At 71.1% G+C, this 57,671-nt stretch carries 44 protein-coding genes (2 of these 44 cut by a window edge); 37 read left to right on the top strand and 7 right to left on the bottom strand.

Going from position 1 to position 57,671, the window contains the following annotated elements; all coding sequences use genetic code 11:
• The 3 genes from JK361_RS10555 to JK361_RS10545 all read left to right on the top strand — a co-directional run.
• On the top strand, positions 1–463 hold the 3' portion of the coding sequence (locus JK361_RS10555) for an ATP-dependent Clp protease proteolytic subunit (protein WP_201815467.1). The gene continues 203 nt to the left of window position 1, outside the view; only the last 463 of its 666 coding nucleotides appear in the window; its start codon lies off the left edge, out of view; its stop codon occupies positions 461–463.
• 170 nt (positions 464–633) lie between these two features.
• Positions 634–1,920, top strand: coding sequence for an ATP-dependent Clp protease ATP-binding subunit ClpX (gene clpX / locus JK361_RS10550; RefSeq protein WP_030648610.1), 1,287 nt, complete (start codon positions 634–636; stop codon positions 1,918–1,920).
• 191 nt (positions 1,921–2,111) lie between these two features.
• The gene (locus JK361_RS10545; RefSeq protein WP_201815466.1) at positions 2,112–2,396 is read left to right on the top strand and encodes a hypothetical protein; all 285 of its coding nucleotides are present in this window, start codon (positions 2,112–2,114) and stop codon (positions 2,394–2,396) included.
• 88 nt (positions 2,397–2,484) lie between these two features.
• Here the strand turns inward: JK361_RS10545 and JK361_RS10540 are convergent, their stop codons facing one another.
• Positions 2,485–3,450: a hypothetical protein gene (locus JK361_RS10540; RefSeq protein ID WP_201815465.1), complete on the bottom strand. Its 966-nt coding sequence runs from the start codon at positions 3,448–3,450 to the stop codon at positions 2,485–2,487.
• A 138-nt stretch (positions 3,451–3,588) separates the two neighbouring features.
• Here JK361_RS10540 and JK361_RS10535 point away from each other — a divergent pair, with 138 nt between their 5' ends.
• From JK361_RS10535 to JK361_RS10475, 13 genes are all read left to right on the top strand, one after another.
• Positions 3,589–6,240 (top strand): valine--tRNA ligase, encoded by a 2,652-nt coding sequence (locus tag JK361_RS10535; protein ID WP_201815464.1) that lies wholly within the window; start codon positions 3,589–3,591, stop codon positions 6,238–6,240.
• 167 nt (positions 6,241–6,407) lie between these two features.
• Positions 6,408–7,919 carry a bifunctional tetrahydrofolate synthase/dihydrofolate synthase gene (folC, locus tag JK361_RS10530; RefSeq protein ID WP_201815463.1) on the top strand — a complete coding sequence of 504 codons (1,512 nt, stop codon included), beginning with the start codon at positions 6,408–6,410 and terminating at the stop codon, positions 7,917–7,919.
• An 8-nt stretch (positions 7,920–7,927) separates the two neighbouring features.
• Entirely contained in the window at positions 7,928–8,290 is a 363-nt protein-coding gene (locus tag JK361_RS10525) for a DUF4233 domain-containing protein (protein WP_201815462.1), read from the top strand.
• Between the two features lie 65 nt (positions 8,291–8,355).
• Complete coding sequence (ndk, locus tag JK361_RS10520) at positions 8,356–8,769, top strand: nucleoside-diphosphate kinase (protein WP_067039543.1); 414 nt, start codon at positions 8,356–8,358, stop codon at positions 8,767–8,769.
• A gap of 312 nt (positions 8,770–9,081) precedes the next feature.
• Positions 9,082–10,101, top strand: a complete 1,020-nt coding sequence (locus JK361_RS10515) for a rod shape-determining protein (RefSeq protein WP_031158632.1) — start codon at positions 9,082–9,084, stop codon at positions 10,099–10,101.
• A gap of 165 nt (positions 10,102–10,266) precedes the next feature.
• The gene (mreC, locus tag JK361_RS10510; protein WP_201815461.1) at positions 10,267–11,205 is read left to right on the top strand and encodes a rod shape-determining protein MreC; all 939 of its coding nucleotides are present in this window, start codon (positions 10,267–10,269) and stop codon (positions 11,203–11,205) included.
• A gap of 12 nt (positions 11,206–11,217) precedes the next feature.
• Positions 11,218–11,895, top strand: coding sequence for a rod shape-determining protein MreD (mreD, locus tag JK361_RS10505; RefSeq protein ID WP_201815460.1), 678 nt, complete (start codon positions 11,218–11,220; stop codon positions 11,893–11,895).
• 146 nt (positions 11,896–12,041) lie between these two features.
• Positions 12,042–14,300 carry a penicillin-binding protein 2 gene (gene mrdA, locus JK361_RS10500; RefSeq protein ID WP_201815459.1) on the top strand — a complete coding sequence of 753 codons (2,259 nt, stop codon included), beginning with the start codon at positions 12,042–12,044 and terminating at the stop codon, positions 14,298–14,300.
• Positions 14,297–15,493: a rod shape-determining protein RodA gene (rodA, locus tag JK361_RS10495; protein ID WP_201815458.1), complete on the top strand. Its 1,197-nt coding sequence runs from the start codon at positions 14,297–14,299 to the stop codon at positions 15,491–15,493. The genes mrdA and rodA overlap by 4 nt, the downstream gene beginning before the upstream one ends.
• A 109-nt stretch (positions 15,494–15,602) precedes the next feature.
• Complete coding sequence (locus JK361_RS10490) at positions 15,603–17,117, top strand: CYTH and CHAD domain-containing protein (protein ID WP_201815457.1); 1,515 nt, start codon at positions 15,603–15,605, stop codon at positions 17,115–17,117.
• A gap of 280 nt (positions 17,118–17,397) precedes the next feature.
• Positions 17,398–19,368: a TIGR03960 family B12-binding radical SAM protein gene (locus JK361_RS10485; protein WP_201815456.1), complete on the top strand. Its 1,971-nt coding sequence runs from the start codon at positions 17,398–17,400 to the stop codon at positions 19,366–19,368.
• A gap of 259 nt (positions 19,369–19,627) precedes the next feature.
• Positions 19,628–21,316 carry a SpoIIE family protein phosphatase gene (locus JK361_RS10480; protein ID WP_201815455.1) on the top strand — a complete coding sequence of 563 codons (1,689 nt, stop codon included), beginning with the start codon at positions 19,628–19,630 and terminating at the stop codon, positions 21,314–21,316.
• A gap of 192 nt (positions 21,317–21,508) precedes the next feature.
• Complete coding sequence (locus JK361_RS10475) at positions 21,509–23,605, top strand: phosphorylase family protein (protein ID WP_201815454.1); 2,097 nt, start codon at positions 21,509–21,511, stop codon at positions 23,603–23,605.
• Between the two features lie 32 nt (positions 23,606–23,637).
• Here JK361_RS10475 and JK361_RS10470 read toward each other — a convergent pair whose 3' ends face one another.
• Positions 23,638–24,108, bottom strand: coding sequence for a VOC family protein (locus tag JK361_RS10470; protein WP_201815453.1), 471 nt, complete (start codon positions 24,106–24,108; stop codon positions 23,638–23,640).
• A 197-nt stretch (positions 24,109–24,305) separates the two neighbouring features.
• Here JK361_RS10470 and JK361_RS10465 point away from each other — a divergent pair, with 197 nt between their 5' ends.
• The 3 genes from JK361_RS10465 to JK361_RS10455 all read left to right on the top strand — a co-directional run bounded on the left by JK361_RS10465 (position 24,306) and on the right by JK361_RS10455 (position 28,186).
• Positions 24,306–25,784 carry a vanadium-dependent haloperoxidase gene (locus JK361_RS10465; RefSeq protein ID WP_201815452.1) on the top strand — a complete coding sequence of 493 codons (1,479 nt, stop codon included), beginning with the start codon at positions 24,306–24,308 and terminating at the stop codon, positions 25,782–25,784.
• 148 nt (positions 25,785–25,932) lie between these two features.
• Positions 25,933–27,558, top strand: a complete 1,626-nt coding sequence (locus JK361_RS10460) for a serine hydrolase (protein WP_201815451.1) — start codon at positions 25,933–25,935, stop codon at positions 27,556–27,558.
• Between the two features lie 367 nt (positions 27,559–27,925).
• Entirely contained in the window at positions 27,926–28,186 is a 261-nt protein-coding gene (locus tag JK361_RS10455) for a hypothetical protein (protein WP_201815450.1), read from the top strand.
• A 92-nt stretch (positions 28,187–28,278) separates the two neighbouring features.
• Here the strand turns inward: JK361_RS10455 and JK361_RS10450 are convergent, their stop codons facing one another.
• On the bottom strand, positions 28,279–29,118 hold the full coding sequence (locus JK361_RS10450) for an SDR family oxidoreductase (protein WP_307787236.1): 840 nt from the start codon (positions 29,116–29,118) through the stop codon (positions 28,279–28,281).
• 419 nt (positions 29,119–29,537) lie between these two features.
• Between JK361_RS10450 and JK361_RS10445 the strand changes: the two genes are divergently transcribed.
• From JK361_RS10445 to JK361_RS10435, 3 genes are read left to right on the top strand one after another with little or no spacing between them, the layout of a single operon-like run.
• A complete protein-coding gene (locus JK361_RS10445; protein WP_201815449.1) occupies positions 29,538–29,765 on the top strand; it encodes a ferredoxin in 228 nt (75 codons plus the stop codon).
• Positions 29,762–31,156 (top strand): NAD(P)/FAD-dependent oxidoreductase, encoded by a 1,395-nt coding sequence (locus JK361_RS10440; RefSeq protein WP_201815448.1) that lies wholly within the window; start codon positions 29,762–29,764, stop codon positions 31,154–31,156. Before JK361_RS10445 ends, JK361_RS10440 begins: the two co-directional genes overlap by 4 nt.
• A gap of 12 nt (positions 31,157–31,168) precedes the next feature.
• Positions 31,169–32,392 carry a cytochrome P450 gene (locus JK361_RS10435; RefSeq protein ID WP_201815447.1) on the top strand — a complete coding sequence of 408 codons (1,224 nt, stop codon included), beginning with the start codon at positions 31,169–31,171 and terminating at the stop codon, positions 32,390–32,392.
• Positions 32,393–32,520: 128 nt separating this feature from the next.
• On the opposite strand, the gene JK361_RS10430 is transcribed toward JK361_RS10435, so the two are convergent.
• On the bottom strand, positions 32,521–33,198 hold the full coding sequence (locus JK361_RS10430; RefSeq protein WP_201815446.1) for a GAP family protein: 678 nt from the start codon (positions 33,196–33,198) through the stop codon (positions 32,521–32,523).
• A 390-nt stretch (positions 33,199–33,588) separates the two neighbouring features.
• Between JK361_RS10430 and JK361_RS10425 the strand changes: the two genes are divergently transcribed.
• Entirely contained in the window at positions 33,589–34,947 is a 1,359-nt protein-coding gene (locus JK361_RS10425) for an APC family permease (RefSeq protein ID WP_201815445.1), read from the top strand.
• On the top strand, positions 34,902–35,057 hold the full coding sequence (locus JK361_RS10420) for a hypothetical protein (protein ID WP_201815444.1): 156 nt from the start codon (positions 34,902–34,904) through the stop codon (positions 35,055–35,057). Before JK361_RS10425 ends, JK361_RS10420 begins: the two co-directional genes overlap by 46 nt.
• 25 nt (positions 35,058–35,082) lie before the next feature.
• Here JK361_RS10420 and JK361_RS10415 read toward each other — a convergent pair whose 3' ends face one another.
• Both JK361_RS10415 and JK361_RS10410 read right to left on the bottom strand, forming a co-directional pair.
• Positions 35,083–35,256: a hypothetical protein gene (locus JK361_RS10415; RefSeq protein ID WP_201815443.1), complete on the bottom strand. Its 174-nt coding sequence runs from the start codon at positions 35,254–35,256 to the stop codon at positions 35,083–35,085.
• Positions 35,257–35,398: 142 nt separating this feature from the next.
• Positions 35,399–36,496: a PP2C family protein-serine/threonine phosphatase gene (locus JK361_RS10410; RefSeq protein ID WP_307787235.1), complete on the bottom strand. Its 1,098-nt coding sequence runs from the start codon at positions 36,494–36,496 to the stop codon at positions 35,399–35,401.
• Positions 36,497–36,677: 181 nt separating this feature from the next.
• On the opposite strand from JK361_RS10410, the gene JK361_RS41185 reads away from it, so the two are divergent.
• Positions 36,678–39,314, top strand: a complete 2,637-nt coding sequence (locus tag JK361_RS41185; RefSeq protein ID WP_372448700.1) for an amino acid permease — start codon at positions 36,678–36,680, stop codon at positions 39,312–39,314.
• A 20-nt stretch (positions 39,315–39,334) separates the two neighbouring features.
• Here JK361_RS41185 and JK361_RS10395 read toward each other — a convergent pair whose 3' ends face one another.
• Positions 39,335–40,432 (bottom strand): glycosyltransferase, encoded by a 1,098-nt coding sequence (locus tag JK361_RS10395; RefSeq protein ID WP_201815441.1) that lies wholly within the window; start codon positions 40,430–40,432, stop codon positions 39,335–39,337.
• A 408-nt stretch (positions 40,433–40,840) separates the two neighbouring features.
• Between JK361_RS10395 and JK361_RS10390 the strand changes: the two genes are divergently transcribed.
• The 12 genes from JK361_RS10390 to JK361_RS10340 all read left to right on the top strand — a co-directional run.
• Entirely contained in the window at positions 40,841–41,440 is a 600-nt protein-coding gene (locus tag JK361_RS10390; protein WP_201815440.1) for a DUF3159 domain-containing protein, read from the top strand.
• Between the two features lie 37 nt (positions 41,441–41,477).
• Positions 41,478–42,590, top strand: coding sequence for a hypothetical protein (locus JK361_RS10385; protein ID WP_201815439.1), 1,113 nt, complete (start codon positions 41,478–41,480; stop codon positions 42,588–42,590).
• Positions 42,591–42,636: 46 nt separating this feature from the next.
• Positions 42,637–43,413 (top strand): TIGR03936 family radical SAM-associated protein, encoded by a 777-nt coding sequence (locus JK361_RS10380; protein WP_201815438.1) that lies wholly within the window; start codon positions 42,637–42,639, stop codon positions 43,411–43,413.
• A gap of 262 nt (positions 43,414–43,675) precedes the next feature.
• Positions 43,676–48,271: an Rne/Rng family ribonuclease gene (locus JK361_RS10375; RefSeq protein ID WP_201815437.1), complete on the top strand. Its 4,596-nt coding sequence runs from the start codon at positions 43,676–43,678 to the stop codon at positions 48,269–48,271.
• A 407-nt stretch (positions 48,272–48,678) separates the two neighbouring features.
• The gene (rplU, locus tag JK361_RS10370; RefSeq protein WP_030749991.1) at positions 48,679–48,999 is read left to right on the top strand and encodes a 50S ribosomal protein L21; all 321 of its coding nucleotides are present in this window, start codon (positions 48,679–48,681) and stop codon (positions 48,997–48,999) included.
• A gap of 14 nt (positions 49,000–49,013) precedes the next feature.
• Positions 49,014–49,268: a 50S ribosomal protein L27 gene (gene rpmA / locus JK361_RS10365; RefSeq protein WP_023550764.1), complete on the top strand. Its 255-nt coding sequence runs from the start codon at positions 49,014–49,016 to the stop codon at positions 49,266–49,268.
• A 119-nt stretch (positions 49,269–49,387) separates the two neighbouring features.
• A complete protein-coding gene (gene obgE, locus JK361_RS10360; protein ID WP_201815436.1) occupies positions 49,388–50,836 on the top strand; it encodes a GTPase ObgE in 1,449 nt (482 codons plus the stop codon).
• Positions 50,837–51,109: 273 nt separating this feature from the next.
• A complete protein-coding gene (locus JK361_RS42940; RefSeq protein WP_504739903.1) occupies positions 51,110–51,460 on the top strand; it encodes a hypothetical protein in 351 nt (116 codons plus the stop codon).
• A gap of 598 nt (positions 51,461–52,058) precedes the next feature.
• A complete protein-coding gene (locus tag JK361_RS10355) occupies positions 52,059–53,555 on the top strand; it encodes a bifunctional cytidylyltransferase/SDR family oxidoreductase (RefSeq protein WP_201815435.1) in 1,497 nt (498 codons plus the stop codon).
• Between the two features lie 167 nt (positions 53,556–53,722).
• Positions 53,723–55,864 carry a hypothetical protein gene (locus JK361_RS10350; RefSeq protein ID WP_307787234.1) on the top strand — a complete coding sequence of 714 codons (2,142 nt, stop codon included), beginning with the start codon at positions 53,723–53,725 and terminating at the stop codon, positions 55,862–55,864.
• Positions 55,865–56,115: 251 nt separating this feature from the next.
• Positions 56,116–57,276, top strand: a complete 1,161-nt coding sequence (gene proB, locus JK361_RS10345) for a glutamate 5-kinase (protein WP_201815434.1) — start codon at positions 56,116–56,118, stop codon at positions 57,274–57,276.
• 187 nt (positions 57,277–57,463) lie between these two features.
• On the top strand, positions 57,464–57,671 hold the 5' portion of the coding sequence (locus JK361_RS10340; RefSeq protein ID WP_201815433.1) for a DUF8830 family protein. The gene runs 218 nt beyond the window's last position; the window shows 208 of its 426 coding nt (coding positions 1–208); its start codon is at positions 57,464–57,466; its stop codon lies beyond the right edge, outside the window.

The raw sequence follows: 57,671 nt of genomic DNA, 5'->3' as shown, positions 1-57,671 counted from the left end.
GTGCCTGGAGTCGATGGACCCGGACCGCGACATCTCGATCTACATCAACAGCCCCGGTGGCGACATGACCGCCTTGACGGCGATCTACGACACGATGCAGTTCGTGAAGCCCGACATCCAGACGGTCTGCATGGGCCAGGCGGCCTCCGCCGCGGCCATCCTGCTGGCCGCCGGTACGCCGGGCAAGCGCATGGCGCTGCCGAACTCGCGCGTCCTGATCCACCAGCCGGCGGGCTCCACCGGCCGCGGTCAGCTCTCCGACCTGGAGATCATCGCCAAGGAGTTCACCCGGATGCGTGAGCAGCTGGAGGACATGCTGGCCAAGCACTCGAACCAGCCGATCGAGAAGATCCGCGAGGACATCGAGCGCGACAAGATCCTCACGGCCGAGGAGGCGCTGGAGTACGGCCTCGTCGACCAGATCATCTCCACCCGCAAGCTGAACAACAGCTCGGTCCGCTGACGCGGAACCAAGCACTTCCGGCCCCCCTTGGCACGGTGCACGTCAAAGTGAACCCTGCCAAGGGGGGCCCGAACACCCGGCCCGGCAAGGTACCGTCGGACATAAGGCAGCACCAGGAGTCGCTGGACTCGTAACGTCCAGGCGTCTCCCAGGCGAAGGGGAAGCACACCGTGGCACGCATCGGTGACGGCGGCGATCTGCTCAAGTGCTCGTTCTGTGGCAAGAGCCAGAAGCAGGTCAAGAAGCTCATCGCAGGGCCCGGTGTGTACATCTGCGACGAGTGCATCGATCTCTGCAACGAGATCATCGAGGAGGAACTCGCGGAGACCAGCGAGGTGCGCTGGGAGGAGCTGCCCAAGCCCCGCGAGATCTACGAGTTCCTCGAGGGCTACGTGGTCGGCCAGGAGGCCGCCAAGAAGGCCCTCTCCGTCGCGGTGTACAACCACTACAAGCGGGTCCAGGCGGGTGAGAACGGCGGCGCGAGCGGCCGGGACGACGCGATCGAGCTGGCGAAGTCCAACATCCTGCTGCTCGGCCCCACGGGCTCGGGCAAGACGCTCCTCGCGCAGACCCTGGCGCGCATGCTGAACGTCCCGTTCGCGATCGCCGACGCGACGGCGCTGACCGAGGCGGGATACGTCGGCGAGGACGTCGAGAACATCCTGCTGAAGCTGATCCAGGCGGCGGACTACGACGTCAAGAAGGCCGAGACCGGGATCATCTACATCGACGAGATCGACAAGGTCGCCCGCAAGAGCGAGAACCCGTCGATCACGCGTGACGTCTCCGGCGAGGGCGTGCAGCAGGCCCTGCTGAAGATCCTGGAGGGCACCACGGCCTCGGTCCCGCCCCAGGGCGGCCGCAAGCACCCCCACCAGGAGTTCATCCAGATCGACACGACGAACGTCCTGTTCATCGTGGGCGGCGCCTTCGCGGGCCTGGAAAAGATCATCGAGGCCCGGGCCGGCGCCAAGGGCATCGGCTTCGGCGCGACGATCCTGTCCAAGCGCGAGCTGGAGTCCAAGGACGTCTTCGAGGACGTCATGCCGGAGGACCTGGTCAAGTTCGGCATGATCCCCGAGTTCATCGGCCGTCTGCCGGTCATCACCTCGGTCCACAACCTGGACCGCGAAGCCCTGCTCAAGATCCTGGTGGAGCCCCGCAACGCGCTGGTCAAGCAGTACCAGCGTCTGTTCGAACTCGACGGCGTGGAGCTGGACTTCGAGCGCGAGGCGCTGGAGGCCATCGCCGACCAGGCCATCCTCCGCCAGACCGGCGCGCGCGGCCTGCGCGCCATCATGGAGGAGGTCCTCCAGGGCGTGATGTACGAGGTCCCGTCCCGCAAGGACGTCGCCCGCGTCGTCATCACCGCCGACGTGGTCCTCTCCAACGTCAACCCCACCCTCATCCCGCGGGACGCACGGGGCCGGGGCTCGGGGGAGCAGAAGACGGCCTGAACATCCCGGCACACCGACGGGCAGACACCCAGTGTGGGGTGCCTGCCCGTCGGCGTGTCGGCCCAGAGGCAGTCGGATCGCGTCATCGTTCCGGCGATACCTGGAGTCCTCCCCGGTTCCATGATCAAATCGATTCGACCGAGTCGGGCATGCGTTCGAACGCCCGGCTGTGTGAAACGGGAGGAAGCCGAATGACTTTCCAGAGGGCGAAGCGCATGGCGGCCGCAGCCGGTGTGGTGGTGGCGGCAGGTGCACTGCCGATCCTGGTCGCATCACCGGCGAGCGCCACACAGGGCGCCTGCACCAACTACGTGGCCAGCCATGGTTACTTCGCCGGCCCTAAGGTGAAGGAGGCCTGTAGCCACGGGGCAATCAAGACGCCCTTCGGTTCCTGGCCGAACCCTGCTTGCACGCTGGGCCTGGCGCAGCTCAACATCAAAAACGCAGTCTCAGATCCTGCCTGCAGCCGTGCCTGACGGGCACTGCTGACATGCAATGGGGGTGCCCGCCATGCGCTGTCGGGCACCCCCTCGCAGGGAAAGCGACGGAGATCTCGTAAGCCGGCTAGATCTTCTTTCGTACCTCATTGCGCAGCTTGGCCGCGATCTCTGCGGCATCGTCCACCGAGCCACCTTCGCCCGAGGCGATCGAGGCGACGCTGTACGAAGAGACGATGGCGACGGTGCTGTGGTCGCCCCAGATGCAGATCGGCAGCTTCAGGGTCTTGGGTACCCCTGCCTCCGAAGACGCCGAGGCGCTGCTGTCGATCTGGGCCACCTGGCACTTCATGATGCCGTTGAAGTCCGCGGGGTGGACGATCTCGGGGCTGCCGACCAGCTTGCCCTTGGTGTCGGAATCGCCCTGGTCCTTCTCGGACTCCGTCTTGGCCTTGGCGAACATGGCGTCGACCACCGCCTCAGGGTCGTCGATCGTCCCGTACACGCCACTGAAGCCGAGGCCCTTCATGGTGAGGCCCTTACCGCTCTCGTACTTGGCGCCAACCTCTGTAGGGTTCTTCACCCCCCACTTCTCGAAGTCCGAACGGTCGGAGTCGCTGATGTCGTCCGACGAATCCGAGTCGCTGGACTTCTGGTACTCCGTGAGCACCGTCTCCGGAGTCGTGAGCTTGTGCGGGCCGTCGTCCGCTACGTCGGTGCCGCTGCCGCCGAGCACGAAGTAGGCGCCCACCGCCAGCGCGGCGACCACGGCGACCGCGCCGATGATCAGGCCGGTCTTCTTCTTCCCCCCGGCCGGCTGCGGCGGCTGCGGAACGGCGAACCCCTGCTGGCCGTACGGGCTCGGCTGCTGGCCGTACGGGCCCTGCTGCGGCGCGCCCTGCTGCGGATAGCCGTAGCCCGGCTGCGGCGGGGCGGCGGGAGCCTGCTGAGGGTAGCCATAGCCGGGCTGCGGCGCCTGCGGCTGCTGGCCGTAGGGGCCCGGCTGGCCGTACGGACCCGGCTGCCCCGGCTGGCCGTAAGGACCCGGCTGCTGGGGCTGCTGGCCGTACGGGCCCGGCTGGTTGTGACTCATTCCTGGGTTCCCCTCCAGATGCCTTATGTGTTCCTGACATCCTGGCCCAGGCCCGGGATACGCACGGCACCGGGGGCCGCACCGTTACAGAACAAACGCGTTTCGGGACCACCCCGTGACACCTCTAAACTGACCCCCGTGACCGAGAACGCTCAGCAGCAGCCACCCGCGCCCGACTCCGAACTGCCGACCCAGTACGCGCCGGCCGATGTAGAGGGGCCGCTGTACGAGCGCTGGGTGGAGCGGGGTTACTTCGAGGCGGACGCGAAGAGCGACAAGCCGCCGTACACGATCGTCATCCCGCCCCCGAACGTCACCGGCAGCCTGCACCTCGGGCACGCCTTCGAGCACACCCTCATCGACGCCCTGACCCGCCGCAAGCGCATGCAGGGCTTCGAGACGCTGTGGCAGCCCGGCATGGACCACGCCGGCATCGCCACGCAGAACGTCGTCGAGCGCGAGCTGGGCAAGGAGGGCAAGTCCCGCCACGACCTGGGCCGCGAGGCGTTCGTCGAGCGCGTCTGGCAGTGGAAGGGCGAGTCCGGCGGCCAGATCAGCGGCCAGATGCGCCGCCTCGGTGACGGCGTCGCCTGGTCCCGTGAGCGCTTCACCATGGACGAGGGCCTGTCCCAGGCCGTCCAGACCATCTTCAAGAAGCTCTACGACGACGAGCTGATCTACCGCGCCGAGCGCATCATCAACTGGTGCCCGCGCTGTCTGACGGCGATCTCGGACATCGAGGTCGAGTACCAGGACGACGACGGCGAACTGGTCTCCATGAAGTACGGCGAGGGGGACGAGACCATCGTCGTCGCCACCACCCGCGCCGAGACGATGCTCGGCGACACCGCCGTCGCCGTCCACCCCGAGGACGAGCGCTACAAGCACCTCGTCGGCAAGCTCATCCGGCTCCCGCTGACCGACCGCTCCATCCCGGTCGTGGCCGACGAGCACGTCGACCCCGAGTTCGGCACCGGCGCCGTCAAGGTCACCCCGGCCCACGACCCGAACGACTTCGAGATCGGCCAGCGCCACGACCTGCCGTCCATCACCGTGATGGACGAGCACGCCGTCATCACCGTCCACGGCCCCTTCCAGGGCATGGACCGCCTGGAGGCCCGTTCCGCCATCGTCGCCGCGCTGCGCGCCGAGGGCCGGATCGTCGCCGAGAAGCGGCCGTACGTCCACTCCGTCGGCCACTGCTCGCGCTGCAAGACCACCATCGAGCCGCGCCTGTCCATGCAGTGGTGGGTCAAGGTCGGCCCGCTGGCGAAGGCCGCCGGCGACGCGGTCCGCGACGGCAAGGTCAAGATCCATCCGCAGGAGATGGAGAAGCGGTACTTCGACTGGGTCGACAACCTGCACGACTGGTGCATCTCGCGCCAGCTGTGGTGGGGCCACCGCATCCCCGTCTGGTACGGCCCGAACGGCGAGGTCGTCTGTGTCGGCCCGGACGAGCAGCCGCCCGCCGGCGAGGGCTGGCACCAGGACACCGACGTCCTGGACACCTGGTTCTCCTCCGGCCTGTGGCCGTTCTCCACGCTCGGCTGGCCCGAACGGACCGAGTCGCTCGCGAAGTTCTACCCGAACTCCGTCCTGGTCACCGGCTACGACATCCTCTTCTTCTGGGTCGCCCGGATGATGATGTTCGGCCTGTACGCGATGGACGGCACCCCGCCGTTCCACACCATCGCCCTGCACGGCATGGTCCGCGACCAGTTCGGCAAGAAGATGTCGAAGTCCTTCGGCAACGCGGTCAACCCGCTGGACTGGATGGACAAGTACGGCTCCGACGCCCTGCGCTTCACCCTGGCCCGCGGCGCCAACCCGGGCGTCGACGTGCCGATCGGCGAGGACTGGGTCCAGGGCTCCCGCAACTTCGCCAACAAGATCTGGAACGCGACCCGCTTCGCGCTGATGAACGGCGCGACGGTGGACGGGCCGCTGCCCGACCCGTCGGCCATGTCGGCCACGGACCGCTGGATCCTCTCCCGCCTGAACTCCGTCATCGCCGAAGTCGACGCCCACTACGACGACTTCCAGTTCGCCAAGCTCTCCGACGCCCTCTTCCACTTCGCGTGGGACGAGGTCTTCGACTGGTACGTCGAGCTGTCCAAGACGACGTTCCAGGCGGGCGGCGAGCCGGCCGAGGTCTCCAAGCGGGTCCTGGGCGAGGTCCTCGACGTCACCCTCAAGCTGCTCCACCCGGTCGTCCCGTTCGTCACGGAGACCCTGTGGACCACGCTGACCGGCGGCGAGTCGGTCGTGATCGCCGAGTGGCCGAAGGCTGTGTCCGTTCCTGGAGCTGACGCACCGGGCGGCTTCCGTGACGCGGCCGCCGAGCGGGAGATCGAGTCGCTGCAGTCCGTCATCACCGAGGTCCGCCGCTTCCGCGCCGACCAGGGTCTCCAGCCCGGCCAGCGGGTCCCGGCCCGCCTGACCCTGGACGGCACCGCCCTCGCCCCGCACGAGGCCGCCATCCGCCAGCTGCTGCGCCTCCAGCCGGAGGGCGAGTCCTTCACGGCCACGGCCACCCTGCCGGTCGCCGGTGCCGAGGTCGCCCTCGACCTCTCCGGCACGATCGACGTCGCCGCCGAGCGCAAGCGTCTGGCGAAGGACCTGGCGGCGGCCGAGAAGGAGAAGGCCCAGGCCACGGCCAAGCTCGGCAACGAGGCGTTCCTGGCGAAGGCCCCGGAGAACGTGGTGGACAAGATCCGCACCCGCCTGGCCAAGGCGGACGAGGACATCGCCCGCATCACCGCCCAGCTCGAGAAGCTGCCGCAGGCGTAGCCACGCGCCCGCCCGCCGAGGCCCCCGGAGCCCCCCCAGGCCCCGGGGGCCTCGGCGTACCCACCCCGAAGAGAGGAACCGGGCGATCGCGGTGCTCCCAACCCGGCGATCGCGAGCAGGCACCCCCAAACCGGCCCGTTGTCACCTCCGCTCCGTAGACTGGGCCCGTGAGCGACCCGAACGGCACCGACCAGCCCGACCCCCTCGACAGCTTCGACGAGATCATCGAGGCCGAGACCGACCGCGACCCCGACCTCGCGGTGATCGAGGCCGGCAGCCGCACCCTGCGCACCCAGGGCGGCCCGCCGCAGGCCGACGTACCCGCGCGTCCGGAGGACCCGGAGGTCGACAAGGCCCTGCGCGAGGTCGAGGCCGAGCTGGCCACCCGCTGGGGCGAGACCAAGCTGGAGCCCTCGGTCGCCCGTATCGCCGCGCTGATGGACGTCCTGGGCGAGCCCCAGCGCTCGTACCCCTCGATCCACATCACGGGCACGAACGGCAAGACCTCCACCGCCCGCATGATCGAGGCCCTGCTCGGCGCCTTCGAGCTGCGCACCGGCCGCTACACCAGCCCGCACGTGCAGTCGATCACCGAGCGGATCAGCCTGGACGGCGCGCCCATCTCCGCCGAGCGGTTCGTCGAGACGTACCACGACATCAAGCCGTACGTCGAGATGGTCGACTCCGCGCAGGAGTACCGCCTGTCCTTCTTCGAGGTCCTCACCGGCATGGCGTACGCCGCCTTCGCGGACGCGCCCGTCGACGTCGCCGTCGTCGAGGTCGGCATGGGCGGCTCCTGGGACGCCACCAACGTGATCGACGGCGACGTCGCCGTCGTGACCCCCATCGATCTCGACCACACCGACCGGCTCGGCGGGACGACGGCGGAGATCGCCGGCGAGAAGAGCGGCATCATCAAGCAGGACGCCACCGTCATCCTGGCCCAGCAGCCGGTGGACGCGGCGCAGGTGCTGCTGAAGAAGGCCGTCGAGGTGGACGCCACGGTCGCCCGCGAGGGGCTGGAGTTCGGCGTCGTCGCCCGGCAGGTCGCCGTCGGCGGGCAGCTGCTCACGCTGCGCGGCCTCGGCGGCGAGTACCAGGAGGTGTACCTCCCGCTGCACGGCGCCCACCAGGCGCACAACGCGGCCGTCGCGCTCGCCGCGGTGGAGGCGTTCTTCGGCGTCGGCGCGCAGCGCGCGGAACCGCTGGACATCGACACCGTGCGCAAGGCGTTCGCGGCCGTCTCCTCGCCGGGCCGCCTGGAGGTCGTACGGCGCTCCCCGACGATCGTGCTGGACGCCGCCCACAACCCGGCGGGCGCCGTGGCCACCGCGGAGGCGGTGCGCGAGGCGTTCGACTTCACCCGGCTGATCGGGGTCGTCGGCGCGAGCGGCGACAAGAACGTGCGCGGACTGCTGGAGGCCTTCGAGCCGATCTTCGCCGAGGTCGTCGTCACCCAGAACTCCAGCCACCGCGCCATGGACGCGGACGAACTGGCCGCCATCGCCGTCGAGGTGTTCGGCGACGAGCGGGTGCAGGTCGAGCCGCGGCTGCCGGACGCCCTGGAGGCCGCGATCACGCTGGCCGAGGAGGAGGGCGAGTTCGCCGGCGGTGGCGTCCTGGTCACCGGTTCCGTCATCACGGTCGGCGAGGCCCGGCTGCTGCTGGGGAAGGGCTGAGGTTTGTCGTGCGTACGCTCTGTGCATCGACCCTGATCGGCGAGTTCTTCGTCATCGGCTTCGCCGGGCTCGTCGCCATGAAGGACCCGGACCTGTCGACGGCGACGGTGTGGCTGGTCAGCGGTGTCGCCATGCTGCTGTGCGTCCTGCTGTGCGGCATGGTGACCCGCCCCGGCGGGGTGGCCCTCGGCTGGGCCCTGCAGATCGCGCTGATCGTCTCCGGCGTGTTCGTCCCGACGATGTACTTCATGGGCGCGGTGTTCGCGGCGCTGTGGTGGGCGTCGGTGCACTTCGGGAGGAAGGTGGACGAGGCGAAGGCGAGATTCGCCGCCCAGTCCCCCTCCTCCTCGTCGCCGGCTGACGCTGCGTAACAGGCGCCCCGACACGCCCTGTAACCTCGTCCCACCGCACCCGCAAGTCGTGTAAGGAGCCCCTCGTGAGCCAGCGCACCCTCGTCCTGCTCAAGCCCGACGCCGTCCGTCGCGGCCTGACCGGCGAGATCATCAGCCGTATCGAGCGCAAGGCGGGCTGGCAGATCACCGCGCTGGAGCTGCGCACCCTGGAGCGGGCCACGCTGGAGCAGCACTACGGCGAGCACGTCGGCAAGCCGTTCTACGAGCCGCTGGTCGAGTTCATGTCCTCGGGTCCGGTCGTCGCGCTGATCGTGGAGGGCGAGCGGGTGATCGAGGGCGTGCGCCAGCTGGCGGGCCCGACCGACCCGATCGCCGCCGCGCCGGGTTCGATCCGCGGCGACTACGGCGTGATCGTCCGCGAGAACCTGATCCACGCCTCGGACTCCGAGGAGTCCGCCGAGCGCGAGGTGAAGATCTTCTTCCCCGGCCGTGCGTGAGCCCGGCACGCTGAGGGCCGGCTGAATCCTCTGAGTGGCCGTCAGCCGGTCCCGTGGCGCCTGACCAGGGGCGGCCGTGCATTTTCGGTCGTCCTCTGGCATATGTCTTGCCGATCGGGGGAACGCGTGCCCCCGATGGACCGTCTCCACAAGCGGGGCGGCACGCCATCTGGTGACAATGGCGGAGACCCTCGCGCAGTGTTCGTGCAGGCGCGTTTACGATGGAAGCCTTCGCGTCACAGCACCCGCCTCGCCGACCTGATATGCCCTCAAATACTCAGGGAGGCCAGATGAATCCGGATGGGGAACTCAATGTCGTTCATCGGCCGTGACATGGCTGTCGACCTCGGGACCGCCAACACGCTGGTGTACGTCAGGGGTCGCGGGATCGTACTGAACGAACCGTCCGTCGTGGCGATCAACACCAACACGGGTGGAATCCTCGCGGTCGGTGCCGAGGCGAAGAAGATGATCGGCCGGACGCCGGGCAACATCGTGGCCGTCCGCCCGCTGAAGGACGGCGTGATCGCCGACTTCGAGATCACCGAGCGGATGCTCCGCTACTTCATCCTGAAGATCCACAAGCGGCGGTACCTGGCTCGCCCGCGGGTCGTCGTCTGCGTCCCCTCGGGCATCACGGGCGTCGAGCGCCGCGCGGTCATCGAGGCGTCCTCCCAGGCGGGCGCCCGCCAGGTGCACATCATCGAGGAGCCCATGGCCGCCGCCATCGGCTCCGGCCTGCCGGTCCACGAGGCCACGGGCAACATGGTGGTTGACATCGGCGGCGGCACCACCGAGGTCGCGGTCATCTCCCTCGGCGGCATCGTCACCGCCCAGTCCATCCGTGTCGCCGGCGACGAGCTGGACAACGCGATCATCCAGTACATCAAGAAGGAGTACAGCCTCCTGCTGGGTGAGCGCACGGCCGAACAGATCAAGATCACGATCGGTTCGGCGTACGACCTCGACGCCGACGAGCACACCGAAGTCCGCGGCCGGGACCTGGTGTCCGGGCTGCCGAAGACCGTCGTCATCTCCGCGGCCGAGGTCCGCAAGGCGATCGAGGAGCCGGTCAACGCGATCGTGGACGCGGTGAAGACCACCCTCGACAAGTGCCCGCCGGAGCTGTCCGGCGACATCATGGACCGAGGAATCGTTCTGACCGGCGGCGGAGCCCTGTTGCGCGGGCTCGACGAGCGGCTGCGGCGGGAGACCGGCATGCCGATCCACATCGCCGAGGACCCGCTGGACAGCGTCGCGCTCGGCTCCGGGAAGTGCGTCGAGGAGTTCGAGGCGCTCCAGCAGGTGCTGGACGCCCAGCCGCGCAGATGACGTAACTCTTCGATTCCGCCGTACGAGACGTTCTCCTCTCGTGCGGCGGATCGTTGATATTGAGGCATAAGCTCCCCCAAATGGGCCTTTTCGGTTCGCGCGGCACCACTCGCGTTTTCCAGGGGCCCCCGAATTCCTACTTGAGGAAGGGCACGGCCGCCGCACGTGAGGGACACGAAAGAGAGCCGGCTGCTCCTGGTCCTGTTGGTCGCCATCGCGTTCGCGCTGATCACGGTGGACATCCGCGGAGGCCGGAACTCCCCGGTCGACGGCGCCCGGCACGCCGCCGCAACGGTGTTCGGCCCCGTCGAGGACGGGCTCAGCTCCGCGGTCGACCCGGTCGGCAACGCGGTCTCCGCGATCCGCGACTCGGGCAGCCGGCACGACCGGCTCGCCGCGCTGGAGAAGGAGAACGCGGCCCTCAAGGCGAAGCTCGGCAGCGACGACCGCAACCGCAGCCGCCTCAAGCAGCTCGACAAGATGCTGAAGGTCGCCGGCGAGGGGCAGTACGGCATCAAGGGCGCCCAGGTCATCGCCATAGGCTCGGCGCAGGGCTTCTCCTGGACCATCACCATCGACGTCGGCGCCGATGACGGCATCAAGCGGGACATGACCGTCCTCAACGGCGACGGCCTGGTCGGCCGCGTCACCACCGTCGGCCCCGGCACCTCCACCGTGCTGCTCGCCAACGACCCCGACTTCACCGTCGGCACCCGCATGGAGGCGGGCGACGAACTCGGCTTCGCCTCCGGCCAGGGCGACCGCCCGCTGCGCGTGGAACTGCTCAACGGCAAGGCGGAGGTGAAGAAGGGCGACCGGCTCGTCACCTTCGGTTCGCAGGCCGACCGGCCGTTCGTGCCCGGCGTCCCGGTCGGCGTTGTCTCCCGCGTGGACCCCTCCGGCGGCGGCCTCACCCGCACCCTCTACGTCACCCCGTACGTCGGCTTCACCAAGCTCGACATCGTCGGCGTGGTCGTCCAGGCCCCCGGGAAGGACCCGCGGGACACCGTGCTCCCGGCCAAGCCGAAGCCGGTCCCGACGCCGACGGTGACCGTCACGGTCACCCCCTCGACCGACGCCCCCGACACCGACCAGCAGCAGTAGGAGCTGTATCCCATGCGTGTCAACCGGATCCTGCTCTCCAGCGCGCTGGTCGTCGTGGCCCTGGTGATCCAGGTGAGCGTGCTCGCCCGGCTGCACCTGCCGGGCGCCGTGCCCGACCTGCTGCTGCTCACCGTCCTCGGCCTGGCGATGGTGTACGGCCACGTCGGCGGCGCCCTCGTCGGCTTCGGCGCCGGCCTGCTCGCCGACCTGGCCCCGCCCGCCGACCACGCGGCCGGCCGCTACGCCCTCGTCCTGTGCGTCACCGGCTACTTCGCCGGGCTCATCCGGCCCGAGAACGGCCGGCTGAAGTCGGCGACCGGCCCCATGGCCGTCGTGGTCGCCGCCGCCATCGGCTCCACCCTGCTCTACGCCGGGGTGGGCGCCCTGGTCGGCGACACCGCCGCCCGGCACGTCGGCCTGACCAGCCTGCTGATCTCGGCAGCCCTGTACGACCTGCTGCTCGCCCCGTTCGTGGTGCCCGGGATCATGTGGCTGGCCCGCCGCGCCGACAACGACCCGCTCACCGAGACCGGTCCCGCGGCCAAGGCCGGCGACATCTCCTCCGGCTGGCTCTCCTCCGGCACCGGCCTGCGCATCGGCAGCCAGCGCGGCGGCCTCGGCGCCCTGAAGGCCAAGGCCCGCACCCGCTCCGCCCGGGTCGGCCGCATCAAGGGGGTCAAGCGGCTGTGAGCGGCGAGGAGTTCACCCGAACGGGTCGGCCGGCGCGGAACGCGGGCGCACAGGCTGGTCGTTCATCATTCGTACGCGTGCGGCCGGTTCGTACGGACATGCGGCGCGCACAGTCGTCCGCGCACTGAGAGGGGGAGACAGCCGCAGTGACCAACATTCCCGAGACCGGTCGGACCCCACGGGTCCAGATCCGGCTCGTCGTCATCCAGATCCTCGTGCTCTCCCTGCTCGGCACGCTCGGCGGCCGGCTGTGGTACCTCCAGATCCGTGAGGGCGCCGAGTACCAGCGGGAGGCGTCCGGCAACCACGTCCAGCAGGTGGTCGACCCCGCCGTGCGCGGCGACATCCTGGACGCCCGGGGCGTGCCCCTCGCGGACAACGAGACCCGCCTGGTGGTCTCCGCCTCCCGCACCGACCTGCTGAAGCAGAAGGACGACGGCAAGGCCGTCCTCACCAAGCTGGCGGGCGTCCTCGGCATGAGCCCCAAGGACGTCATGCAGAAGGTCCGGCTGTGCGACGCCGAGACACCCCAGCCCTGCTGGAACGGCTCGCCGTACCAGCCGATCCCCATCACCGACGAGGCCACGGCAAAGCAGGCCCTCCAGATCCGCGAGCGCTCCGAGGACTTCCCCGGCATCACCGCCGAGCCCAAGGCGGTCCGCCGCTACCCGGGCCCCGGCAAGTCCAACACCGCGCAGGTCCTCGGCTACCTCTCGCCCGTCACCGACGACGAGATCCAGAAGGCCAAGGACACCGAGTCGCCGTATCTGCGCTCCGACATGGTCGGCCGCTCCGGCATCGAGCGGACGTACGACAAGGTGCTGCGCGGCAAGGCCGGCGTCACCCGCTACGAGGTCGACAACCTCGGCCGGGTCATCGGCAAGGCCAAGTCGGACGCGGCCGAGGCCGGTTCGAACCTGGTCACCAGCATCGACTCCCGCGTCCAGCGGGTCGCGGAGTACGAGCTGACCAGGGCGATGAAGGTCGCCCGCCAGCAGTTCGACAAGATCACCGGGACGAACTACAAGGCCGACTCCGGTGCCGTCGTGGTGATGGAGGCCAAGACCGGCCGGATCGTCGCGATGGCCTCGGCGCCGACGTACGACCCGAACGTCTGGGTCGGCGGCATCTCCGCCAAGGACTACAAGGCCCTCACCGGCAAGGACTCCGACTACCCCCTGCTCAACAGGGCCATACAGGGTCAGGCCGCGCCCGGCTCGACGTTCAAGGTGGTCTCCACGGCCGCCGCGGTCGAGGCCGGCTACCCCTTCGACGGCCGCTACCCGTGCACCAGCTCCTACTCGGTGGGCAGCCAGGTCTTCAAGAACTTCGAGGGCGAGAACTTCGGCCCCATCTCGCTGGGCCGCGCCCTGGAGGTGTCCTGCGACACCGTCTTCTACGGCCTCGCCGACAAGGAGTGGAAGCGGGACGGCGGCATCAACCCCAAGAAGGGCCAGCCGAAGGACTACTTCTACAAGACCGCCCACCAGTTCGGCCTCGGCAAGGAGACCGGCATCGACCTGCCCAACGAGGTCACCGGCCGCGTTCCGGACCGCCAGTGGAAGCTGGACTACTGGAAGGCCAACAAGGACGCCTGGTGCAGGACCGGCAAGAAGGACGGCTCCTACGTCGAGAAGATCGCCTACGAGAACTGCCTCGAAGGCAACAAGATGCGCGAGGGCGACTCGATCAACTACTCCATCGGCCAGGGCGACACCCTCGTCACCCCGATCCAGGAGGCCGTGATCTACGGCGCCGTCGCCAACGGCGGCACGATGTACCAGCCGACCATCGGCAAGGCGGTCATCAGCGCCGACGGCAAGACCGTGCGGGAGATCAAGCCGAAAAGGCGCGGCAGGCTGCCGGTCAGCCAGTCCACCCTCAAGGGCATGGACGACGCCTTCGCGGGCGTCATCACCCGCGGTACGGCGGCCTGGAAGTTCGGCGGCTGGCCGCAGGACAAGATCCCCCTGCACGCCAAGACCGGCACGGCCGAGGTCTACGGCAAGCAGACCACGTCCTGGCTGGCCACCTACTCCAAGGACTACACGGTGATCATGACGATCGCCCAGGCCGGTACGGGTTCCGGTGCCTCCGGTGAGGCCGTGCGCAACATCTACAGCGCCCTCTACGGCGTCGCAGGCGACGGCTCCATCGACAACAGGAAGGCGCTGCTGCCCGAGCCGCAGAAGGCCCTGCCCAAGGTCCGCGCGGACGGCACCATCGCCGCCCCGAAGATCTCCGGCGACCCGGCGAAGGACACCGAGGCCGCCCAGAAGAACAACCCCACCAACGGTGACGACCAGCAGCCCGCGGGGACCACCGCCTCGCCCACCCCGGGCAACCGCGACACCCGCAGGCGCCGGGGGCACCGCGGGCGGGGAAGCCGGAGGATGCCCTCATGACCGGCGCGAACAGCTTCTCCGTCTCCGGGTACGGCCCCGAGCGGGCCGGCTGGACGAAGATCTTCGCCCGCGACTCGCTCACCCGCCGGCTGGACTGGCCGATACTGCTGGCGGCCACCGCGCTGTCCCTGATGGGCTCGCTGCTGGTCTACTCGGCGACCCGCAACCGCACCGAACTGAACCAGGGCGACCCGTACTTCTTCCTGGTGCGGCACCTGATGAACCTCGGCATCGGGATCGCCCTGATGATCGGCACGATCTGGCTCGGCCACCGGGCCCTGCGCAACGCCGTGCCGATCCTCTACGGCCTGTCGGTGATGCTCGCCCTGGTCGTCCTGACCCCGCTCGGCGCGACGATCAACGGCCAGCGCAACTGGCTCGTCATCGGCGGGTTCTCCCTCCAGCCGGCCGAGTTCATGAAGGTCACGATCATCCTGGGCATGGCCATGCTGCTGGCCGCACGGGTGGACGCGGGCGACAAGCCGTACCCCGACCACCGGACGGTGTTCCAGTCGCTGTGCCTGGCCGCCGTACCGATCCTGATCCTGCTGCTCATGCCCGACCTCGGCTCGGTGCTGGCCATGGTGGCCATCATCCTGGGCGTGCTGCTCGCCTCCGGTTCCTCCAACCGCTGGGTCTTCGGCCTGCTCATCGCCGGAGTGGTCGGCTGTGTCGCCATCTGGCAGCTGCACATCCTGGACGAGTACCAGATCAACCGGTTCGCGGCCTTCGCCAACCCGGACCTGGACCCCGCGGGCGTCGGCTACAACACCAACCAGGCCCGCATCGCCATCGGCTCCGGCGGCCTCACCGGCGCCGGCCTCTTCCACGGCTCGCAGACCACCGGTCAGTTCGTGCCCGAACAGCAGACGGACTTCGTGTTCACGGTCGCGGGGGAGGAGCTGGGTTTCCTCGGCGCGGGCCTGATCATCTTCCTGCTCGGAGTCCTCCTGTGGCGCGCCTGCCGCATAGCGCGCGACTCGACCGAGCTGTACGGGACGATCGTGGCCGCCGGAATCGTCGCCTGGTTCGCCTTCCAGTCCTTCGAGAACATCGGCATGACCCTCGGCATCATGCCGGTCACCGGCCTGCCCCTGCCGTTCGTGTCGTACGGCGGCTCGTCCATGTTCGCGGTGTGGGTCGCGGTGGGGCTGCTTCAGTCGATCAAGGTGCAGCGGCCGATGTCGGCGTGAGCCGCGGGCCCGGTACAGGGTCGTTCGCCGGGTGGATGGTGCGGGTTTTCCGGCCATTCACCCGGGACGGCCACTGCCGCACCGGTGCCTCGACCACTAGATTCGGTGCATGGCGGATGCGAAACGCGAGATCGAGCGCAAGTACGAATCCGACGAGAGCGGGCTGCCCGACCTGACCGGCGTCGGCGGGGTGGCCGCGGTCCTCGACAAGGGCCTGGTCGACCTGGACGCCACGTACTACGACACCTCCGACGAACGCCTGGCAGCGGCCTCGCTCACCCTGCGCCGCCGCACCGGCGGCTCGGACGCCGGCTGGCACCTGAAGTTCCCGGTCGCCCCCGGAGTCCGCGACGAGATCCGGGCCCCGCTGTCCGACACCGTCCCCGAGGAGATCGCCGCCCTGGTCCGCTCCCGGGTCCGGGACCGCGCACTGCTCCCCCTGGTGCGGCTGCGTTCCGCCCGCGATGTGCGGCACCTGGTCGACGCCGACGGCGCCCTGCTGGCCGAGGCGAGCGTCGACACCGTGACCGCCGAGCGGCTCACCGGCGCGGGCGGGGCCGCCCAGTGGACCGAGATCGAGGTCGAGCTGGCCGACGGCGGCGACCCGGCCCTCCTCGACCGGCTGGAGAAACGGCTGCGCGCGGCCGGCGTACGCCCCTCCGGCTCCCCTTCGAAGCTGGCCCGTGCCCTGGAGCAGACCGCACCGGGACGGGGCGGGAAACGGCGCCGGAAGAAGGCCGGGCCCGCCGAGCCCGTGACGGCCGGCGACCACGTCCTCGCCTACCTCCGCGCCCAGCGCGACGTGCTGGTCGAGCTGGACCCCGCCGTCCGCCGCGACATCCCCGACTCGCTGCACCAGATGCGGGTCGCCACCCGCCGCGCCCGCAGCACCCTGCGCACCTTCACGGCCGTCCTGGACCGCACCGCCACCGATCCCGTCGGCGCCGAGCTGAAGTGGCTCGCGGGCGAGCTGGGCGTCGACCGCGACCAGGAGGTGCTGGCCGACCGACTGTCGACCGCCCTCGACGCGCTCCCGCCCGCACTGGTCGCCGGCCCCGTCCGGGAACGGCTCACCGCCTGGGCCGCCGGCCGGCACGGCGGCGCCCACGCCCACCTGACCGGCGTCCTGGACTCCCGCCGCTATCTGACCCTGCTGGACTCGCTGGACGCCCTGCTCGCGGACCCGCCCCTCGGGAAGGCGGCCGGCAAGAAGCCGGGGAAGGCGCTCGGCAAAGCCGTACGCAAGGACGAGAAGAAGCTGGCGGGCCTCATGGAGCACGCGCTGGAGCTGCCGCCGGGGGAGGACCGCGACCTCGTCCTGCACGAGGCCCGCAAGAAGGCCAAGCGCACCCGGTACGCGGCCGAGGCCGCCACCGGGGCCCTGGGCGGGCCCGCCCGCTCCCTCACCAGGTCCATGAAGTCCCTGACCACCCGGCTCGGCGACCACCAGGACAGCGTCCTGGCCCGTCGCACCCTGCGCGAGCTGGCCGCGGTGGCCCACGCGGCGGGGGAGAGCGCGTTCACCTACGGGCTGCTGTACGGCAGGGAGGAGGCCCGGGCGGCGGAGCTGGAGGCGGAGCTGCCGGCGCGGTGGAGGAAGAGCACGGACGGAGGGGCCGGCTGAGCGTCCGGGGAGATCATGAACGGAACGGCCGGCTGAGCGTTCGGAGCGGATCACGAACGAGGCGGCCGGCTGGGCGTTCGGGGAGATCACGGACGGGGCGGTCGGCTGGGCGTTCGGGGAGGTCACGGACGGGTGGTCGGCCGAGGGCGCGGGGAGATCAGGAACGGGGTGGCCGGCCGAGCGTTCAGGGAAGGCCGCCGGGCGGGTTACGCTTGATGGTCACCCCGCCCCCAGCCTCCGGCCAGGGGCATCCCCCCGTCAGCTCATGAAGGTTCGCGAGATGCCTGCCGAAGCCGCCGAGTCGGTGTTCCCGCAGCTCGAAGCACTGCTCCCGCATGTGCAGAAGCCGATCCAGTACGTCGGCGGAGAGCTCAACTCCACGGTCAAGCCGTGGGACGAGTGCGACGTCCGCTGGGCGCTCATGTACCCGGACGCGTACGAGGTCGGTCTGCCCAACCAGGGCGTCATGATCCTCTACGAGGTCCTCAACGAGCAGCAGGGCGTCCTCGCCGAGCGCACCTACAGCGTCTGGCCGGACCTGGAGGCGCTGATGCGTGAGCACGGCGTCCCGCAGTTCACGGTCGACAGCCACCGCCCGCTGAAGGCGTTCGACGTGTTCGGCCTCAGCTTCTCCACGGAGCTGGGCTACACGAACATGCTCACCGCCCTGGACCTCGCGGGCATCCCGCTGGAGGCCAAGGACCGCACGGTCGACGACCCGATCGTCCTGGCGGGCGGCCACGCGGCCTTCAACCCGGAGCCGATCGCCGACTTCATCGACGCGGCCGTGATCGGCGACGGCGAGCAGGCCGTGCTCGACATGACCCGCATCATCCGCGAGTGGAAGGCGGAGGGACGCCCCGGCGGCCGCGAGGAGGTCCTCTTCCGGCTGGCGAAGACGGGCGGGGTGTACATCCCGGCGTTCTACGACGTCGAGTACCTCGCGGACGGCCGCATCGCCCGCGTGGTCCCCAACCGCTCCGGCGTCCCGTGGCGTGTGTCCAAGCACACGGTCATGGACCTCGACGAGTGGCCGTACCCCAAGCAGCCCCTGGTCCCGCTCGCCGAGACGGTCCACGAGCGCATGTCCGTGGAGATCTTCCGCGGCTGCACCCGCGGCTGCCGCTTCTGCCAGGCCGGCATGATCACCCGTCCGGTGCGCGAGCGCTCCATCACGGGCATCGGCGACATGGTCGAGAAGGGCCTGAAGGCGACGGGCTTCGAGGAAGTGGGCCTGCTCTCCCTCTCCTCGGCGGACCACAGCGAGATCGGTGACATCGCCAAGGGCCTGGCGGACCGCTACGAGGACGACAAGATCGGCCTGTCCCTCCCCTCGACCCGCGTGGACGCGTTCAACGTCGACCTGGCCAACGAGCTGACCCGCAACGGCCGCCGCTCCGGCCTGACCTTCGCCCCCGAGGGCGGCTCGGAACGCATGCGCAAGGTCATCAACAAGATGGTCTCGGAGGAGGACCTGATCCGTACGGTCGCGACGGCCTACGGCAACGGCTGGCGCCAGGTGAAGCTGTACTTCATGTGCGGCCTGCCGACGGAGACCGACGAGGACGTCCTCCAGATCGCCGACATGGCGACCCACGTGATCCAGAAGGGCCGCGAGGTCTCCGGCCAGGGCGACATCCGCTGCACGGTCTCGATCGGCGGCTTCGTCCCCAAGCCCCACACCCCGTTCCAGTGGGCCCCGCAGCTCTCCGCCGAGGAGACGGACGCCCGCCTGGAGAAGCTGCGCGACAAGATCCGCGGCGACAAGAAGTACGGCCGCTCGATCGGCTTCCGCTACCACGACGGCAAGCCCGGCATCATCGAGGGCCTGCTCTCCCGCGGTGACCGCCGCATCGGCGCGGTCATCCGCGCGGTGTACGACGACGGCGGCCGCTTCGACGGCTGGCGCGAGCACTTCTCCTACGACCGCTGGATGGCGTGCGCGGACAAGGCGCTGGCCCCCTTCGGCGTGGACGTCGACTGGTACACCACCCGCGAGCGCACCTACGAGGAGGTCCTCCCCTGGGACCACCTCGACTCCGGCCTGGACAAGGACTGGCTCTGGGAGGACTGGCAGGACGCCCTCGACGAGACGGAGGTCGAGGACTGCCGCTGGACCCCGTGCTTCGACTGCGGCGTCTGCCCGCAGATGGACACCCACATCCAGATCGGCCCGACGGGCAAGAAGCTGCTCCCCCTGACGGTCAAGAACGCGGGCCCGGCACCGGCTGCGAGCGGCCACGCGCACTGAGGTGAGCGGGGCCTCCATCGGGTGGTCGAGGCGCCGGCGGGGCTGAGCGAGACGAGATGACGACGGCTGCGTTGTCCGCGGCCGTCGTCTCGATTCGGATGCCGTGGAGCCTGCGTACGGCCGCCTTACGAGTTGCTCTTGCCGGGGCTGGGCTTCGCTCCGCCGGGCGGACAGGGCCGGTGCCGCGAGGGTCGTCTGTGCCCTCGCGGGTACCCGGATCACATCGGTGTCCGTGATTTCCCCGTGGCGGGAGGCAGCGATGAGGGGCCCGGATGGCCCGCAGGAAGCCGTCGTCAGGACTCTTGACACTCTCGGGACGGGTGCTTGCCTGGCGGACGAGCAGGGCTTGATCGTCGCCGTCAACACATGCGGCGAGCGACTCCTGGCCCGTCCCGCCGCCGATCTGGTCGGCCGGGACGCCCACGAGCTGCTGCACCGCACCAGCTGCGGCGAACCGATGCCGGGGGGCCGGTGCCGCATCCGGGACACCATCCTCGGCGGGGGCACGCAGCAGGGGGAGGACGAGTGGCTCGAGCGCGGCGACGGCACGCTGTTGCCGGTGGGATGGCTCGCCACTCCCTGTGACGTCGGTGCCGGCTCGCCGGCCACGCTCATCCTCTTCCACCCCGCCGGGACCCGGAAGCGGCCCGTCCAGCAATCACCGGCCGACGGACGGCTCTCCGAACTGGAGCGGCTTGCCCTACTCGCCGAGACGACCACCCTGCTCACGTCGACCCTGGACATCCACGAGGGGCTACGCCACCTGATCGGCCTCGTGGTGCCTCGCATCGCCGACTGGGCGGTCATCGACCTGATCGGCGAGCGAGACGAAGTACGGCGCTTCGCGGTCGCCCAGGCCGAGGGTGACATCGTGGTGTTCCGGGAGGACCTTCAGGGGCCCATGCCGCCGGTGCTGCAGGAGTCCCTGATGCCCTTGTCCCGCGCCCTGCGCGGCGTCGCGTCCTCGTTCGCCGGCCCCGAGACCTATCAGGGCCCGCCCGACTCCGGGATTGCCGTGGAGCAGCGGCGCCTGTTCGAGGCGACCGGCATGCACTCGGCCATCGTGGTGCCCCTGCGCAGCCTGCACGGCGTGCTGGGTGCCCTCACCCTGGGCCGTTCCGACCAGCCTGAACGGTTTGCCGCGATGGACATCGCCCTGCTGGAGGACATCGCCCGACGCGCCGGCCTGGCCCTGGAGAACGCCCGCCTCTACCAGCGTCAGCGCAAGGTCGCCGAGACCATGCAGCGCCATCTTCTGCCGAAGCTCCCGCGCTCACCCGACCGCGGCATGACCGTCCGCTACCTGCCCGCGCCGGACGCCTCCCACGTGGGCGGCGACTGGTACGACGCGTTCACCCTGACGGACGGCGCCACCGCTCTCGCCGTGGGGGACGTCGTCGGTCACGACCTGGAGGCCGCGGCGGGCATGGCGCAGCTGCGCAACATGCTCAGGGCGTACGCCGTGTCCCAGCAGAAGCCGCCGAGCAAGATCGTGGAGTGGCTCGACCAGGCGACGCTGGGCATCGCCGAGGTCTCCATGGCCACGCTGGTCTTCGCCCGCATGACTGAGAACGCCGGCCAGTGCGAGCTGTCCTGGACGAATGCCGGTCATCCTCCTCCCCTGCTGGTCACGCGCGAGGGCGTGGCCCGCTATCTGACCGACGGCCAAGGAATCCTCCTGGGCGTCATGCCCGAGCAGGTCCGCCCCGACGCGACGGTGGAACTGGCGCCCGGAGCCACCCTGATCCTCTATACCGACGGCCTGATCGAGTCCCGGGCCCGCAGCCTGGACGAGGGCATGGACCGACTGAGTCGGCACGCCGCAGCCCTGGCCCACAACCCCTTGGAAGTCTTCACCGACGAGTTGTTGGCACGTGCGCGCCCACCGGACAACGACGACGACGCGGCCCTGCTGGCCGTGCGGTACATGCCGGGCTGGTTCAGTTGACGCTGCCGCTCCCGCGATGCAACTTCTTCATGGCTTCGAGGTTCAAGAGCACCGTGGCGCGGGGCATCCACCCTCGGTGGGTGTGATGTCGCCTTCCGCGTGAGGTGCGACCAGCCTTGTAGGCCGGGCTGTTCGGGTATCGACCACGCACAGGTGATTCGCGTCAACGGTGAGCGCGTAACGGGAGGTGGGATGGGCGAGGTCGACGTACTGATCATCACGGCGCTGAAGGAGGAGTACGAGGCGGCCCGCGCCGCCGGCTCGGCAGGGTATGCGGGGCACCCCGGTGTCGCGGCCTGGGAAGAACGTGAGCCGGAGTCCCTGACCCCCTATCTCGTCGGAACGTACGTCCTTGCCGACGGCTCGCGTATGACCGTGGCTCTGGCCCGGCCCACCAGGATGGGCGCCACCGCGACCGCGCCGGTGGTGGCGACGCTCGTGGAACGCCTGGGGCCACGGTGCCTCGCCATGTGCGGAGTGTGCGCCGGGAACCCGGCCGACGTGGCCCTCGGCGACGTGGTGGTGGCCGAGTTGGCGTACGCCTACGACGAGGGCAAGCGTACGCAGGACGGTTTCGACGGAGATCACCGCCAGATTCCCGCGCCCGACGGATGGGTGCGCGCCGCGCAGGACCTGGAGACGACGGACCTGCCCAGCTTCGGCGAGGCGTCCCCGGAAGAGGCGCGGATCTGGCTGATGGAACGGCTCTACGCGGGCGAGGACCCCAGACGGCATCCGGCGTGCTCTCGTTATCTGTCTCGCGCATCGTGGGCCGAGCAGATCCAGAGCCTGCAAGCGGACGGCCTGGTGACCAGGGAAGGCGCCGCCCTCTCCTTGACGGACGCCGGGTACGCGCTCATCGAGCAGGTCGTCTACGACGACTTGGAGGGGCCCCGGAATTTACCGTTCGCCGTCGTCGTCGGCCCCATGGCCAGCGGCAACGTCGTGGTGAAGGACGGGCTCACCTGGGACCGGCTCAAACAGTGGGGGGTCCGCTCCGTCGCCGGTCTGGAGATGGAGTCCGCCGTCATCGCGCAGGTCGCACACCGGCTGGGCCTGTCCGACTGGGTGGTCGCCAAGGGTGTCATGGACCACGCCGACCCGCGCAAGGACGACCGCTACAAGCGGTTCGCGGCGCGCTCCTCGGCAGAGGTTCTGTTCAAGTTGCTGTGCCGGCGCCTGGCCTCGCCGCGCATGACCGGGCAGGCCGGTGCCACGTCCAGGGTCAGGTCCGTCTACGTCGTCGGTGGCGTCACGGGTGAAACGACCTACCCCGACTACGAGAAGTCCCAGCTGGCGCACGTTTGCGAGCAACTGGGGCAGGCCGTGGCCAAGGCCGGCGCGGAACTCCTCGTGTGCAGCCCCTTTCCCGACTCCGCGGACCTCCACACAGTGATCGGTTACGTCCAGTCCGGCGTGGGCCGCATCGTCCATCTGCACAGTCCCCGGCATCCGGAGGTCGCCGAGAAGCAGACGGAGATGCTGGAGATGCTGGGGACCGGCCACGGTACGGAGATCAAGAACTGGTACTACCCGGGCCCCGAGGACGACGACTCCAGGGGACAGGCATGGCTGCTGTGCCAGATCCAGGCCCTCGAAGAAGCCGATGTGGTGATTTCGATCGGCGGCCGCGTCTCGAAGACCGCGAGCACGGTGCTCCATCTGGCCGAGGCCCGCAGGAAACCGATCGTGCCGTTCGCGTTTCTCGGCGGTGCGTCCCGGCGTGCCTACGAACGGCGGGACTGGGCCCGTGTCCATCCCGGACTGGACCACCGCAGGCTCATGGACAGGGATGCGGTGGCCGACGCCATGAAGATCGCCGATGAGCTGGTGACCGCCCGGCTGCGCCCGCCCCACAACTACAGATGGCCACCCCGCCGTGTCTTCATCAGCCGTGCGAGGCCCGACGCCCAGTTCGCGAAGGCCCTGGAGTCCTGTCTCTCCGGTGCGGGTGTCACCACCCTGATCGGCGAGAGAGAGCTGCGGCCGGACCGTATGGTCAACCCCACGATCGAGGACGCGGTCCTCTCCGCCGACCTGTTCGTCGTCCTGTGGAGCAGGTCGTACGCACTGAGCAGATTCTGCTACGACGAGATCGAACTGGCCCTGCGACGGCATGAGGTGGGCGAACTACAGCTCTGGATCGTCAACCTCGACGGCTCGGACATCGTCCCGCCCGCGGCTCGTGCTCTGCCGCAGGCGGTGGCCAGAACGCCGCACACCCTCGTCGCCCTCGTACGCGAACTGCTGGAGCACGCCGAACCTGCACCTGGCGTCCCTCGGCCGTGAGCGGTCCCGCTCACCTGGGCCCACGCGGTGGGTCAGGCCGGGGTGTCGGTGTCCTGCTCGGAGGCCGCGCACGCCTCGGAGCCCTGCTCCGCCACCGCCGGGTCCATCCACATGACCTGCCAGCCGTGGCCGTCGAGGTCGAAGAAGCTGCGTGCGTACATGAAGCCGTGGTCCTCGGCGTCATCCGCCTTGGTGCCGCCCGCCGCGAGCGCGGCGGCGCTGATCTTGTCGACCTCCTCGCGGGACGACACGCTGAAGCAGTACAGCGCCAGCGTGTGCGTGGCGGGATCGGCCATCGGCAGTTTCGCGAACTCCGCGAACTTCTCGCGGCTGAGCAGCATGACGAAGGCGTGCTCGCCGACCAGCATGCAGGCGGAGGACTCGTCGGCGAACGCCGGGTTGAAGCCGAACCCCAGCTCGGCGAAGAACGCCTTGCTGCGCTCGAGGTCCGCGACGGGGATGCTCACGAACAGCATGCGGCCGGGGTGTGCGGGGTGGGTCATGGTGGATCTCCAGTCGGTGGCTCGATGGCGTACGTCCTGGTAGACCGGCCCAGCCGGCGAAACTCATCGGTGGGTCGGTCCCGGTGGCGGGCGGTCGGGCGTCGAAGGGCCCAGGACTGTCCGGTTCGCGGCGAGTTGTCTTGCTCGTGCAGCGGGCCGTTGCTAAGCCTGGGGCACTCAACTCCAGGGAGCACGCCGTGCGTCTGAAGCCCCCTCCGGTCGTCCCTCCGCGTTCACGCGTCCGAGTCTTCGTCTGCACCGTCGCGGCCATCGCCCTGGCGACGCTCACCGCCGCGACGAGTCCCCCCGACGCGGACGCCAGAACCGCGGCGGACCCGGCAGCCGTGGTCCGCGAGTGGAACTCCATCGCCACCGACACGATCAAGACCGCCCTCGGCCCACGCCCCTCCGGGCAGGCGGCGATCTGGCACGGGTTCGTCTCCGTCGCCGTGTACAACGCCGTGGTGGGGATCGAAGGCGGCTACGACCTGTACAAATGGCGTGAGCGCGGTCCGGCCGGGGCGTCCTCGGCGGCGGCCGCCGCCACCGCGGCCCACGACGTGCTGCTCACGTACTTCCCTGCCTCCAAGGCACGGATCGACACCTCCTACGCGGACTCGCTCGCCGCCCTCCCGGCCGGTCACGCCAGGGACCGGGGCGTCGCCTACGGAAAGCGCGCGGCCGCCCGCGTCGTCGAACTCCGGGAAGGGGACGGCAGGTTCGCGGACGTTCCGTTCACCGCCGCACCGGCACCGGGGGTCTGGCGCCCCACCCCGCCCGCGTTCCAGCCGTTCATCGACACCTGGCTCGCCAGGCTCCGCCCCCTCCTGCTCGACTCCCCGCAGCAGTTCCGCCCCGGCGGACCACCCGCCCTCTCCTCGGCCGCTTACGCCGAGGATCTCCGGGAGCTGAAGGTCATGGGCGCGAAGACCGGCTCGGGCAGGAGTGCGCGGCAGACCGAGACCGCCCTCTTCTTCAGCGGCAACCTGGTCGAACAGGTTCAGAGCGCCGTACGCGATCACGCCGCCCGGCACCGGCTGGGCATCGCCCGGACGGCCCGGCTGTTCGCCGCGGTGAACGCGTCGGCGACCGACGCCGTCGTCACGGCATGGGACGCCAAGCTGCACTACGGTTCCTGGCGGCCGATCACCGCCATCCGTCTCGCCGACACCGACGGCAACCCCGCGACGACGGCGGACCCGGCCTGGGAGCCGCTGCTCCTCACCCCGCCGCATCCGGACCACATCGCCGGCCACACGACGGTTGCCGCCGCCGTGGTGCGCGCCCTGACCGGCGTCCTCGGCACCTCGCGCATCGACCTCCGCGTCCCTTCCGAGGTCACCGGCACCATGCGGTTCTACGGGTCCGCCGAAGACCTCGAGCGGGACGTCGTCGACGCCCGCGTGTGGGGCGGCGTCCACTCCCGCACGGCGGACGTGGCCGGCCGCCGCGCCGGCACCCGCCTGGCCGCCTGGGCGCTGGACCACTACTTCCGGCCGGTCGCGAAGCACGGCACCCGGCCGGTGGCGAAGCACGGCACCCAGCCCGTCGCGAAGCACGGCACCCGGCCGGTCGCCGGGCACGGTGCCCGGTCCGTCGCCGAGCACGGCGCCCGGTCCGTCGCCGAGCACGGCACCCGGCCGTCCCCGCCGAAGGAGCAGCGCACGTCGTCGTGAGGGTGCTCCGTCGCCCCCTGCTCCGGAGCCGTCACCCATCCGTTTCCCACTCGCTCGGCGGTGGCCGGGTGCCGCCCGCCGCCGTTGTGGCGAGTATGGAACAGGTGCCGGGTGTGCCGAGGGCTCGTGAGTGCGAGGTGTCTCCATCATGGCGAATCGGAGTCGCGGGAGAAGGCCGGGCCGGGCGGGCGCGGCGGTGGCGTACCTGGCTGTGCTCGGGGCCGTCGTGTCGGGGTGTGCCGGCCTCGGCACCGCCGCCACCGGCAGTCCGTCCGCCACCGCGTCGCTCGCCCCCACGCCGCCGAAGCAGCCGCCGCCCCAGTTGACGCAGACGCAGGTGCAGGACGCCGTGGGCCGGCTCGACGGCCTGGTGAGGGAAGCGATGCGGCGGACCGGGGTGCCCGGGGTCGCCGTGGGCGTCGTCCACCGGGGCCGGGCCGTGTACGCGAAGGGCTTCGGCGTCCGAGAGCTGGGCAAGGCCGGGAAGGTCGATCCCGGCACGGTCTTCCAGCTGGCATCGGTGTCCAAGCCGCTGTCCTCCACCGTCGTGGCCGGGGCGGTGGGCCGCAAGGCCGTCGGCTGGGACGACCGGATAGTCGACCACGACCCGGGCTTCGCGCTCAAAAACCCCTACGTGACAGCCAACGTGACGGTCGCGGACCTGTTCTCGCACCGCAGTGGCCTGCCCGACCATGCCGGTGACCTGCTGGAGGACCTGGGCTACCCCGGCGACTACATCCTCGGGCACCTGCGGCTGGAGCCGCTGGCTCCCTTCCGCGCGACCTACGCCTACACCAACTACGGCCTCACCGAGGCGGGCGTGGCGGTGGCCGACGCGGCGAAGGCCGGCTGGCCGCGGCTGGCGGCGGACCTGCTGTTCAGGCCCCTCGGGATGGATCACTCCAGCTACCGGCGTGCCGACTACGACAAGGCCGCGAACAAGGCGTCGGCCCACGTCGAGGCCGACGGCCGCTGGCGGCCGTCCGTCACCGAGAACGCCGACAGCCAGGCACCCGCGGGCGGCGCGAGTTCGAACGTCGACGACCTCACCAAGTGGATGCGCCTGCAACTGGACAACGGCGCGTTCGGCGGCAGGCAGCTGATCGACCCGGCGGCCCTGGACCAGACCCGCATCCCGCACTCCGTCGCGATGGACCCACTCGCCCCGGCGGGCGAGCCGGGCTTCTACGGACTCGGCTGGAACGTCGGGTACGACGAGCGCGGACGGCTGCGCCTGAACCATTCCGGCGCCTTCGACCTGGGCGCCGCGACCGAGGTCACCCTGCTGCCCACCGAACGGCTCGGCATCGTCGTGCTGACGAACGGACAGCCCATCGGCGTGCCCGAGGCGGTGGCCGCCGCGTTCTTCGACATCGCCCAGAACGGAAAACAGACGGTCGACTGGCTGGCTTTCTTCCGGAAAGTGGTGGAAGCCGCCGCCTACACCGGTGTCTCGCCCACGGACTATGCCAAGCCGCCCGCGCATGCCGCACCGGCCAAGGCCGCCGACGTCTATACCGGCACCTACGCGAACGACTACTACGGGCCGGTCACCGTGACCAGCGACGCCGGCGGGAACCTGAGCATGACGCTGGGCCCGCGAAAGATGTCGTTCCCCTTGAAGCACTACGCGGGTGACACTTTCAGCTACCGGACACGGGGCGAGAACGCCGTCGGCCTGTCCGGCGTCACCTTCCACACCGGCTCCGGCGACTCGACGAGCGTCACCGTCGAACACCTCGACGCCGACGGACTGGGCACCTTCCGCCGCTGAGGACCGGCCGGTCCAGACCCGCGCACATTTCGCTTTCGGTATCCGTGGACATGGATATCCGTCGGACGGGGGAATTTCCCGGGACATCGGCAGGCGATTCAGCGTGTCAATTCAATCGTCCCGGAATACATCGCTATCGTGTGATTCGAGAGATCATCATCGCAGGTGACTTCCTCGGGTGACCTGCAATCGGCTTTTGTCTGTCGGAGTCCGACACCGCCACCCCGACGTGCACGACCTCGATGTCCACGCCGGTGGGTATTCACTGTCAGGGCCGTGCCCTGCCTGGGACCGTCCATTCCGAAAGAGCGCGTCCGCTCTCGAGGAGGAGTCCAGGGGTACGCCCCCGAGTAACCAAGGAGGACTGATGTCCATCCAGGGTTTCGGTGGACTGTCCGCACCCGATGTCCACCCGGTCCAAGGCGTGGCCTGCGTGACTGGCAGCAGCCACACCTCCGTGATCACTCTGACAGGCCTGCTGGTGGCCTGCGTGGTCAACGGCGACACGATCAGCAGTGTGCTGCACCAGGCCGCCTGGCTGGTGGTGGCGATCACCATCCTCATTCTCGTACAGCTCATCGCGGCCAGATGCAGACCGGCCCGGCCGGCAGGAAGCCGCTTCCTCTGACGGCCGTCACGTCCGAGCCGCTCACCCGGGCAGCGCCGCCCGGGTGAGCGGCGCGGGCCGCCGGCGTCGGCCCGCGCGGCGGTGACGGCGATTCAGCCGCCGGTGGCGAAACCCGGGAAGAGGGTCATGCCGCCGTCCACGTAGAGAGTGGCGCCCACGACGTAGTCCATGAGGTCCGAGGCGAGCCCGACGACCGCGTGGGCGATGTCCTCCGGATCACCCACCCGTCCGTAGGGAATCAGCCGCAACAGGTCCTTCTCCGCCTCGGGGGTGTCCCAGGCGCTGCGGTTGATGGGTGTCCTGATGGCTCCCGGAGCGACCGCGTTGACCCTGATCCTGTGGGGCGCGAGCTCCTGGGCGAGCGTCTGCATCATCATCTGCACGCCGCCCTTGGAGGAGGCATAGTTGACGTGCCCGGCCCACGGGATGACCTGGTGCACCGAACTCATGCAGATGATCTTCCCGGCCGCACGGGACACCTCGGGAACCACCCCGCGGCGCAGGAACTCCTTCGTCGCCTCCCGGGCGCACAGGAACTGTCCGGTGAGGTTGACGTCCAGCACCTTCTGCCACTGGGCCGCCGTCATCTCGGTGAACGGAGCGTCGCGCTGGAGCCCGGCGTTGGCCACGAGGATGTCGATGGTCCCGAACTCCTGGACCATCCGCTCGGTCATCGCGACGACCTGGTCCTCCCGGGACACGTCGGCCTCGTACGCCGCCGCGCGCACCCCGAACCCGGAGATCTCCCGGACCACCTCCTCGGCCTCCTCGCGCCCGGCGACGTAGTTCACGACCACGTCGGCCCCGGCGCGCCCCAGACCGATGGCCGTGGCCTTGCCGATGCCCGAGTTCGCGCCGGTGACGAGTGCCTTCTGCCCTTTCAGCAGCTGCGTGGGAATGACGCCCCGAGGGGCTCCCTCAGTCACGGTCACTCCGGTCCTCCTCCTCGACTGCCTGCTTCTCGGCCACGAGCGGGCCGGGACGGCTCCTGGCGACACCGAATCACCCGCGCGCCCCGGCCGCATGCCGGGAGCGGGCGGACTGCGCCGGTCGGCCGAACGCGACGGGAACGGCACCGCGGCCGCGGCGCGGCAGTACGGCCCGTTCCCGGCATGCGGGCCATCTGGGCGAGGGATACGCTGACCGGGTCAGGTTCTCCGGGCGGTTCCACCGCCCGTCGCCATGTACGCGATAACCCGTTCTTTCTGTGGAGACCCGACGAGCGCGGTGCGCCCCTCGCGGTCCGCAGAGGTGGGCAACGGCCGGATTCCTTCCCTGTCTGTCTCGCACCTGTGCGCCGGAGCGGCGCCGGCTCCAGGATCCGCACTTTGCAGTCCCTGTGGAGGTCGGGATGAGAGTTGTCGTCGATCTTTCCCGGTGTGAGGGATACGCGCAGTGCGCGTTCCTGGCTCCGGACGCGTTCCGGATGCACGGCGAGGAAGCGCTGATGTACGACCCCGCTCCCGACGACGACCAGCGCGACCGGGTGCTGCGCGCGGCGGCGGCCTGCCCGGTCCAGGCGATTCTGGTCGACCGGCTGGAGGGCCGGGAGGCACCGGTGGAGGCGTCGAGGTCATGACCAGCGCCGACAACCTGCAAGCGTTCAAGCGCGAGGGCCGCATCGTGATCGTCGGGGCGTCACTGGCGGGGCTGCGGGCCGCGGAGACCCTGCGCGAGGAGGGTTTCACCGGCTCGCTGACGATGATCGGCGACGAGCTGGGCGAGCCGTACGACCGGCCTCCTCTGTCCAAGCAGGTGCTGACGGGGTGGGTGGCGGCCGACGGCACCACACTGCCGCGACGCCGGGACGTCGACGCCGAGTGGCTGCTGGGTGTGCCCGCGAGCGGGCTGGACCTGGCCACCAACCACGTGCGTCTCGCCGACGGACGCGACATCCCCTTCGACCGGGTGCTGATCTCCACCGGGGTACGGGCCCGGCCCTGGTTCGTCGAGAGCGAGGCAGCGCTGGACGGGGTGTTCGTCCTGCGGACGCGCGAGCACGCCGAGGGGCTTCAGCGGGCCCTCGCCGCCGGGCCCTCCCGGGTGCTGGTCATCGGGGCGGGCTTCACCGGCTCCGAGATCGCCTCCATCTGCCGTGAGCGGGGGATCGAGGTGACGGTCGCCGAACTCGCGCCGGCCCCGCTGGTCGGGGCGCTCGGCGCCATGATCGGTGACGTCGCGGCGGACATGCAGCGCGCTCACGGCGTCGACCTGCGCTGCGGCGTCAAGGTGACCCGGCTGGAGGGCGACGCGCAGGGACGGTTTTGCCGTGCCCACTTCGACGACGGCAGCACGGTCGACGCCGACGTGGCGGTGGTCGCGCTCGGGGGCATCCGCAACACCGAGTGGCTGCGGGGCTCCGGGCTGGCGGCGGGTGTCTGGGGCATCGCCTGCGACACGGGCTGCCGCGCCCTCGACCTCAACGGCCTGGTCACCGACGACGTCTTCGCCGCGGGGGACGTGGCACGCTGCCCGAACCCGGTCTACGAGTACCGGCTCATCTCGCTGGAGCACTGGGCCAACGCCGTGGAGCAGGCCGAGGTCGCGGCCCACAACATGGTCAACGGCCAGGCGGACCGCTGGCCCCACCTGACCCTCCCGGTGTTCTGGTCGATCCAGTTCGGCGTCAACATCAAGTCCGTCGGGGTGCCGACCTTCGCCGACGAGGTGATCGTCTCCCAGGGGTCGGTGTCCGACCACCGTTTCGTCGCCGTCTACGGCTACCGGGGCCGGGTCACCGCGGCGGTCAGCTTCGACAACGCGAAGTGGCTGGACCACTACCGGAAGCTGATCGAGACGGCCGCGCCCTTCCCGCCGCCGTGCCCCACCCCCGACCAGCCCGCCGACACGAAACCGGTGCCGGTCGACTTCCCCGGCCCCCAGCTGCTCGCCCAGGGCGCCACCGTCGTCGTCACCGGACATGACCCCGGTGAGCGGCGGGTCACGGCCGCGCAGCAGCACCACCGGTAGGAGGGGAGCGAGATGACCACGACCCAGACCACCGACACGCTGCGCCGGATCCTCGACTACTCCTCCCGGCCCGACCCGTACCCGCTCTACGCCGAGCTGCGCGAGACGCCGGTGGCTGCGCAGGAGGACGGCAGCTACGTCGTCAGCACCTACCGCGAGATCGCGGACCTGCTGCACAACCCGCACCTGAGTTCCGACGTCCGCAATCTGTCGCATCCGATGCCCACGCACGAGGGGGACGCCACGCCGGCGTTCATCAACCTCGACCCGCCCGAGCACGACCGCCTGCGGCGCATGGCGATGCGCCACTTCGGCCCCCCGCACACCCCGGGGCTGGTGGCCGGAGCGGAAGGCGACCTGACCGCCATCGTCGGCACTCTGATCGACGGCTTCGCGGGCAAGGAGCAGATCGACATCGTCGACGACTTCGCCTACCCGTTCCCCGTCTCCGTGATCTGCCACCTGCTCGGCGTGCCACGCGAGGACGAACCGCGCTTCCACCTGTGGGTGGAAGCCCTCGTCGACTCGATCGACTACAACCCCGAGACCGACCCGAAGGAGAAACTGGAGAACGGGCTGCAGGCCCGCAAGGACCTGCGTCGGTACCTCGGCGGGCTGCTGGAGAAGCGCCACGGCCGACCGGGCGACGACCTGCTGACACGGATGGCCAACGACGACGGGCCGGACGGACGGATGACCGACGAGGAGATCGTCAGCACCGCCAACCTGCTGCTGATCGCCGGCCACGAGACCACCGTGAACCTCATCACCAACGGCATGCTCACCCTGCTGCGCCACCCGCAGGTGCTGCGACGGCTGCGCGAGGAACCGGACCTGGTGGTGCCGCTGGTGGAAGAACTGCTGCGCTACGAGCCCCCCGTGCACATCATTCCCTGGCGGGCGGCGTACAGCGACATCACCGTCGGCGACACCGTCATCCCCAAGGGTTCCCAGATCATGCTCATGCTGGCCTCGGGCAGCCGCGATCCGAACCGCTTCCACGAGCCCGACCGCTTCGACCCCGACCGGCGCGACATCCAGCACCTCGGCTTTGGCAGCGGCATCCACCTGTGCTTCGGCGGCCCGCTCGCCCGGCTGGAGACCCAGATCGCGCTGACCGCGCTGGTACGCCACCTCGACGGGCCCAGGCTGGTCACCGACCCACCGCCGTACCGGCGAAGCCCCATCCTGCGAGGACCGGTCCATCTGCTCGTCGAGCAGCAGGCCGCCGGCTGACGCGGGCCGGGGCCGGGAGCGCCGGCTGACGCGGGCCGGGGCCGGGAGCGCCGGCTGAGGCCGGCCGGGGTGAGGAGCGCCGGCTGACGCGGGCCGGGTTGAGGAGCGCCGGCTGAGGCGGGCCGGGGTCAGCCGGCGAGGATGCCGATGCCGTCGCCGAGGAGCTTGAGGCCGAGCACGAAGAAGAGGACGGCCATGACGGCGACGTTGTGCTGCGCGGCCCAGTCCCGCCAGTTGGCGAGGATGCCCTTCGCGCGTTCGCCCATGAACAGATAGACGGCGAGTGGCGCGAGGACGCCGAGGGAGGCGATGGCCACGAAGATCGCCATGGCTCCGATCTGCTGCGGCACGGGGATCCCGGCGGAGCTGATCGAGGCGCCGGCGGCGATGGTCAGGGGCGCGTTCTTGAGGTTGGCCGCGGAGAGCAGCAGTCCCAGGCCGAGGACCTTGACGGGCGTGAACCGGTCGATCGCCGCCATCCACTTCGGGAGCCGTGTCTGGGAGGGGTCCTTGGGGCGGCGCCGCCATTGCCGGGCGCCGAAGAGGGCGAGGAGCGCGCCCAGGGCGAGTTTGAGGGCTCCGACCCAGGTGGCCGGCTGCTTGTGGACGGAAGATCCGCCCGCGCCGCCGACGGCCAGCATGATCGCGCCGAGCGCCGCGAGCCCCAGCACCCAGCCGAGGGCGAACAGCATGCCGTTCAGGCGCCCCTGGGGGGTGGCCAGGACGAGGATGATCGCCACGATGGGAAGCGGGCTGACGGCCACACCGGCGGCCAGGCCCAGCACATCACCGACAGCGTGTCCCACTGCGTCCTCCGAGGAAGCGACGGGTGATCCAAGCCCGCCGAGGCAGGCGTGCCGGCCGGCCCGGTGCGGGCGCAGCTCTCCTCGTCATCGTGCGGGTCCCGGGGCCGGGCAACCATCGGTCGATGCCGAACGAGTGACCTGACGACCTGCCTTCGCGCTTCCGCGCGGCGGCCGCACGCGGTGGCGGGTGTCACCCGTGCGGACGGCAGAGCCCTTCGGGTTGCCGTGCCGAGCGGGTGACGGTACCGATCCCCGGGTGCAGAGGTGCCGTACGTGTGTCTTATATGTACGGGAAAGTTCGTGGATGGTCGGTCGGAGTCTCGGCCCGTGTGAGTACCAGTGCGAGGGTCCCGGCCGGACGGCGGGGTGTGACGGAAGGCGGGTGCCGAAGTGGCGGGAGCGGCTTCGCCGGGCTCCGGGGACCCCGAGGACTCCGCTGCCCTCGGGGGCTACCAGCAGGAGCTGAAGCGGACGCTCGGCCCCTTTCAGGTGTTCGCCATCTCGTTCGCGTTCATCTCTGTGGCGGTCGGCATCTTCTCCACCTACGACGACGTACTGCAGAACGCGGGGCCGGTGGGGATCTGGCTGTGGGTCGTCGCGACGGTGGGCCAGGTGCTGGTCGCCCTGGTGGTGGCGCAGCTCGCGGGGCGCATCCCGCTCAGCGGCTCGTCGTACCAGTGGGCCTCGCGACTGGCCAACCCGAAGATCGGCTGGGGATTCGGCTGGCTGAGCTTCTGCTACCTGGCCATCGCGGTGGTGGCGATCGACAACGCGCTCGCCAGCCAGGCGTTCATGCCGCTCGTGGGCATGCGGCCGGACGAGGACACCGCGCGGGTGATCACCCTGGTGCTCCTGCTGGTCCAAGCCGTGGTCGTCGTGGCCTCGACCCGCCTCGTCAGCCTGATCAACACGTGCGCGGTCGGGCTGGAGCTGGCGCTGGTCGTGGTGGTGGCGCTCGCCCTCGCCATCGCGGTGGCGGTCACCGGCCGTGGCGCGGCCGGCAACCTCACCTCCCGCGGCATCACCGAGAACGCCCCCCACTACTTCGACGTCGGCGGCGGCCTGATGATCGCGATGATCATGGGCCTGGCGACGCTCGTCGGCTTCGACTCCGCGGCGAACCTGGCCGAGGAGGCCAAGGATCCCTTCCGCAGCGTCCCGCGCGCGATCGTGGGGTCCGTCGTGGCCGCCGGTGTCCTGGGCATCGTGTTCCTGATCTGCCTCACCATCGCGATCGAGGACATCCCGCGGATCACCGCGAGCGAGTCGCCCGTCGCGGCGATCATGCGTGAGCAACTGGGGCCGCCGATGGAGAGGGTGCTCCTGGTGGCCGTCGCGATCGCCTTCTTCGGCGCCGGGACCGTGGTGATGACCTCGTGCTCACGGATGGTCTTCGCGATGTCGCGCGACGGGCGCTTCCCCGCCCACCGGCTCATGCGCCGGGTCAACCCCCGCACACAGACGCCGATCCCCGCGACGGTGCTGATCCTCGTCGTGGGCCTCGCCCTGATGGTCGCGCTGCCGGGCGCCGCGCTGCTGAAGCTGATCACGGCGTCCACGATCCTGCCGGCGATCATCTACGGTGCGACGATCGTCCTGTACCTCACGGTGCGCCGGCGGCTGGACCGCAAGAAGGGCGCCTTCGACCTGGGGCGGTTCGAGCTGCCGGTCGCGGTGTGCGCGCTGGTGTGGACGCTCGCGTCTTGGTCATCCTGGTGTCACCGGACGAGGCGCTCGTCCCCGTGCTGATCGTGGTGGGCCTGCTGGTCGCGGGCGGGCTGTTCTTCGCCTGCCTGCTGCTGTTCAACCGCCCGGCGCTGGAGACCGAGCCGGGAGACGTCCGCGTCGTCGAGCACTGACCCGGAGTTCCCGCGGCCCGGCCGGTCAGCGCTTGAAGGAGCTCTTGGCCTGTTCCTTCGCGCCGCGCATCCTGCCCCGCGCCTCGAGGGCGGCGCCCTTTGCGGCGAGGGTTTCCTTGTGCACCGCGTGGGCCGCCTTGCGCACGGTCTTCCCGACCACCTGTTCGGCCTTCGCCTTGGCCCGTTCTCCGGCACTCATGTCAGTACCTCCGCGCAGTCTCCCTGGCGTGTGCCCGTACGGCAGGGACGAAAACCCCCTGCGCGGGGCCCCACGTACCGGACGGTGGTCCCGAGCCCGGCCTCCCGGGGAGGGGGCCGCGATCCGGCTGCCCGGACGATCGCTAGGGCACGCCCGCCTGGCGGGACACCGGTCCCCGTCCGGTGGCGTGCCGGTCGGTGACGATCATCGCCACGTCGTCCGCCAGATCGCCCCCGGTGTGACGGACCAGCGCCCGGTGCAGTTGCTCCAGGAACGCCGGAGGCGAGGTGCCGGCGCCTATCCGTTCCATCGCCTCCGGCAGGGCGAAGAACTCGCCGTCCCGGTCGCGGGCCTCGATGACGCCGTCGGTGTACAGCAGCAGGCGGTCACCGGGCACGAACGGATAGCTCTCCGGCTTGGCGGGGAGGTCCATGCCGAAATCCTCGAGGCCGAGGGGCGGCGACGGCTCGGACGGCACCAGTGGCGTCGCCCTGCCCCGGTGCAGCAGCAGGGGCGGCGGATGCCCACGGTTGATCAGCTGTACCACGGGCTCGTCCGGGACCTGCGCGACGAGCGCCGTGATGAACCCTTCCAGCCGGACCTCCTCCTCGAACGCACCCGGCACGGCGACCTCCCGGCGCAGCGCGGCCGCGCAGCGGTTCATGACCTCCACCAGCTCGTCCTCGTAGTGCACGGCCTCCCGGAACGCGCCCAGCGCCACGGCGACGGCGCGCACCGCGGACAGCCCCTTGCCCCGGACGTCCCCCACGATCATCCGGACGCCGTACGGGGTCTCCACGGCCTCGTACAGATCGCCGCCCACCCGCGCCCCGGTCCCTGCCGCCAGGCAGAGGCTGCCCGCCGACACCGGGCCCAGCCGTGCGGGCACGGGCCGCAGCACGACCTCCTGGGCCGCCACGGCGATGCGGCGGACCTGGTCGAGCTCTCGCTGCCTGCGGGCCTGCACGGCACTGCTCGTGATGAACCCGGCCACGGCGACCAGGCCCAGGGCGAGGAAATTGGTATAGACCTGGAGGGTGCCCCAGGCGTGGTTGTAGGTCGCCGTGGTCGCGCCGATCGCCAGCGCGAAGGCCGTGGCGGCGGCGGTGCCCCTGGGCCCCAGCGTCACCGCCGCAAGCGCCGGCACCGCGGTGAGGAGGGGGCCCGTGTAGAGGAAGTGCGCAGGCGTCAGTTCGATGACCAGAACGGCCAGCGCGATCAGGAAGGGCACGGCCTGCATCAGCGTGAAGAGGACCCGGCCGCGACCGCGTGCTCCTGGCCGAGGGGATGAGCGCAACGGCGACCTCATGCACCAAGCCTGCCTCGCCGAAGCCCACCCCTCCACTCGCTGCGGGCCCCGGCGGCCGTCACGCGGCCCCCGCGCTGTTGCGGAGGCGAGCGGCCCGGCGTTGGAATCAAGTGTGAGGCACTTCGCTGGCGCCGAGTCCCCCGGCCGTCCCGCTCCCGGGACGGGCGTCGGCCGAAAAGGGCTCAAGAACGACGCCCTCGGCATGTTCTCCTCGGTGGCCATGGGCCTCGCCTCCGCCGGCCCGGCGTACAGCCTGGCCGCCACGCTCGGCATCATCGTCGCCGGTGTCGGCCTCCAGACCCCCATCGTCACGATGCTGGCGTTCATCCCGATGCTGCTGGTCGCGTACGCGTTTCGGGAACTCAACGCGAGCAACGCCGACTGCGGGACCACCTACACCTGGGTCACCCGCACCTTCGGACCGCGCACCGGCTGGATGGGCGGCTGGGGCCTCATCGTCGCCAACATCATCGTCATGGCGAACCTCGCCGTGATCGCCGCCGCCTACGGATTCCGGCTGGTGGGCCTGGACGGCCTGGCGGAGAGCCGGCTGTGGACCACCGTGGCGGGCCTCGTCTGGATCGTCGTACTGACCGTGGTCTGTTACGTCGGCATCGAGTTCTCGGCAGCGGTCCAGCGCTGGCTGCTGTGCCTGGAAGTGCTGATGCTGCTGGTGTTCGCCGTCGTCGCGCTGTTCCGGGTCTACGTCGACCCTCCCCCCACGGCGATCCATGTCTCCGCCTCCTGGTTCAACCCGTTCGAAGTGCCCTCGGCGAAGGCGCTGACCTCGGGCATCCTCGCGGGTGTCTTCATCTACTGGGGCTGGGACACCGCCTTCTCGGTCAACGAGGAAACCGTCGACAGCACGCGCATCCCCGGCCGCGCCGCGGTCATGTCCATCGTGCTGCTCCTGGTCGTGTACGGGTTCGTGTCCACCTCGGCACAGGCGTTCGCGGGAGTCGGCACCTCGGGCATCGGGCTCGGCAACACGCAGAACTCGGACGACGTCTTCTCCGGACTGGGCGAGGCCGCGTTCGGGAGCGACGACACCGGGCTGCTCCTGTCGAGACTGCTGGTCCTCATGGTGCTGACCTCCGCGCTGGCCTCGGCCGAGACCACCATCCTGCCCTTGGCCCGGACGGTCTTCTCCATGGCGGTCCACAAGGCGGTCCCCGCCCGGTTCGCCCGGCTCCACCGCAGGTACCTCACCCCGACCTGGGGGACCGTCGGCATGGGAGCGGCCTCGATCGCCGTGCTGCTCCTGCTGACCTCGTTGAGCCGGAACATCCTGGCCGACTCGATCGACGCGGTCGGTCTGGCGATCGCGTTCCAGTACGGACTGACCGGCTTCGCCTGCGTCTGGTACCACCGCAAGGTCCTCACCCTCAGCGGCAGGGACCTGGTCTTCAAGGGGCTGCTGCCGGGGCTGGGCGGGCTGATGATGCTCCTGCTGTTCCTGTACGCCGGCTTCGTGGTCTACTCCGACCCCGACTACGGCACCACCTCCCTCGACCTGCCCCTGCTCGGCAGGACCGGCGGGGTCGCCGTCCTGGGCCTGGGCGCCCTGCTGATCGGTGTCGTGCTGATGCCGGTGGTCACCCGTGGCCACGGCGTGGCCCTCAAACTGCAACGGAGCCTGCTTCCGCACCGGCTGCCGCCGCACACCGCCGTCGACTCGGCCAGCCGCTACCTGCCCGCCGACAGCGGGTCGGGGGTGGGCGGTGACTGGTACGACGTCATCCCCCTGTCGGGAACCCGGGTCGGCCTGGTCGTCGGGGACGTGCTCGGCCACGGGATGCGAGCCGCGGCCACCATGGGACGCCTGCGCACCGGTGTGCGCGTCCTGGCCCGGCTGGACCTGGCCCCCGACGAGCTGCTGTCCCGGCTCGCCGACCTGGTCGAGCAGACCGCGCACGAGGGCAGGACCGGAACCGGTCCGGGCCGCCGGAGGCCGCACACCGACGAGGCCAGGGGCGTGAGCTGCCTGTACGCGGTGTACGACCCCGTGTCGGGCAACTGCAGCCTGGCGCGGGCCGGGGATCCGGCGCTGGCGGTCGCCGCACCGTCCACCGGCGCCGTCGAGTGCCCGCAGCTGCCGCCGGGACCGCCGCTCGGCATCGGCGGCCTGCCCTACCAGAGCATGGAACTGGAGCTGGCGCCGGGCAGCCTCGTCGCCCTGTTCACGGACGGACTCCTCCAGGCGGCCGACAGCCGTGACGCCGGGCTCGCCCAGCTGTGCCAGGTCCTCGCCGGCGCGCGGGCGCCCCTGGAGGTGCTGTGCGACAGGGCGGTGACCACCCTGCTGCCCGGGCCGGTGGACGTGGACGCGACGCTGCTGGTCGTGCGCACACGCCGGCTCGACCGGAACCAGTACGCCGAGTGGGCGCTGCTGCCGGACCCGGCGGCGGTGGCCGCCATCCGCACCGCCGTCAGCAAACAGCTCGGCGACTGGGGCCTGGAGGACCTCCAGTTCACCACGGAACTGATCGTCAGCGAGCTGGTCACCAACGCCATCCGCTACGTCGGCGGGCCGGTCCAGGTGCGCCTGATCCGCGACCGCAGCCTGATCTGCGAGATCTCCGACACCGGCCACACCTCGCCCAATCTGCGGCACGCCGCGAGTGACGACGAGGGCGGCCGGGGCCTGTTCATCATCGCCCAGATGACCCACCACTGGGGCACGCGCTACACGCCCACCGGCAAGACGATCTGGACCGAGCAGGACCTGCCGCACCCCGACGGCGGATAGCGCCGGGAAGCCGCCCGGTGTCACGCCGGCTGGGGGCGGGGGGCGCCGACCGACAGCTTGGCGCGGGCGAAGTCGCGGTTGGCGATGATCCGCTCCCGGTGGGCCTCGGGCAGCCGGCCGCCGTCCAGGAGCTTCTCGCAGCACTCCAGCGACTCGCGGTACGCGCCCGTCCAGTACGCCGACACCGCCAGCTCGTCCAGGATCCGCCAGTCGTACCAGCCGTGCTCGACGAACAGGATGTCGTCGGGCTGGGGCACCTCCGCCGCGCGGCGCGCGAACAGGTAGGCGAGCGGCCAGCGTTCGCCCTGCACACGGTGGAGATGGGCGAGCTCGCCGAGCGGTTCCGCCCGGGTGGGCCGGTACTCGTACGCCTCCAGGAAGCGGGACACGACCTCGGCCGTCGGACGCTCGAGTGTCCGGGCGAGCCGGGCGGCGTAGAGCCGGGAGCAGAACGCCTCCTCGGCGAAGCCGCCCATGGCCGCGCGCCGGTCGTAGGCGGCGAGCGCCTTGGCCGGTTCGTCGGCGTCCCGCCAGCTCTGGGCGAGGTAGAAGACGTAGCGGGGGTTGTCCGGTTCCTTGACGAGCCCGTCCTCCAGGACGGCGGCGTCACGCAGGTACTTCGTGCGCTGGTCGCCGCCCTGCTGGCGGCCGCCGCCGCCCATGATGACCATGCGGGTGCCTTCCAGCGTCGCCCGGCTGAACGGCCCGTCGCAGTCCAGGTATTCGTGCAGGACGCCCACGTACCGCCAGGGCAGACGGGTCGACACCATCGTCGGACGCCAGTGCACGACGGGACCGTGGCGCACCTCGATGTCGTAGCAGTCGTGGGTCAGCTCCGGCATGGTGAAGCCGGGGTCGGTCTCCATCACGTCGTCGGCGTCGATGAACAGCAGGTAGCGCGCGCTGTCCCGCGCCCGTTCGATCGCCTCCGTGCGGCTCAGGTCGAAGCCCTTCCACGGGCTCTCGTACAGCGTCCCGGGCAGGTCGGCGAACGTGTCGCGGATGACGTCCTGGGTCCCGTCGGTCGAGCCCGTGTCAAGGATGACCCAGGTGTCGACGAGGGGACGTACGGATTCGAGGCAGCGCCGGATCACATGCGCCTCGTTCTTGACGATCATATTAAGGCAGACCGTTTTCATGGACCTGTTTTTCTTTCCGCGGCGGAAAAGGACCGGCCGGTGAATTTATCGAGCGGCGGCGGCCAGTACAAGCAGCCACCGGCGTATCCCCTTGCCCGAGTGGGGAGTTCCGCCGCAGGTCCGGGCGGTTCTTAGGGTTATCACTGTGCCCGGCCCCCTCCACGGCGCGGAGAATTGCAGCCCGTCGGCGGACCCGGCCCCGGACGGCGCTGCGCCCTGTTCCCGGCCGGTCCGGAATTCCCTCCGGCATTTCTTCCCGTGCCCGTCCACCGGTCGGCCGACGGACCGCCCCGGCAGCCGCGCGCTAATCCGTCCGGGCGGCTCGAGTCCCGCGGCGGCACGATAGGAGAGGAGGGGGTGTCACGGGACCTGACGGAAGGAACCCCCATGGCTCGGCAGACGGCGACGAAAGCCCCGGTCAGGAAGCCCGTCACCACCGGCGGCGTCTTCCTCTCGTTCGCCCCGTGGATCATCTTCGGCGTGGTCGCCGGCCCCAGCACCTGGGAGTACGCGGCCCTCGCCGCACTCGTCGCCTCGATCGTCCTGTCGGGCCAGGACCTGCTGCACGGCCGGCTCCGCGTCCTCGACATCACCGGCATCGTGTTCTTCGCCGTGCTCTCGGTCCTCGCGCTGGCCCTGGACCGCGCACAGCTCGACTGGCTGGAACAGTACGCCCAGGTCATCTCGAACGGGCTGGTGGCCGTCGTGGCGCTCGGGTCGCTGTTCACCGACCCGTTCACCGCGCAGTACGCCCGGGAGCAGACACCCCCCGAGGTGTGGGACTCACCCGTCTTCCGGCACATCAACCGGGTGCTGACGGCCGTGTGGGGAGCGGCCTTCGCCCTCATGGCCGTCTCGACCTGGCTGGCCGTCCGCCACCCCGCCCAGGACGACTGGTTCAACTGGGTCGTCCCCATCGCCCTGCTGGTCGTCGCCGTGAAGTTCACGGCGCGCTACCCGGAGTCGTACAAGGCCCGCACGACATAGCCGGATCCGCACGCGCGCTCCGTGCGTCTACCCCGGTATGGACTTGCAGAAGCCGCCGCCTCCGCCGGCACAGCCCGAAGGGTGCCTCGTCGTCGCCGTCCGCCTGCCCGTGCGGATCGTCGTCCTCGTGCTGGTCGTGCCCGTGCGGATGGTGTGGGACGCCCTCGTCGTCGCCGGGCGGATTCTGCGCGACACCGTGCTCAGGCCGCTCGGGCGGGCCCTGCTGTGGGCCGGCCGGGCCCTGTTCGTATGGCCGTTCGTGGGGCTGTGGCGGTACGTCCTGGTCCCCGCCGGCAGGGCGCTCGCCTGGCTCGGCAACGTCCTGGTCGTCGTGCCGGCGGTGTGGTTCCACCGGTACGTCCTCACCCCGGTCGGGCACGCCGTCGCCTGGCTGGCACGCGGCGTGGGCGCGGGGCTCGGCTGGGTGTACGCGCGCGTGCTGTGCCCGGCCGGGCATGCGGTGACCTGGCTGCTGAAGGGCGTCGGCGCGGTGCTGGCCGCCATCGGCATCGGGGTGTACACGGCCGTCGCCTGGCTGCTGCGGTACCTGTTCGTCGTCCCCGCCCGGTGGCTGTACACCTGGGTCCTCGCACCCGTCGCCCGGGCCGTCGCCTGGTGCGCGCGCGGGCTCGGGGCGCTGCTGGGACTGCTCGTCACCGGGGTCGGCCTGGCCCTGTACCGGACCGCGCGGGTGCTGTTCGTCCTGCCCGCGCTCGCCCTGTGGCGCTGGGTGCTCGCGCCGGTCGGCCGGTTCCTCGCACTGGTCGCGCGCGAGGTGGGGGAGGCCCTCGGGCACGCCTGGCGGGTCGCCGGGCGGATCTCGCGGGCCGTCGGGCGGGTGCTCGGGACCCTCTTCCGGTGGATCTTCGTGGAGCCGGTGCGCTGGGTGTACCGGACCGTCCTCACCCCGGTCGGGCACGTCGTACGGGACGCCGTCCTGCGGCCCGTCGCCGCGGGCATGCGCGCCGTGGGGCGGGTCGCACGCGAGGCCCTGGCCTCGGCCCGCGACACGGTACGGCAGACCCGCGCGGAGTTCCGGAGGATGCTCTTCGGCGCACCCCGGCAGCCGGAAGCGGTGGACCGGCGGGAACCCGTGGCCCGCGACACACGTACTCTTGGTAGGAGTACGACCGCACTCACGAAGGACTAGGACACTGGGCAAGCGACAGCCCGAAGGCCCGCCGCCCGCACCCGCGGTGCAGCGCATCCGACTGCGCTACACCAAGCGCGGCCGCCTGAGGTTCACCAGCCACCGAGACTTCCAGCGCGCCTTCGAGCGTGCGCTGCGCCGTGCCGAGGTGCCCATGGCGTACTCGGCCGGGTTCACGCCGCACCCCAAGGTGTCGTACGCCAATGCCGCACCCACCGGCACGGGCAGTGAGGCGGAGTACCTGGAGATCGCGCTCACCGCATCGCGCGACCCGGAGCCCCTGCGCGTCCTCCTCGACGAGTCGCTGCCCCCCGGGCTCGACGTCATCGAGGCGGTCGAGGCACGGACCCCCGGTCTCGCCGACCGGCTGACGGCCTCCGTCTGGGAGCTGCGGCTGGACGGTGTCGACCCGGCCGACGCCGAGCGCGCGGTCGAGTCCTTCGACCGGGCCGAGACCGTCGAGGTCCAGCGGATGACCAAGAACGGTGTCCGCACCTTCGACGCACGCCCGGCCGTGGTGAGCCTGGAAACGCACGGTTCACCGGCTGATAGGCCGACCGACCAGCCCTGTGCGATACTGCGGCTGGTTGTTCGGCACGTGACGCCTGCCGTACGACCCGACGACGTCCTGTCCGGTCTCCGCGCCGTGGCCGACCTGGCGCCGCCGGTCCCCGCAGCGGTGACCAGGCTGGCGCAGGGGCTGCTCGATGAAGAGACCGGCACGGTGACCGACCCGCTCGCGCCCGACCGCGAGGCAGCCGAGGCCCTGACGGCCGCACCGGTTGCCGCCGCGACGGCGCCGACGCCGGAAGGTCCCGCGTAGGGACGGACGTCGTAGCGCCGCCCTCGTACTCGGGAGCCACCTGGGTCGGGCAGCGCACCGACCAGAAGACTTTCGCCAGGCCGTACCGACAAGGCGTACGGAACCGGCGAGACAGGACACAGAGTGCTCCCGTGCGGCGCCCGCGCCCCGGACGGCGGCCATCGCGCATCGCGCGGGCCGCGGACGTCAACGGCGGACGGTCCCCAGAGACCGCCGCCGGACCAGGCGCGGCGCCCGGGAGCCTGACGGGAGAAACGCCCGCATGCTCGAGCCGACCGAACCCAACGAGGGTTCCGAACTGAACACTCCGAGCGACACCCTGCCGCCGCGCAGGCGTCGCCGTGCCGCCTCCCGCCCGGCGGGCCCGCCCGCCGCGGCCACGGAGGCGCCCGAGGAGGTCACCCTGCCGGCCATACCGGCCGCGGATGCCGACGAGGTCGCCGAGGCGACCGAGGGCACCGAGACCGAAGAGGCTCAGGTGACCGCCGAGGCGGAAGAGACCGGTGAAGCCGCGCCGACGGCGGAGGCCGCAGCCGCGGAGGCACCCGCCGCACGTCCGCGCCGCCGTGCCACCCGCCGCGCGTCCGCTCCCGCCGGTCCGTCCGCGGAGGCCGCCGAGACCGTCGTACCGGCCGCGTCCGCCGAACCGGCTCCCGCCGCCGTCGCGGAGGCCGGCTCCGTGGTCGTCGGCGAGGAGGCGGCTCCGCGCCGCGTCCGCCGCCGGGCCACCCGCACCGCGGCCACGCCGACCGCCGCCGCCCCCGAGGCCGCCGCAGAGGCCGCAGCCGTCGTGGACGCGGGGGAGGCCGCCACGCCCGCCGGGACCGCCGCGCCGGAGGAGGCCGCCGAGGCCGCTCCCGCCGCCCGGCCGCGGCGCCGTGCGGCGCGTCGTGCGTCGGCGCCCGCCGGGGCGCCCGCGTCCGCCGAGGCCGCCGTACCGGCCGCCGCCGAGTCCGACGTACCGGCCGCCGCCGAGACCGGCACGGCCGCCACCGCCGAGGCCGAGAAGGAGCAGGAGCCCGCCGCCGAGGCCGCTCCGGCCGCCCGTCCGCGCCGCCGCGCCACCCGCCGGGCGTCCGCGCCCGCCGGCGCCCCGAAGGGTGCCGAGGAGACTCCGGCCGCCGCCGTCGTGCAGCCGGTCCCCGCTCCGGCCGTCGAGGAGCCGTCGCAGGAGGCCGCCGTCACGGAGCCCGCCACCGAGGAGGCCGCCGTCACTGAGTCCGCCGCCGAGGAGGCCGCTCCGCGCCGTACGCGTCGCCGTGCGACCCGCCGCGTGTCCGCCCCCGCCGCCCCCGTGGGCGAGGAGGCCGCCGTGACCGGGGCGGAGGAGGCCCCGGCCGCCGCCGTCGTGCAGCCGGTCCCCGCTCCGGCCGTCGAGGAGCCGTCGCAGGAGGCCGCCGCCGAGGAGGCCGCCGTCACTGAGTCCGCCGCCGAGGAGGCCGCTCCGCGCCGTACGCGTCGCCGTGCCACCCGCCGGGCCTCCGCGCCCGCCGGCGCCCCCGTGACCGAGGAGGCCGCCGTGGCCGAGACCGACGAGAAGGGCGGCGAGGCGGAGGAGTCCGCGCGCACCCACACCCCGGAGGCCCCCGCGACCACGCACACCACCGAGCCCGCCCCCGCCGCCCAGGCGCCGCAGGCCCCCGCTGCCGAGGCCGGCGCGCCGCGCCGCAGCCGGCGCCGGGTGGTACGGGCCGCGTCCGGGTTCTCCGAGCCGGCGCCGGCGGCCGAGTCCGCCGAGTCCGAGGGCGCGCGCCGCCCCGCCCGCCCCGCCGTCGCGGTCTTCCAGGCACCGGTGTTCGCCGAGCCCCGGTTCCAGACCCCGGAGCGGGCCGCCGCCGAGGCCGCCGCCGAGGCCGCCGGGACGGAGGAGACCGAGGAGTCGGCGGAGGAGCGTGCCGAGACCGGCGCCCGCCGCCGCCGGCGCCGCCGTGGTGCCGCCGAGGAGACCCGGCCGGTCGAGGCCGCCGCCGAGGAGGAGCAGCCGGAGGAGGCCGAGGAGGCCCCGGAGCCCGCCGAGGACCTCGCCGAGGGCGAGGAGGGCGACGAGACCGAGGGCGCCGAGGGCTTCGAGGAGTCCGGTTCGCGCCGCCGTCGCCGCCGTGGCGGACGCCGTCGCCGGCGCGGTGACGCCGCCGACGGCGAGGGCGCGGACGCCGAGGCCGACGAACTGGCCGCCGAACAGGCCGCGCAGGACGCCGAGGACACCGCCGAGCAGGAGGAAGAGGACGCCGAGGACGCCCACGGCGAGGAGGGTTCCAGCTCCAGCAGCCGGCGCCGCCGTCGCCGCCGTCGCCGGGCCGGTGACACCTCCGCCGACAGCGAGCCGTCCGCCGACGACCCGGAGCGCACGGTCGTCAAGGTCCGCGAGCCGCGCAAGCCCAGCGAACCGTCCGACGAGGTGCAGTCCATCAAGGGCTCGACCCGCCTGGAGGCCAAGAAGCAGCGCCGCCGGGAGGGCCGCGAGCAGGGCCGCCGCCGCGTCCCGATCATCACCGAGGCCGAGTTCCTGGCCCGCCGCGAGGCCGTCGAGCGCGTGATGGTGGTCCGCCAGCACGGCGACCGTACGCAGATCGGCGTCCTGGAGGACGGCGTGCTCGTCGAGCACTACGTCAACAAGGAGCAGTCGACCTCGTACGTCGGCAACGTCTACCTGGGCAAGGTCCAGAACGTGCTGCCGTCGATGGAGGCCGCCTTCATCGACATCGGCAAGGGCCGCAACGCCGTCCTGTACGCCGGCGAGGTCAACTTCGAGGCGCTCGGCATGGCCAACGGGCCGCGCCGCATCGAGTCCGCCCTGAAGTCCGGCCAGTCCGTGCTCGTCCAGGTGACGAAGGACCCGATCGGGCACAAGGGCGCCCGTCTGACCAGCCAGGTCTCCCTGCCGGGCCGCTACCTCGTGTACGTCCCCGAGGGCTCGATGACCGGCATCAGCCGCAAGCTGCCCGACACCGAGCGGGCCCGGCTGAAGACCATCCTCAAGAAGATCGTCCCCGAGGACGCGGGCGTCATCGTGCGCACCGCCGCCGAGGGCGCGAGCGAGGAGGAACTGCGCCGGGACGTCGAGCGGCTCCAGGCGCAGTGGGAGGACATCCAGAAGAAGGCCAAGAGCGGCAACGCGCCGACGCTGCTCTACGGCGAGCCGGACATGACCGTCCGGGTCGTGCGCGACATCTTCAACGAGGACTTCTCCAAGGTCGTCGTCAGCGGTGACGACGCCTGGGGCACGATCCACGGGTACGTCTCGCACGTCGCCCCGGACCTGGCCGGCCGGCTGTCGAAGTGGACCTCCGAGGTCGACGTCTTCGCCACCTACCGGATCGACGAGCAGCTCGCCAAGGCGCTGGACCGCAAGGTCTGGCTGCCCAGCGGCGGTTCGCTGGTGATCGACCGGACCGAGGCGATGGTCGTCGTCGACGTCAACACCGGCAAGTTCACCGGCCAGGGCGGCAACCTGGAGGAGACGGTCACCAGGAACAACCTGGAGGCGGCCGAGGAGATCGTGCGCCAGCTGCGGCTGCGCGACCTCGGCGGCATCATCGTGATCGACTTCATCGACATGGTCCTGGAGTCGAACCGCGACCTGGTGCTGCGGCGCCTGCTGGAGTGCCTGGGCCGGGACCGTACGAAGCACCAGGTGGCCGAGGTGACCTCGCTGGGCCTGGTCCAGATGACCCGTAAGCGGGTCGGACAGGGCCTGCTGGAGTCCTTCTCGGAGACCTGCGTCCACTGCAACGGCCGCGGTGTCATCGTCCACGTGGACCACGCCACCGTGAACGGCGGCGGTGGCGGCGGCAAGCGCAAGAAGCGCGGCCGCGGCGGTGACGTGCAGGAGCACGTGCACGAGACCGCAGCCGTGGCCGTCGAGACCGGCGAGGCCGTCGAGCCCGAGGTGGAGACCGCCGCGGAGGTGGCCGCCGAGGCCGCCGAGCCGGTCGCGCTGCCCGCGCCCGACTTCGCGCCGGACGAGGAGCTGTACAGCAGCGTCGCCGAGGCGGAGGCGGCGGCCACCCGTGGCCGTACGCGGCGCCGGGCGAGCCGCCGGGCGTCGGCTCCGGCGGGTGCGCCGAAGGCCGAGGCCCGCAAGGGCGACAGGGCTGCCCGGGCCGAGCGGCCCGTGGAGGCCGAGGAGCCCCAGGCCGCGCCGGCCGAGGCGCCGACCGCGCAGGACGTCACCGCCGAGGAGGCTGCGGCGCGCCCGGTGCTGCCGGAGCCGGCCGCCGAGGCGCTGGCCGAGCCGGTGGCCGCCGAGGACCAGGTGGTCCCGGCGCCGCAGGCCGAGGCCCCGGCTGCCGAGGAGGCCGCGCCCAAGGGCCGTACCCGCCGTCGGGCGACGCGGAAGGTGTCGGCTCCGGCAGGTTCCCCCGCGGGTGCCGAGGCGACCGTGGTGACGGTGACCGAGGCTCCCGTGGAGGAGGCTCCGGCCGCCGTCGCCGAGCCCGCCGCCGAGGAGGTGCCCGCGGAGGCCCCGGCCGCCGAGAGCGCCGCTCCGGCCCGTCCGCGCCGCCGCGCCGTGCGCAAGGCCACCGCGCCGACCGCGTCCGAGGAGACGGCCGTCGTGGTCGTCCCGTCGGCCGCACCGGAGGCCGCCGCCGCGGTCCCGGCCGAGGCGGCCCCGGCGGGCGAGGTGACGGCCGAGGAGGTGGCCGAGGTGACGGCTCCGGCCAAGAAGGCGGCCCGCAAGACCGCCGCCAAGAAGGCCCCGGCGAAGAAGGCCACCGCGGCCAAGAAGACCGCGGCCAAGAAGACGGCCGCCAAGAAGACGACGGCTAAGAAGGCGACGAAGACCGCCAAGACGGCCGCCGCGAAGTCGACGGCGAAGAAGACCACCACGGTCCCCACCGCCGGCGACGAGGGCTGACGCCCGCGGTGTGCGGCCGGACCGGTCATTCCCGACCGGCCCGGCCGCACACCCGTGGGGCCGGTCCGGTCGTTGGTGGTCGGGTCGGTCGCATGTCCGTGGGGCCGGTCCGGTCGTTGGTGGTCGGGTCGGTCGCATGTCCGTAGGGCCGGTTTGGTCGTTCGCGATCGGTTCGGCCGCACCCCCGTGGGGCTCGTTCCGAGTGACGGGCCACACACCCACGGGGCCCGGTTTGACCCCCTCGGTCGTGGCCCCGTAACCTTGACCGTCGGCGTGTCCACTGACACGCCACATCCCCGTAAACCTCTTCCTCCCGGACGCAAGGCGGGCCGGGAGAGGTCGCCCATGGTCTTCCCGGGTGACTGGCCTGCGGGGGTGCCGTTTCTTCGAGCGAAAGTGAGATCCGCGTGTACGCCATCGTGCGCAGCGGTGGTCGCCAGCACAAGGTTGCTGTGGGCGACATCGTTGAGGTTGACAAGATTTCCACCGCCAAGGTTGGCGACACGGTCGAGCTCTCGACCCTGCTCGTTGTCGACGGCGACGCTGTGACCAGCGACCCGTGGGTGCTGGCCGGTATCAAGGTCCAGGCCGAGGTCGTGGACCACCACAAGGGCCAGAAGATCGACATTCTGCGCTACAAGAACAAGACCGGCTACCGTCGTCGGCAGGGCCACCGCCAGCAGTACACGGCGATCAAGGTCACGTCGATCCCCGCGGCTGCGAAGTAAGGGACTGAGGAGAAATGGCACACAAGAAGGGCGCATCGTCCACTCGGAACGGTCGCGACTCCAACGCTCAGCGGCTCGGCGTGAAGCGCTTCGGCGGTCAGGTCGTGAACGCCGGTGAGATCCTGGTCCGTCAGCGCGGCACCCACTTCCACCCCGGCGCCGGTGTGGGCCGTGGCGGCGACGACACGCTGTTCGCCCTCCAGGCCGGTGCGGTGGAGTTCGGTACCCACCGTGGCCGCAAGGTCGTGAACATCGTTCCGGTCGCCTGAATCGACTGATTCAGCACCGAACGCTCGCGAGGCGGACCTCACTTCCCGTTCGGGAAGGCGGGTCCGCCTTTCGCGTGTTGACATTGGTAATACCCGTGAGTTTCTGGAGGCACTGAACCATGACCACCTTCGTGGACCGCGTCGAACTGCACGTCGCCGCGGGTAACGGAGGCCACGGCTGTGCCTCCGTCCACCGTGAGAAGTTCAAGCCGCTCGGCGGCCCCGACGGGGGCAACGGCGGCCGTGGCGGCGACGTCATCCTGACCGTCGACCAGTCGATCACGACGCTGCTCGACTACCACCACTCCCCGCACCGCAAGGCCACCAACGGCAAGCCCGGCGAGGGCGGCAACCGCTCCGGCAAGGACGGCGAGGACCTGGTCCTGCCGGTGCCGGACGGCACGGTCGTGCTGGACAAGGCGGGCAACGTGCTCGCCGACCTGATCGGCCACGGCACCTCGTACGTCGCCGCGCAGGGCGGCCGGGGCGGCCTCGGCAACGCGGCGCTGGCGAGCGCCCGCCGCAAGGCGCCCGGCTTCGCGCTGCTGGGCGTGCCCGGCGACCTCCAGGACATCGTCCTGGAGCTGAAGACGGTCGCCGACGTTGCGCTCGTCGGCTACCCCAGCGCCGGCAAGTCCTCGCTGATCTCCGTGCTCAGCGCGGCCAAGCCGAAGATCGCGGACTACCCGTTCACCACCCTCGTCCCGAACCTGGGCGTGGTGACCGCAGGCTCGACCGTCTACACCATCGCCGACGTGCCCGGTCTGATCCCGGGGGCCAGCCAGGGCAAGGGCCTCGGTCTGGAGTTCCTGCGGCACGTGGAGCGGTGCAGTGTGCTCGTGCACGTGCTGGACACCGCGACCCTGGAGTCCGACCGTGACCCGGTCTCCGACCTCGACATCATCGAGGAGGAGCTGCGGCAGTACGGCGGCCTCGACAACCGTCCACGCGTCGTCGTCCTGAACAAGGTCGACGTGCCCGACGGCAGGGACCTCGCCGAGATGGTCCGCCCCGACCTGGAGGCACGCGGCTACCGCGTCTTCGAGGTGTCGGCCGTGGCCCACATCGGGCTGCGCGAACTGTCCTTCGCCCTCGGTGACCTGGTCGGCAGGGCGCGCGCCGCGAAGCCGAAGGAGGAGGCGACGCGGATCGTCATCCGGCCCAAGGCCGTGGACGACGCGGGCTTCACCGTCACCCGCGAGGAGAGCGGCGGCGAGCCGCTGTTCCGGGTGCGCGGCGAGAAGCCCGAGCGCTGGGTCCGCCAGACCGACTTCAACAACGACGAGGCCGTCGGCTACCTCGCCGACCGGCTCAACCGCCTCGGCGTGGAAGAGCAGTTGATGAAGGCGGGCGCCCGCTCGGGCGACGGCGTCGCCATCGGCCCCGAGGAGAACGCGGTCGTCTTCGACTGGGAGCCGACGGTCATGGCCGGTGCGGAGATGCTCGGCCGCCGTGGCGAGGACCACCGGTTCGAAGCGCCCCGGCCGGCGGCGCAGCGCCGCAGGGACAAGCAGGCGGAGCGCGACGAGTCGCTGGGGGAGTACGAGGACTTCGACCCGTTCGAGTAGAGCGGACGTGCTGCCCGCCCGCCGGGCAGCCGACGAGGTGAACACCGGCCGCACCGGCCGGGGCCGTGGAGGCGATGCCGCCCCGCCCCGGTGAGCCGGACCGCGCGACACGCAGAGGACTCAAGGTCCGCTGCGTGTCGCGCTTTTTGCGTCTGAAGGGCGCTGGGTGCCTGCCGACCCGTCCCAACTCCCGTCAGAACCCGTGCGGCGTAAGGGCTTTACAGGCCGTAGCGGGGGGCAGCGCCGCGCCGCCGGCACACCGCTCCCGGACGGGTGTTCACCCTCGGCGTGGCCTCCGGCGACCCGCTGCCCGACGGCGTCGTGCTGTGGGCCCAGGCTAGCCGGGGACCCGGCCGGGCCCCAGGCTCCTCCCGGCCCTCTCCGTCGCGCAGGCCGCCGTGGCAGCAGTACGCGCAGAACGGTCTTCGCATAGGTGACGACTCCTGGCCGGAGCACATTCTGTGCGGACCGCCCTACGGGAAGCCTCACCCCGGCGTCCGGCACCGGCACGACCGGCACGACCGGCACGACCGGCACGACCGGCAGGCACGACCGGCCGGCCGACCGCCGGGCCACGGTCACCGGGCCGGAGCGGGACACCCCGGCCGCGGCCGACGGCCGTGACCGCGGCGGACCGCGCGCACTTCCGGGCGTCGCCCAATTCGCCCGACAAACTTCTTCAGCCGATCCCGGACACCACGAATCGGGCACTCACCCCGGCCGAGGTCGAAATGCTGAGGAATCTCGATGTGGAATTACGGGGCAATGCTCTCCCGGATGATCTGTATTCTCGCCGCGTCCGTAACAGTGCCGTGCCGCATATGAAGAATGCGTGTGCCCCCATCGACCGGGACGTGAAGATCTGGACACCCCGCCGGGCGGTCGGGAAGACGGCGGTCATGGGTGCCGCGGCGGCTTCGCCGGACGGCCGTGCCACCTGGGCGCATACCGGGCGCCAGATGCCCTCGGAGGGGCCTGTGCGGGTGCCCGGGCGCCGTCGGCCGAAGCGGTTTCGGCGGCGCTAAACCCGCTCACGGGAATCTGTGGACTTACTCACAGCAATTCCGAGGGGTGTTCACGCGGACCGCCGTCAATCACCCGGAGTGAATGGTGAACGACCGGTTGCGCGTACATATGCAGTACAGGTCACTCGCCTTGCATTGCGGTTACCGGAAGTGGGACCCTGCCACGGTTCCCAGTCGCCACAAGGTAGGTCTGCACTGTGTCCCAGCACATAGCCAAGCCCCGAACAACCGCAGTGATCCTGGCCGGTGGAACCGGTCAGCGAGTGGGTCTGTCGATTCCCAAGCAACTGCTGAAGATCGCCGGCAAGGCAGTCATCGAGCACACGCTGGCCATCGTCGAGGGCGCCGAGTCCATCGACGACGTCATCGTGCTCATGGCCCAGGGCTACGTGCCGGACGTCGAGAGGATCGTCGCAAAGGCCGGCTTCACCAAGGTGAAGAGAATTATCGAGGGCGGCTCGACGCGGAACGAGACCACCGAGCGTGCCATCACCGCTCTCGGTGAGGGCCTGGCCGAGGGCGAGGACCTCAACGTCCTCTTCCACGACGCCGTGCGCCCGCTGCTCTCGCAGCGCGTGATCGACGACTGCGTGGCCGCGCTGGAGCGCTACCAGGCGGTGGACGTCGCCATCCCGTCCGCGGACACCGTCATCGTCACCCGTACCCACGGCGACGACGGCGAGTTCATCACCGAGATCCCGGACCGCTCCCGGCTGCGCCGCGGCCAGACCCCGCAGGCCTTCAAGCTGTCCACGATCCGCCGCGCCTACGAGGTCGCCGCCGAGGACCCCAACTTCGAGGCGACGGACGACTGCTCGGTGGTCCTCAAGTATCTGCCGGACGTGCCGATCCACGTCGTGGCGGGTGACGAGTACAACATGAAGGTGACCCAGCCGGTCGACGTCTTCATCGCCGACAAGCTGTTCCAGCTCGCCTCCACCGCCGCGCCCGACCAGTACGGCGATGACACCTACCGCGAACTGCTCGGCGACAGGACCGTCGTCGTCTTCGGCGGCTCCTACGGCATCGGCAAGGACATCGCCGAACTCGCCGAATCCTTCGGTGCGAACGTCTACGCGCTGGGCCGCTCCACCACCGGTACCCACGTGGAGAACCCGGAGGAGGTCGACGACGCGCTGTCCACGGCGTACGCGGAGACCGGCAGGATCGACTACGTCGTCAACACCGCGGGTGTGCTGCGCATCGGCAAGCTCGCCGAGACCGACAACGCCACCATCGAGGAGGCGCTGAACGTCAACTACCTGGCCCCCGTGCAGATCGCGCGCTCCTCCTACAAGTACCTGGCCGAGTCCAAGGGCCAGTTGCTGCTCTACACCTCCAGCAGCTACACCCGCGGCCGCGCCGAGTACTCCCTGTACTCCTCCACGAAGGCCGCCATGGTGAACCTCACTCAGGCGCTGTCCGACGAATGGGCCGCCGACGGCATCCGCGTCAACTGCATCAACCCCGAGCGCACCGCCACCCCCATGCGCACCAAGGCCTTCGGCGAGGAACCCGCGAGCAGCCTGCTCTCCTCCGAGGCCGTGGCCGGCACCTCCCTGGACGTGCTGCTGTCGGAGCTGACCGGGCACGTCATCGACGTCCGGCAGCAGGACCCGACCGCGGACGCCGTCAAGGCCTCCGGCTTCGAGCAGGCGCTCGCCTCGGTGCTGGACCGCCAGGTCGCCATGTAGGAGTCCGCACGAAAGCCACGAAGACCAGGCCTCTGTGGCGCTCGCGCGCGTGAGCGTTCGCAGAGGCCTGATCCGTACACCGCGAACACCCGTACATCTTGTGAAACCCGGCATGTCCGGCATCGCCGAATCATGCCGGCGCTCCCCCTCCCAGAGCAGGTTTCTCCGTGATATCCACCGCTATTCGCGTCGCCCGGGTGGGCAGCGCGGCCCAGCTGGCCGCGGCGGCCCTCCTGATCCTGGGCTTCCCGGCGCTCATGTCGGCCGCGCTCGTCCCGAGCGTCCCCGCCTTCGCGGCCCTGACCGCCGTGACGTACCTGGCGGACCACTATCTGCACCGCAAGAACAGCTACCTCGTCAGCCGCCTCAGCAAGGTCCGGGCGGGTCTGTCGATCCGCTTCCTGATCCGGCAGCTGCTGCTGGTCCTGCTGCTGGCCCGCCTGTCCCTCCCGGACGACCTGGTCTTCTACGGCGCGATCGCCTGCTTCATCGCCTTCTACGGCCTCCAGGCACCCCACGGCGCGCTCGTCACCCTCATCCGCAACCGCCGCCGGATGCCGGTCGCCACGCGCAACATCGACCTCGGCTCCCGCATCCGCATCCCGGACGCGCCACCGCGCCGGCTGCTGCACCGCTCCGCGGAGAAGATCCTCCACCTCGACCTGTTCGCGGTCGCCGGCATCCTGGTCTCCGCCGAGCTGGACTCCGCCGTCGCCGCCTTCACCGGCATCGGCCTCACCTTCGGCCTCGGCCTCCTGTACGTGCTCGTGCTCGTGCCGTACGTGCGCGGCCGCAGGACCCCGCCGAAGGCCGATGCCGTCCTCGCCGCCGTGGACGACTGGCTGGCCTGCTACAAGCCCGAGACGGTCCTGTACTTCTCCGGCTCCAAGGACTCCGCGTACCAGGTCAACATGTGGCTGGAGACGATGGAACGGCTGGAGACCCGGCCGCTGATCGTCCTCCGCGAGCGCGTCATCCTGGGCAGCCTCGCGCCCACCACGGTCCCCGTCGTCTGCGTGCCCGGAGGGGTGCACCTGATGAACCTGGACCTGTCGACCGTGCGTGTGGCCCTGTACGCGGCCAACGTCGGCAAGAACATCCACCTGCTGCGCGTGCCCACCATGAAGCACGTCTTCATCGGCCACGGCGACAGCGACAAGCTCGCCAGCGTCAACCCGTACAGCAAGGTGTACGACGAGGTGTGGACCGCCGGCCGCGCCGGCCGCGACCGTTACGCCATCGCCGACGTCGGCGTCCGCGACGAGGACATCGTGGAGGTCGGCCGCCCCCAGCTCGCGCCCATCCAGGGCCGCCGCCGCGCGCCGGACGGCACCCGCGCCGCCGCCGCCGACCGCTGCCCGACCGTGCTGTACGCACCCACCTGGGAGGGCTGGGACGGCAACCCCGGCAACACCTCGATCGTGCTCGCCGGCGAGAACATCGTGCGGAAGCTGATCGCGGCCGACCCACCGGTCCGCGTCCTGTACAAGCCGCACCCGTTCACCGGCAAGGTCAGCAAGGAGGCGGCCGCCGCCCACAAGCGCATCACCGCCCTGGTCGAGGAGGCCGCCGCCGAGCGCGCCGACGACTCCCGCTTCACCGCCGACGGTGACGCCATGGACGAGGCCGGGGCCGAGCTGGCCCGCATCCAGGCCCGGCTCGACGAGCTGGCCGGCATCGACCGCGCCAAGGGCGACGAGGCCGAGGCCACCCGCGACGGCATCGCCGACGTGCACCGGCACCAGGAGACCGCCCGGCTGCGCGCCGAGTGGAACGACGCCTACTGGCGCTCCTTCCCCTCGTACGAGCACCGGGTCGTCACGGGCGCCCGGCCGCGCCTGTACGACTGCTTCAACGTCTCCGACGCGATGGTCTCCGACATCTCCTCCGCGGTCTCCGACTTCATCGCGAGCGGCAAGCCGTACGCCGTCACCGACTCCGCCGGGGTGGGCGCCGATGAGTTCAGGCGGCAGAACACGGCCGTGCGTGCCGCGGTGATCCTGTCCAACGACGCGGCCGAGCTGGGCGGCCTGCTCGACGCCGTGCACGACCCGTCCGCCGACCCGCTCGCGGACGCGCGCACCGAGCTGAAGCGGTACCTGCTCGGGCCCGACGAGCCGAAGTCGATCGACCGCTTCGACACCGCGGTGGCCGGCCTGGCCCTCAAGGCCGACGCCCGCAACCTCGGCCACCGGTCCCGGCTGGGCGCGGGGAACGCCGATCCCGCCGAGACGGCCGAGCTGACCAACGCGGTACCGGGCCCGCGCACCGCGTCGGCCGGGGAGACGGAAGGCGTGGCCACGCGCTGACCGCCCCGCCGCCACCACCGGGCCCCCGGGGAGCACCCCTCGGGGGCCCTCGTCCGCCCGTCCGCACCCCGTGCCCGGCAGGGGCTTCCCGCCGGGCACGGGGCCGCCCGTCGTACCGCCGCTTGTGCGGAACGGCACTGTCCGGGGGCTGGACCGATGTGCGGCGGGAGGTCCGCTTCCCGTAGATTTCCGAGCGGCGCAGCGGACGGACGCGAGGGGCGGCAGGCAAGGTGGCAACGGCAAGGCAGGCCGTGGGTGAGGCCCGAAGGATCGTCGTCAAGGTGGGCTCCTCCTCCCTGACCACCGCCGCGGGCGGCCTGGACGCCGACCGTGTCGACGCGCTCGTCGACGTCCTCGCCAAGATCCGGAACGCGGGGGCGGCCCGAGCGGCCTCCGCCGAGAGCGGCGCCGGGAGTCGGGCGGGCGGAGGAGAGCGGGAGATCGTCCTCGTCTCCTCCGGTGCCATCGCCGCCGGCCTCGCCCCGCTGGGTCTGCGCCGCCGCCCCAGGGACCTCGCACGTCAGCAGGCCGCCGCCAGCGTCGGCCAGGGCCTGCTCGTCGCCCGCTACACCGCCTCCTTCGCCCGCTACGGCGTCCGCGTCGGCCAAGTCCTGCTCACCAGCGACGACATGAGCCGCCGCGCCCACCACCGCAACGCCTCCCGCACCCTCGACAAGCTGCTCGCGATGGGTGCCTTCCCGATCGTCAACGAGAACGACACCGTCGCCACCGACGAGATCCGCTTCGGCGACAACGACCGCCTCGCCGCCCTCGTCGCCCACCTCGTCCACGCCGACCTGCTGGTCCTCCTCTCCGACATCGACGGCGTCTACGACGGCGACCCCAGCAAGCCCGGCACCTCCCGGATAGCGGAGGTGAAGGGCCCGCAGGACCTCGCCGGCGTCGAGATCGGCAGCGCGGGCAAGGCCGGCGTCGGCACCGGCGGCATGGTCACCAAGGTGGAGGCCGCCCGCATCGCCGCCGCCGCCGGCATCCCGGTGGTGCTGACCAGCACCGTCCACGCGGCCGAGGCCCTGGCCGGCGGCGACACCGGCACCTACTTCCACCCCACCGGCAAGCGCTCCGCCGACCGGCTCCTCTGGCTCCAGCACGCCTCCACCCCGCAGGGCGCGCTGGTCCTCGACGACGGCGCGGTGGACGCGGTCGTGCAACGGCGCAAGTCGCTGCTGCCGGCCGGAATCGCTTCCGTGGAGGGCGAGTTCAGCGCCGGCGACCCCGTCGAACTGCGCGACGCGAAGGGCCGCGCGGTGGCCCGGGGGCTCGTCAACTTCGACGCCAAGGAGATCCCCCGGCTGATCGGGCGTTCGACCCGCGAGCTGGCACGCGAGCTGGGTGCGGCGTACGAACGCGAGGTCGTACACAGGGACGACCTGGTGCTCCTGCACGTGTGACTCTCGCAAAACCGCTCGTAAAACAGGACGTAAGGAACGCCCCCGGTGGGGGACGTTCCGTAAAACCACCACGCGGAGCCCTGCGGCCTGCTCAACTTTGTCTCGGGGACATGTTGAGGGGACACGTTCCGTCAAGAGGCCGAGCGAGCCATGCGGGCCTTGCGAGCCAAGCGTGAAGGAGGCCGTCGTGAGACGAGTGCGCCCTGGGGCGGCGTCCCGCGGTGCTCTGACGAGTGTCGCGGCCGGGGACAGCTACGAGGAGCCGAAGGACCTGCCCAGGCTGTGGCACGTCACCCTGAGCGTCTCCGGGGAGAAGGTCCCCCTGCCCGAACTGCGGCGGGCCCTGGAACAGCTCGCCCACGACCATCCCTTCCTGCTGACCAGCAGATACGCGA

This window comes from Streptomyces musisoli, from assembly GCF_016741855.1.
Taxonomy (GTDB): Bacteria; Actinomycetota; Actinomycetes; order Streptomycetales; family Streptomycetaceae; genus Streptomyces; species Streptomyces musisoli.
Note: the sequence above shows the minus strand (reverse complement) of the source record. Positions and strands in the feature narration are given on the sequence as shown.

Bases quoted from the DNA above. Each gene is read 5' to 3' on its own strand.
- JK361_RS10475 (WP_201815454.1), top strand. From the start codon at position 21,509: ATGGGCGAGGTCGACGTACTGATCATCACGGCGCTGAAGGAGGAGTAC.
- JK361_RS10385 (WP_201815439.1), top strand. From the start codon at position 41,478: ATGGACTTGCAGAAGCCGCCGCCTCCGCCGGCACAGCCCGAAGGGTGC.
- JK361_RS10515 (WP_031158632.1), top strand. From the start codon at position 9,082: ATGTCGTTCATCGGCCGTGACATGGCTGTCGACCTCGGGACCGCCAAC.
- JK361_RS10540 (WP_201815465.1), bottom strand. From the start codon at position 3,450: ATGAGTCACAACCAGCCGGGCCCGTACGGCCAGCAGCCCCAGCAGCCG.
- JK361_RS10395 (WP_201815441.1), bottom strand. From the start codon at position 40,432: ATGATCGTCAAGAACGAGGCGCATGTGATCCGGCGCTGCCTCGAATCC.
- rpmA (WP_023550764.1), top strand. From the start codon at position 49,014: ATGGCACACAAGAAGGGCGCATCGTCCACTCGGAACGGTCGCGACTCC.
- JK361_RS10490 (WP_201815457.1), top strand. From the start codon at position 15,603: ATGGCGGATGCGAAACGCGAGATCGAGCGCAAGTACGAATCCGACGAG.
- JK361_RS10455 (WP_201815450.1), top strand. From the start codon at position 27,926: ATGTCCATCCAGGGTTTCGGTGGACTGTCCGCACCCGATGTCCACCCG.
- JK361_RS10445 (WP_201815449.1), top strand. From the start codon at position 29,538: ATGAGAGTTGTCGTCGATCTTTCCCGGTGTGAGGGATACGCGCAGTGC.
- JK361_RS10545 (WP_201815466.1), top strand. From the start codon at position 2,112: ATGACTTTCCAGAGGGCGAAGCGCATGGCGGCCGCAGCCGGTGTGGTG.
- JK361_RS10480 (WP_201815455.1), top strand. From the start codon at position 19,628: ATGAGGGGCCCGGATGGCCCGCAGGAAGCCGTCGTCAGGACTCTTGAC.
- rodA (WP_201815458.1), top strand. From the start codon at position 14,297: ATGACCGGCGCGAACAGCTTCTCCGTCTCCGGGTACGGCCCCGAGCGG.
- JK361_RS10415 (WP_201815443.1), bottom strand. From the start codon at position 35,256: ATGAGTGCCGGAGAACGGGCCAAGGCGAAGGCCGAACAGGTGGTCGGG.
- JK361_RS10485 (WP_201815456.1), top strand. From the start codon at position 17,398: ATGCCTGCCGAAGCCGCCGAGTCGGTGTTCCCGCAGCTCGAAGCACTG.
- JK361_RS10460 (WP_201815451.1), top strand. From the start codon at position 25,933: ATGGCGAATCGGAGTCGCGGGAGAAGGCCGGGCCGGGCGGGCGCGGCG.
- JK361_RS10410 (WP_307787235.1), bottom strand. From the start codon at position 36,496: ATGCAGGCCGTGCCCTTCCTGATCGCGCTGGCCGTTCTGGTCATCGAA.
- JK361_RS10375 (WP_201815437.1), top strand. From the start codon at position 43,676: ATGCTCGAGCCGACCGAACCCAACGAGGGTTCCGAACTGAACACTCCG.
- mreD (WP_201815460.1), top strand. From the start codon at position 11,218: ATGCGTGTCAACCGGATCCTGCTCTCCAGCGCGCTGGTCGTCGTGGCC.
- JK361_RS10440 (WP_201815448.1), top strand. From the start codon at position 29,762: ATGACCAGCGCCGACAACCTGCAAGCGTTCAAGCGCGAGGGCCGCATC.
- obgE (WP_201815436.1), top strand. From the start codon at position 49,388: ATGACCACCTTCGTGGACCGCGTCGAACTGCACGTCGCCGCGGGTAAC.
- JK361_RS10470 (WP_201815453.1), bottom strand. From the start codon at position 24,108: ATGACCCACCCCGCACACCCCGGCCGCATGCTGTTCGTGAGCATCCCC.
- JK361_RS10390 (WP_201815440.1), top strand. From the start codon at position 40,841: ATGGCTCGGCAGACGGCGACGAAAGCCCCGGTCAGGAAGCCCGTCACC.
- JK361_RS10435 (WP_201815447.1), top strand. From the start codon at position 31,169: ATGACCACGACCCAGACCACCGACACGCTGCGCCGGATCCTCGACTAC.